The organism is Caulobacter sp. GW821-FHT11E11, from assembly GCF_058808315.1.
In genome coordinates this window covers 1-56,798 of record NZ_JBXARO010000013.1, presented here as the reverse complement: position 1 = coordinate 56,798, position 56,798 = coordinate 1, and the positions used below count along the sequence as shown (strand labels likewise).

52 protein-coding genes and 1 pseudogene (1 of these 53 running past the window's edge) are annotated in these 56,798 nt (G+C 67.5%); 37 read left to right on the top strand and 16 right to left on the bottom strand.

The window, feature by feature from the left end; genetic code table 11:
* A protein-coding gene (murD, locus tag AC1RR5_RS25710; protein ID WP_492926431.1) for a UDP-N-acetylmuramoyl-L-alanine--D-glutamate ligase crosses the window boundary here: on the top strand, positions 1–126 show its 3' end. Its footprint begins 1,290 nt before the window's first position; the window shows 126 of its 1,416 coding nt (coding positions 1,291–1,416); its start codon lies off the left edge, out of view; it ends in the stop codon at positions 124–126.
* Here murD and AC1RR5_RS25705 read toward each other — a convergent pair.
* Together AC1RR5_RS25705 and AC1RR5_RS25700 are read right to left on the bottom strand one after the other, a co-directional pair.
* The gene (locus AC1RR5_RS25705) at positions 123–1,259 is read right to left on the bottom strand and encodes an acyltransferase family protein (RefSeq protein WP_492926429.1); all 1,137 of its coding nucleotides are present in this window, start codon (positions 1,257–1,259) and stop codon (positions 123–125) included. The genes murD and AC1RR5_RS25705 overlap by 4 nt on opposite strands.
* Before the next feature lie 63 nt (positions 1,260–1,322).
* Positions 1,323–2,339 (bottom strand): sensor histidine kinase, encoded by a 1,017-nt coding sequence (locus AC1RR5_RS25700; RefSeq protein WP_492926427.1) that lies wholly within the window; start codon positions 2,337–2,339, stop codon positions 1,323–1,325.
* A gap of 125 nt (positions 2,340–2,464) precedes the next feature.
* Here AC1RR5_RS25700 and AC1RR5_RS25695 point away from each other — a divergent pair, with 125 nt between their 5' ends.
* Positions 2,465–2,896 (top strand): thioredoxin domain-containing protein, encoded by a 432-nt coding sequence (locus tag AC1RR5_RS25695; protein WP_492926425.1) that lies wholly within the window; start codon positions 2,465–2,467, stop codon positions 2,894–2,896.
* Here AC1RR5_RS25695 and AC1RR5_RS25690 read toward each other — a convergent pair.
* Positions 2,893–3,291: a hypothetical protein gene (locus AC1RR5_RS25690; protein WP_492926423.1), complete on the bottom strand. Its 399-nt coding sequence runs from the start codon at positions 3,289–3,291 to the stop codon at positions 2,893–2,895. The two genes, AC1RR5_RS25695 and AC1RR5_RS25690, sit on opposite strands and share 4 nt — an antisense overlap.
* A 112-nt stretch (positions 3,292–3,403) precedes the next feature.
* Here AC1RR5_RS25690 and ftsW point away from each other — a divergent pair, with 112 nt between their 5' ends.
* Together ftsW and murG are read left to right on the top strand one after the other, a co-directional pair.
* Positions 3,404–4,576: a putative lipid II flippase FtsW gene (gene ftsW, locus AC1RR5_RS25685; protein ID WP_492926421.1), complete on the top strand. Its 1,173-nt coding sequence runs from the start codon at positions 3,404–3,406 to the stop codon at positions 4,574–4,576.
* A gap of 1 nt (position 4,577) precedes the next feature.
* Positions 4,578–5,663, top strand: a complete 1,086-nt coding sequence (murG, locus tag AC1RR5_RS25680; protein WP_492926419.1) for an undecaprenyldiphospho-muramoylpentapeptide beta-N-acetylglucosaminyltransferase — start codon at positions 4,578–4,580, stop codon at positions 5,661–5,663.
* On the opposite strand, the gene AC1RR5_RS25675 is transcribed toward murG, so the two are convergent.
* On the bottom strand, positions 5,660–6,097 hold the full coding sequence (locus tag AC1RR5_RS25675) for an Lrp/AsnC family transcriptional regulator (RefSeq protein ID WP_492926417.1): 438 nt from the start codon (positions 6,095–6,097) through the stop codon (positions 5,660–5,662). The genes murG and AC1RR5_RS25675 overlap by 4 nt on opposite strands.
* Before the next feature lie 104 nt (positions 6,098–6,201).
* On the opposite strand from AC1RR5_RS25675, the gene AC1RR5_RS25670 reads away from it, so the two are divergent.
* A complete protein-coding gene (locus AC1RR5_RS25670; RefSeq protein ID WP_492926415.1) occupies positions 6,202–6,504 on the top strand; it encodes a cupin domain-containing protein in 303 nt (100 codons plus the stop codon).
* The gene (locus tag AC1RR5_RS25665) at positions 6,501–7,319 is read left to right on the top strand and encodes an MBL fold metallo-hydrolase (protein WP_492926413.1); all 819 of its coding nucleotides are present in this window, start codon (positions 6,501–6,503) and stop codon (positions 7,317–7,319) included. Before AC1RR5_RS25670 ends, AC1RR5_RS25665 begins: the two co-directional genes overlap by 4 nt.
* Here the strand turns inward: AC1RR5_RS25665 and AC1RR5_RS25660 are convergent.
* On the bottom strand, positions 7,316–7,813 hold the full coding sequence (locus tag AC1RR5_RS25660; protein ID WP_492926411.1) for a hypothetical protein: 498 nt from the start codon (positions 7,811–7,813) through the stop codon (positions 7,316–7,318). The two genes, AC1RR5_RS25665 and AC1RR5_RS25660, sit on opposite strands and share 4 nt — an antisense overlap.
* Here AC1RR5_RS25660 and murC point away from each other — a divergent pair.
* From murC to AC1RR5_RS25610, 10 genes and pseudogenes are all read left to right on the top strand, one after another.
* Positions 7,812–9,230: a UDP-N-acetylmuramate--L-alanine ligase gene (gene murC, locus AC1RR5_RS25655; protein WP_492926409.1), complete on the top strand. Its 1,419-nt coding sequence runs from the start codon at positions 7,812–7,814 to the stop codon at positions 9,228–9,230. The two genes, AC1RR5_RS25660 and murC, sit on opposite strands and share 2 nt — an antisense overlap.
* Positions 9,227–9,502 (top strand): hypothetical protein, encoded by a 276-nt coding sequence (locus AC1RR5_RS25650; RefSeq protein ID WP_492926407.1) that lies wholly within the window; start codon positions 9,227–9,229, stop codon positions 9,500–9,502. The genes murC and AC1RR5_RS25650 overlap by 4 nt, the downstream gene beginning before the upstream one ends.
* 9 nt (positions 9,503–9,511) lie before the next feature.
* Positions 9,512–10,414: a UDP-N-acetylmuramate dehydrogenase gene (gene murB, locus AC1RR5_RS25645; RefSeq protein ID WP_492926405.1), complete on the top strand. Its 903-nt coding sequence runs from the start codon at positions 9,512–9,514 to the stop codon at positions 10,412–10,414.
* Positions 10,415–10,497: 83 nt separating this feature from the next.
* Positions 10,498–11,961, top strand: a complete 1,464-nt coding sequence (locus tag AC1RR5_RS25640) for a M20/M25/M40 family metallo-hydrolase (protein WP_492926403.1) — start codon at positions 10,498–10,500, stop codon at positions 11,959–11,961.
* Between the two features lie 164 nt (positions 11,962–12,125).
* Complete coding sequence (locus AC1RR5_RS25635) at positions 12,126–13,082, top strand: D-alanine--D-alanine ligase (protein ID WP_492926401.1); 957 nt, start codon at positions 12,126–12,128, stop codon at positions 13,080–13,082.
* Positions 13,051–13,959 carry a cell division protein FtsQ gene (gene ftsQ / locus AC1RR5_RS25630; RefSeq protein WP_492926399.1) on the top strand — a complete coding sequence of 303 codons (909 nt, stop codon included), beginning with the start codon at positions 13,051–13,053 and terminating at the stop codon, positions 13,957–13,959. The genes AC1RR5_RS25635 and ftsQ overlap by 32 nt, the downstream gene beginning before the upstream one ends.
* Before the next feature lie 27 nt (positions 13,960–13,986).
* Positions 13,987–15,312, top strand: a complete 1,326-nt coding sequence (gene ftsA / locus AC1RR5_RS25625; protein WP_492926397.1) for a cell division protein FtsA — start codon at positions 13,987–13,989, stop codon at positions 15,310–15,312.
* A 275-nt stretch (positions 15,313–15,587) separates the two neighbouring features.
* Positions 15,588–15,654: pseudogene (locus tag AC1RR5_RS25620) on the top strand (hypothetical protein).
* Between the two features lie 35 nt (positions 15,655–15,689).
* Positions 15,690–17,234 (top strand): cell division protein FtsZ, encoded by a 1,545-nt coding sequence (gene ftsZ / locus AC1RR5_RS25615; RefSeq protein ID WP_492926395.1) that lies wholly within the window; start codon positions 15,690–15,692, stop codon positions 17,232–17,234.
* Between the two features lie 182 nt (positions 17,235–17,416).
* Complete coding sequence (locus AC1RR5_RS25610; RefSeq protein WP_492926393.1) at positions 17,417–19,843, top strand: glycoside hydrolase family 2 TIM barrel-domain containing protein; 2,427 nt, start codon at positions 17,417–17,419, stop codon at positions 19,841–19,843.
* Positions 19,844–19,933: 90 nt separating this feature from the next.
* Here the strand turns inward: AC1RR5_RS25610 and AC1RR5_RS25605 are convergent, their stop codons facing one another.
* Complete coding sequence (locus AC1RR5_RS25605) at positions 19,934–20,830, bottom strand: SPFH domain-containing protein (protein ID WP_492926391.1); 897 nt, start codon at positions 20,828–20,830, stop codon at positions 19,934–19,936.
* Between the two features lie 135 nt (positions 20,831–20,965).
* Here AC1RR5_RS25605 and AC1RR5_RS25600 point away from each other — a divergent pair, with 135 nt between their 5' ends.
* Positions 20,966–21,433 carry an Lrp/AsnC family transcriptional regulator gene (locus tag AC1RR5_RS25600; protein ID WP_492926389.1) on the top strand — a complete coding sequence of 156 codons (468 nt, stop codon included), beginning with the start codon at positions 20,966–20,968 and terminating at the stop codon, positions 21,431–21,433.
* 3 nt (positions 21,434–21,436) lie between these two features.
* Here the strand turns inward: AC1RR5_RS25600 and AC1RR5_RS25595 are convergent, their stop codons facing one another.
* Positions 21,437–21,868, bottom strand: a complete 432-nt coding sequence (locus tag AC1RR5_RS25595) for a hypothetical protein (protein ID WP_492926387.1) — start codon at positions 21,866–21,868, stop codon at positions 21,437–21,439.
* A gap of 231 nt (positions 21,869–22,099) precedes the next feature.
* Between AC1RR5_RS25595 and AC1RR5_RS25590 the strand changes: the two genes are divergently transcribed.
* From AC1RR5_RS25590 to AC1RR5_RS25565, 6 genes are all read left to right on the top strand, one after another.
* Positions 22,100–23,290, top strand: coding sequence for an amino acid aminotransferase (locus AC1RR5_RS25590; RefSeq protein ID WP_492926385.1), 1,191 nt, complete (start codon positions 22,100–22,102; stop codon positions 23,288–23,290).
* Positions 23,287–24,372: a 4-hydroxyphenylpyruvate dioxygenase gene (gene hppD / locus AC1RR5_RS25585; protein ID WP_492926383.1), complete on the top strand. Its 1,086-nt coding sequence runs from the start codon at positions 23,287–23,289 to the stop codon at positions 24,370–24,372. The genes AC1RR5_RS25590 and hppD overlap by 4 nt, the downstream gene beginning before the upstream one ends.
* A 128-nt stretch (positions 24,373–24,500) precedes the next feature.
* Complete coding sequence (hmgA, locus tag AC1RR5_RS25580) at positions 24,501–25,781, top strand: homogentisate 1,2-dioxygenase (RefSeq protein WP_492926382.1); 1,281 nt, start codon at positions 24,501–24,503, stop codon at positions 25,779–25,781.
* A gap of 26 nt (positions 25,782–25,807) precedes the next feature.
* Entirely contained in the window at positions 25,808–26,815 is a 1,008-nt protein-coding gene (locus AC1RR5_RS25575; RefSeq protein WP_492926381.1) for a fumarylacetoacetate hydrolase family protein, read from the top strand.
* Positions 26,812–27,186, top strand: a complete 375-nt coding sequence (locus AC1RR5_RS25570) for a Rieske (2Fe-2S) protein (protein WP_492926380.1) — start codon at positions 26,812–26,814, stop codon at positions 27,184–27,186. The genes AC1RR5_RS25575 and AC1RR5_RS25570 overlap by 4 nt, the downstream gene beginning before the upstream one ends.
* A 74-nt stretch (positions 27,187–27,260) precedes the next feature.
* A complete protein-coding gene (locus tag AC1RR5_RS25565) occupies positions 27,261–27,458 on the top strand; it encodes a hypothetical protein (RefSeq protein WP_492926379.1) in 198 nt (65 codons plus the stop codon).
* Positions 27,459–27,507: 49 nt separating this feature from the next.
* Here AC1RR5_RS25565 and AC1RR5_RS25560 read toward each other — a convergent pair whose 3' ends face one another.
* The 4 genes from AC1RR5_RS25560 to AC1RR5_RS25545 form a co-directional block, all read right to left on the bottom strand.
* Positions 27,508–28,659, bottom strand: coding sequence for an outer membrane beta-barrel protein (locus AC1RR5_RS25560; RefSeq protein WP_492926378.1), 1,152 nt, complete (start codon positions 28,657–28,659; stop codon positions 27,508–27,510).
* 471 nt (positions 28,660–29,130) lie between these two features.
* The gene (locus AC1RR5_RS25555) at positions 29,131–29,613 is read right to left on the bottom strand and encodes a RidA family protein (protein WP_492926377.1); all 483 of its coding nucleotides are present in this window, start codon (positions 29,611–29,613) and stop codon (positions 29,131–29,133) included.
* A 27-nt stretch (positions 29,614–29,640) separates the two neighbouring features.
* On the bottom strand, positions 29,641–30,033 hold the full coding sequence (locus AC1RR5_RS25550) for a c-type cytochrome (RefSeq protein ID WP_492926375.1): 393 nt from the start codon (positions 30,031–30,033) through the stop codon (positions 29,641–29,643).
* A gap of 16 nt (positions 30,034–30,049) precedes the next feature.
* Complete coding sequence (locus AC1RR5_RS25545; RefSeq protein ID WP_492926373.1) at positions 30,050–31,651, bottom strand: flavin monoamine oxidase family protein; 1,602 nt, start codon at positions 31,649–31,651, stop codon at positions 30,050–30,052.
* A 190-nt stretch (positions 31,652–31,841) separates the two neighbouring features.
* Between AC1RR5_RS25545 and AC1RR5_RS25540 the strand changes: the two genes are divergently transcribed.
* Positions 31,842–32,381: a GNAT family N-acetyltransferase gene (locus AC1RR5_RS25540; protein ID WP_492926371.1), complete on the top strand. Its 540-nt coding sequence runs from the start codon at positions 31,842–31,844 to the stop codon at positions 32,379–32,381.
* Between the two features lie 252 nt (positions 32,382–32,633).
* Here the strand turns inward: AC1RR5_RS25540 and AC1RR5_RS25535 are convergent, their stop codons facing one another.
* Positions 32,634–35,156: a TonB-dependent receptor plug domain-containing protein gene (locus tag AC1RR5_RS25535; RefSeq protein ID WP_492926369.1), complete on the bottom strand. Its 2,523-nt coding sequence runs from the start codon at positions 35,154–35,156 to the stop codon at positions 32,634–32,636.
* A 284-nt stretch (positions 35,157–35,440) separates the two neighbouring features.
* A complete protein-coding gene (locus tag AC1RR5_RS25530) occupies positions 35,441–35,791 on the bottom strand; it encodes a hypothetical protein (RefSeq protein ID WP_492926367.1) in 351 nt (116 codons plus the stop codon).
* 84 nt (positions 35,792–35,875) lie between these two features.
* On the opposite strand from AC1RR5_RS25530, the gene AC1RR5_RS25525 reads away from it, so the two are divergent.
* From AC1RR5_RS25525 to AC1RR5_RS25495, 7 genes are all read left to right on the top strand, one after another.
* Entirely contained in the window at positions 35,876–36,856 is a 981-nt protein-coding gene (locus AC1RR5_RS25525; protein WP_492926365.1) for a helix-turn-helix transcriptional regulator, read from the top strand.
* Between the two features lie 9 nt (positions 36,857–36,865).
* Positions 36,866–37,684 (top strand): 23S rRNA (adenine(2030)-N(6))-methyltransferase RlmJ, encoded by an 819-nt coding sequence (rlmJ, locus tag AC1RR5_RS25520; RefSeq protein ID WP_492926363.1) that lies wholly within the window; start codon positions 36,866–36,868, stop codon positions 37,682–37,684.
* A complete protein-coding gene (gene chrA, locus AC1RR5_RS25515; RefSeq protein ID WP_492926361.1) occupies positions 37,681–38,961 on the top strand; it encodes a chromate efflux transporter in 1,281 nt (426 codons plus the stop codon). The genes rlmJ and chrA overlap by 4 nt, the downstream gene beginning before the upstream one ends.
* Positions 38,962–39,047: 86 nt before the next feature.
* Positions 39,048–39,785 carry a phasin PhaH gene (gene phaH / locus AC1RR5_RS25510; RefSeq protein WP_492926359.1) on the top strand — a complete coding sequence of 246 codons (738 nt, stop codon included), beginning with the start codon at positions 39,048–39,050 and terminating at the stop codon, positions 39,783–39,785.
* 371 nt (positions 39,786–40,156) lie between these two features.
* Positions 40,157–43,081, top strand: coding sequence for a TonB-dependent receptor plug domain-containing protein (locus AC1RR5_RS25505; RefSeq protein ID WP_492926357.1), 2,925 nt, complete (start codon positions 40,157–40,159; stop codon positions 43,079–43,081).
* 117 nt (positions 43,082–43,198) lie between these two features.
* Positions 43,199–43,984, top strand: a complete 786-nt coding sequence (locus AC1RR5_RS25500; protein WP_492926355.1) for a hypothetical protein — start codon at positions 43,199–43,201, stop codon at positions 43,982–43,984.
* 2 nt (positions 43,985–43,986) lie between these two features.
* Complete coding sequence (locus tag AC1RR5_RS25495) at positions 43,987–44,496, top strand: hypothetical protein (RefSeq protein ID WP_492926353.1); 510 nt, start codon at positions 43,987–43,989, stop codon at positions 44,494–44,496.
* Positions 44,497–45,192: 696 nt separating this feature from the next.
* Here AC1RR5_RS25495 and AC1RR5_RS25490 read toward each other — a convergent pair.
* Positions 45,193–45,717 (bottom strand): GNAT family N-acetyltransferase, encoded by a 525-nt coding sequence (locus AC1RR5_RS25490; RefSeq protein WP_492926351.1) that lies wholly within the window; start codon positions 45,715–45,717, stop codon positions 45,193–45,195.
* Positions 45,718–45,783: 66 nt separating this feature from the next.
* On the opposite strand from AC1RR5_RS25490, the gene AC1RR5_RS25485 reads away from it, so the two are divergent.
* Together AC1RR5_RS25485 and AC1RR5_RS25480 are read left to right on the top strand one after the other, a co-directional pair.
* Positions 45,784–46,161: a nuclear transport factor 2 family protein gene (locus tag AC1RR5_RS25485; protein ID WP_492926349.1), complete on the top strand. Its 378-nt coding sequence runs from the start codon at positions 45,784–45,786 to the stop codon at positions 46,159–46,161.
* A 115-nt stretch (positions 46,162–46,276) separates the two neighbouring features.
* Positions 46,277–48,100, top strand: coding sequence for a DUF885 domain-containing protein (locus tag AC1RR5_RS25480; protein WP_492926347.1), 1,824 nt, complete (start codon positions 46,277–46,279; stop codon positions 48,098–48,100).
* Positions 48,101–48,103: 3 nt separating this feature from the next.
* Here AC1RR5_RS25480 and AC1RR5_RS25475 read toward each other — a convergent pair whose 3' ends face one another.
* Positions 48,104–49,711 (bottom strand): EAL domain-containing protein, encoded by a 1,608-nt coding sequence (locus tag AC1RR5_RS25475; protein ID WP_492926345.1) that lies wholly within the window; start codon positions 49,709–49,711, stop codon positions 48,104–48,106.
* A 274-nt stretch (positions 49,712–49,985) separates the two neighbouring features.
* Here AC1RR5_RS25475 and recA point away from each other — a divergent pair, with 274 nt between their 5' ends.
* From recA to AC1RR5_RS25460, 3 genes are all read left to right on the top strand, one after another.
* Positions 49,986–51,056 (top strand): recombinase RecA, encoded by a 1,071-nt coding sequence (gene recA, locus AC1RR5_RS25470; RefSeq protein WP_492080634.1) that lies wholly within the window; start codon positions 49,986–49,988, stop codon positions 51,054–51,056.
* Positions 51,057–51,494: 438 nt separating this feature from the next.
* Positions 51,495–54,143: an alanine--tRNA ligase gene (alaS, locus tag AC1RR5_RS25465; protein ID WP_492926343.1), complete on the top strand. Its 2,649-nt coding sequence runs from the start codon at positions 51,495–51,497 to the stop codon at positions 54,141–54,143.
* A gap of 127 nt (positions 54,144–54,270) precedes the next feature.
* Entirely contained in the window at positions 54,271–55,155 is an 885-nt protein-coding gene (locus tag AC1RR5_RS25460) for a DUF1835 domain-containing protein (RefSeq protein WP_492926341.1), read from the top strand.
* A gap of 60 nt (positions 55,156–55,215) precedes the next feature.
* On the opposite strand, the gene AC1RR5_RS25455 is transcribed toward AC1RR5_RS25460, so the two are convergent.
* Complete coding sequence (locus AC1RR5_RS25455; RefSeq protein WP_492926339.1) at positions 55,216–55,845, bottom strand: TetR/AcrR family transcriptional regulator; 630 nt, start codon at positions 55,843–55,845, stop codon at positions 55,216–55,218.
* Positions 55,846–55,875: 30 nt separating this feature from the next.
* Here AC1RR5_RS25455 and AC1RR5_RS25450 point away from each other — a divergent pair, with 30 nt between their 5' ends.
* On the top strand, positions 55,876–56,661 hold the full coding sequence (locus tag AC1RR5_RS25450) for a hypothetical protein (protein ID WP_492926337.1): 786 nt from the start codon (positions 55,876–55,878) through the stop codon (positions 56,659–56,661).
* Positions 56,662–56,798: the final 137 nt, after the last annotated feature.

The window sequence follows — 56,798 nt, the reverse complement described above, 5'->3', positions numbered from 1 at the left end:
ATCGTGCTGCTGTCGCCGGCCTGTGCGTCGTTCGACCAGTTCAGCGATTTCGAGGCGCGCGGCGAAGCGTTCCGCGCGGCGGTGAACGGACTGGTCGCGGGCGGCAATAAGTCGGCGGTCGCCTAGGCGGGCTGCTTGGCCGCCGCGTCGGTCTTTTCGGATACGGCCAGCAGGCGAGCTTCGAGACGCTTGAGCGGATGGCGCAGCCCCAGCGAGGGCTTCTCGACGGCGTGCCACGAGACCATGGCGAACAGGATCGTCAGCGGCAGCGCGATGGCGATGTTCCAGTGCCAGTGTTGAAACGACGGCCCCACCAGCTGGGTCACCGCCTGCTGGATCGGGAAGCCGAACAGGAAGATGCCGTACGAATAGTCGCCATGCTCGGTCAGCACCGACGGGCGCGGGCGCATCAAGCCCAGCCAGACCGTGACATAGGCGGCGGGCAGCGGGACCAGGTAGTCGGTCGCGGGATGGATCAGCAGGGCCAGCGCCAGCACGGCGGCGACCACGCCCAGGCGCGCCGAATGCACGATCTTGTCGCGATAGAGATAGAGGACGATGCCATACAGGAAGGCCAGCACCAGCGCCGGCCCGGGCGCCACCGGCTGCGCGTTCCAGCCCGCGTTCGCGGCGCTGATGACGTAGTGCGCGAGCAGGATCAGGTTGGCGGCCACGACCACCAGCGCGAAGAGCCGGCGATGGCGGTGGAGGCCGAACAGGGCCAGCGTCGCCAGGGCGGTGTAGCAGATCAGCTCGTAGGGCAGGGTCCAGAGCTGGGCATTGACGGTTCGCGCCCACGGATTGCCCTCGAATAGCCCGGGCAGCAGGTACTGGATGTCGCCGACGATGTTCAGGAAGTAGCGGGCCAGCAGGCTGTCGCTGAAATAGGCGGCCAGCGGCAGGCTGGTCAGCAGCGGACCCAGGGTCAGGGCGGCCAGCACGGTCTCGAACGCCAGGGCCGGCACGAGGCGGATCAGGCGCAGGCCCATGAACGAGATCAGCGAGCGGCAACGCTCCAGGCTGCCGGCGACCAGGAAACCGCTGAGGGCGAAGAACATCGGCAGGATCAGCGCGATGAACGGGCGGATCGGGCCGTTCTCGAAATCGCTCGCGAACCGCAGGCCGTACGAGACGTCGATGCTGTGGCTGCACAGGACGGTCGTGGCCAGGCCCAGGCGCAGATAGTCAAAGCCCGTGGTGCGCCCGGCGGCCATGGCGGCGCCGAAGGATTTCAAAGGCGTACCGCCGTCGTCAGGCACCGAAAACCCCATGGCTGTTCCAGTCAGCCTACGGGAAGTGTCGTTGATGCGGCCTTAAGGACGTCACGCCAGCGGCATGAAGGCGTCGACCTTGTCCAGCGCCGCCAGGGGCGAGCGGATCGAGCAGCGCAGGCCGTCGGCCCGGTAGTCGACCTTGACCGCGCCGCCCAGCTCGTTGGGCAGGGCCATCTCGACGATCCGCGAGCCAAAGCCGCGCCGTTCGGGCGGGCGTACGGCCGGACCGCCGCGCTCGGCCCATTCTATATAGAGCTGGTCGCCGAACTGGATCGACCAGCGGATGTCGACATGGCCGCTGGGGGCCGACAGGGCGCCGTACTTCAGCGCGTTGATGGCCAGCTCGTGGAAGGCCAGCGCCATGACCACCGCCGGCTTGGGCGACACCTGCAGGTCCTGGCCGGTAATGGTCAGCTGGCTGGGATTGGCGCTGTAGGGCGCCACCGAGCCGTCGACGATCTGGCGCAGGCTGGCGGCCGACCAGTTCTGGTCCGTCAGCACGTTGTGGGTGGCGGCGATGGCCATCAGCCGGCCTTCCAGGGCGTCGCGCACGTCCAGGCCGACGCCGGCGTTGCGCAGCGATTGCTTGGCGATCGACTGGACGGTGGCCAGGGTGTTCTTCACCCGGTGATTCAGCTCGTTGACCAGCAGCTGGCGGTGAGCCTCGGCCGTGCGCTCGCCGGTCACGTCGCGCGAGGTGGCGAGGACGCGGGTCACCCGGCCGTCCTCCAGGATCGGCGAGACGGTGGTGTCCCACCAGCGCGGCGAGCCCTTGGCGGTCGGGCAATAGGCGCGGAAGGCCACGGCATGGCCGGCCTGGGCGGCGTGCAGGGCCTGCTCGACGGCGTCGCGGCTTTCGGGCGGCCACATGTCAGGCCAGTAGCGCTGGCGGTTGCGGCCGTCGAAATCCTCGATCTCGAACAGCGACTGGCCCTGGGCGTTCATGTATTCGACCGCGCCATCCGCGCTGATCACGCGAATACAGTCCTGACTGGCCTCGACCACGCTGAGGAAATAGACCCCGGCGCCTTCCAGCACGGTCTTGTCGGAACCCTCGTCAGCCACACATACGCCCCTACAACCCTGACCATGATCACCGGCTGGCCGGCGAATTCAAGCTGAGCCATTCGTGTTTCAGGGGAACAGCCTTCCAAGGGGGCGGGTTGGAAGGGCGAAGGAGGCCCATGCCGATGTCACAAGTCGTTTGCGTCGCGTGCGGCGCCGGCAATCGCCTGCCGCAGGACCGCGATCCGCTGTCGGCCAAGTGCGGACAGTGCAAGGCGCTGCTGTTCACCGGCAAGCCCACGGCCGTGACCGGCGCGGACCTGGCGCGTCATCGCCGCCTGACCAAGGGAACGGCCCTGCTGCTGGACGTCTGGGCGCCGTGGTGCGGACCCTGCCGGACCATGGCCCCGAACTTCGAGGCCGCCGCCCGCCAGCTGGAGCCGGCCGTGCGGCTGCTGAAGCTGGATTCCGAGGCCGAGCCCGCGGCGGCCGGCGCGCTGAACGTCAGCAGCATCCCCACCTTGATCCTGTTCAAGGACGGCGTGCCGGTCGCGCGCCAGGCCGGGGCGATGAGCACGGCCCAGATCGTCGGCTGGACCAATCAGGTGCTGGGCTAGTCGAACATCTGGGCGAGGTCTTCGATCAGTTCCTTGCGCCACGGCGGCAGGTTCGGATCGGCCTGGACCTTCTGGAACAGGTCGAAAGCTTCCTCGATGTCGTCGCCGTCGGCTTCTTCCACCGTCTCCAGCGCTTGCAGGGCCTCGTGGGCGACCTCGAAGCCGCCGGTCAGGACCAGCCCGACCAGCAGGCCGACATGGTCCGAGCAGTCCAGATAGCCCAGGGCGTGGACCAGCGTGCCGCGCTTGTCGGCAAGCTCGGGGCGCTGGATCAGGCGGACCAGGACGGCGTCCAGGCCCGGCGTCTTCTGCTCGGCCAGGCTCAGCGCCAGGCTGTTGCGCTGGGCGTCGTCGGTGGCGGTTTCGAGGGTGCGGAGGTCGTTGGTGGCGGACATGGCGTCTTCCTAGCCCGGATCGGGTCGTCATCCACGCGCTTTTCGCCGCATGTCCACCGGCGTACAACGGCGCAGCAAGCTTTGATTAACCCTGCGGTCCGACTCTCCGGCCATGGCCTCCAACGCGACACATGCCTTCGCCCGCACCGACCGCACCGCGCTCGGCATCTGGTGGTGGACGACCGATCGCTGGCTGCTGGGCGCGACCGCCTTGCTGGTCACGCTGGGCATGCTGCTGTCGTTCGCCTCCAGCCCGGCCGCGGCCCAGCGGATCGGCATCGACGACCAGTTCCATTTCGCCATCCGCATGTGCTTCTTCGCCAGCGCCTCGTCGGTGCTGATGCTGGGCGTGTCGATGCTGTCGCCCAAGGGCATCCGAAGGGCGGCGTTCTTCATCTATATCGGCGCGATCGCCATCATGATCGCCCTGCCGTTCGTCGGCCACAACGCCAAGGGCGCCACCCGCTGGCTGCAATTCGGCGGCTTCACCCTGCAACCGTCCGAGTTCATGAAGCCGGCCCTGATCGTGCTGGTCTCGTGGATGTTCTCGGAAGGCCAGAAGGGCGAGGGCGTGCCCGGCGTCTCGATCGCCTTCCTGCTCTATTTCATCGCCGTGGCCCTGCTGCTGATCCAGCCCGACGTCGGCCAGACGGTGCTGATCACCATCGCCTTCGGGGCCGCCTTCTGGATGGCCGGGGTGCCGATCTCGTGGATCATGGGCCTGGGCGCGGTGGCGCTGGCGGGTCTGTGTTCGACCTACTTCCTGTTCGACCACGTGCACGCCCGCGTGCAGAAGTTCCTCAGCCCCGACCAGGCCGACACCCACCAGATCACCCGCGCCGCCGAGGCCATCCGGGCCGGCGGCCTGTTCGGGCGCGGTCCGGGCGAGGGCGTCATGAAACGCCACGTGCCCGACCTGCACACCGACTTCATCTACTCCGTGGCGGCCGAGGAATATGGCCTGATCTTCTCGTGGGCCCTGATCGCTCTGTTCGCCTTCGTGGTGGTGCGCGGCCTGTACAAGGCCATGAAGCTGAACGAGCCGTTCGAGCAGGTCGCCGCGGCCGGTTTGTTCGTTTTGGTGGGCCAGCAGGCCATCATCAATATCGCCGTGAACTTGAACATGATCCCGACCAAGGGCATGACGCTCCCGTTCATCAGTTACGGGGGCTCTTCGATGCTCGCGATGGGTTTGACTTTGGGCATGGCCCTGGCCTTGGTGCGTAAGCGCCCCGGCGCCTATGGGGCGACGGGCGAGTTCAGCCTGGGCGGCGCGTTCGCTTAAGATGAGCAAGCTGGCAGTCGTCGCCGCCGGGGGAACCGGCGGCCATATGTTCCCCGCCCAGGCGCTGGCCGAGGCCCTGTCCGCGCGCGGCTGGCGCGTCGTGCTGGCCACGGACGACCGTGGCGCGATGTACGCCGACAAGTTCCCGGCCGAGGAGCGCCTGGCGCTGTCGGCCGCCACGGCCAAGTCCAACGATCCGCTGGGCATGATCAAGGCCGGCTTCGTCGTCATGCAGGGCGTGCTGGAGGCCCGCGCGGCCTTCAAGCGCCTGGACCCGGCCGTGGTCGTCGGCTTCGGCGGCTATCCCGCCCTGCCGGCCCTGCTGGGCGCGCTCAGCCAGAAGCGCCCGACGGTGATCCACGAGCAGAACGCGGTCCTGGGCCGCGTGAACCGCTTCCTGGCTCCGCGCGTCGACGAGGTCGCCTGCGCCTTCCCGACCCTGCAGCTGGCCAAACCCGCCGTGCAGGCCCGCGCCCATGTCGTCGGCAATCCCGTGCGCCCGCCGGTCCGCGCGCTCTACGACGTGCCCTACATCGCCCCGGAAGTGCAGCTGCGCATCCTGGTGACCGGCGGCAGCCAGGGCGCCCGTCTGCTGTCCGAGCTGATCCCCGAAGCGATCGCCAAGCTGCCCGAGGACATCCGCGGCCGCCTGAAGGTGTTCCAGCAGGCCCGCGCCGAGAGCATGGAAGGCGCGCGCAAGACCTATCGCAACGCCATGGTCGACTGCGAGGTCGCGCCGTTCTTCCGCGACATGGCCGGCTATCTGCGCCAGTCGCACCTGGTCGTCGGCCGCTCGGGCGCCTCGACCTGCACCGAGCTGGCCGTCGCCGGCCGCCCCTCGATCCTGGTCCCCCTGAAGATCGCCGCCGACGACCACCAGCGCTTCAACGCCAAGCTCCTGGAAGAGGCGGGCGGCGCGGCCGTGTGCCTTGAGGACGAACTGACCGTCGACGCCATGGCGGGCGCCCTCAACGCGCTGCTCAAGAACCCCGAGCGCCTGGCGCGAATGGCCGAAGGCGCGCGCAGCGTGGCGACGCCGAATGCGGCCGAGGCCCTGGCGGACCTGGTGGAACGGACCGCCCGCTAACGCCGCAGATGATCGGCGAGCACCACGTGGGTGGTGACCTCGCCGACGCCGGGCAGGGCGCGGATGGTGTCGGCGATGCGGCCGAGGTCGGCGGCGTCCAGGGCGCTGATCTGCACCAGCAGGTCGGGATCGCCGGCCAGGGCCTGGACGCCCTTCACCTCGGGAATCTTCTTCAGCGGCGCGGTGGTGCGGGCGCAGGTGCCGCCGGGACCGTGGCGGATCATCAGCCACGCGCTGAGGCGGGCGCGGACGTCGGCGCGGCCGCGCAGCACGGTGTAGCCGGCGATCGCGCCGCTCTGCTCCAGGCGGGCCAGGCGCTCCTGGGTGGCGCTGCGGGAGAGGCCGATCTCGCGGGCCAGGGCCACGACGCTGGCGCGAGCGTTGCGTTCCAGGGCCAGCAGCAGGGTCTCGTCCTTGTCGTCCAGCGCCTGCACCTAAGCCTCCGAACCGGCGAACCGCCGGCCTACGCGACACAATCACGGTCCATTCCGGCGCCGCCGCTTCCTAGGGTCTGACACCCAACGGAGGCGACGTACGCATGCTCACCCATCTCAATCCCGACGACATCGCGCCCGTCAAGGTCGGCCCCGGCTGCTGGCGGCGCGACGTGCCGACCCTGGGCGCGGTGCGGGCTTGGTTCGTCGACATCGAGGCCGGCGCCCAGTGGCCGCATGTCGACCAGCACGGCGTGTTCGGCGAGTCGGTGTTCGTGATCTCGGGCGAGATGATCGAGGGCGAGGATCGCTACGGCCCCGGCAGCTACCTGTTCTTCGACGCCAACAGCCGCCATCAGCCGCGCTCGGAGACGGGCGTGCGCCTCTTTGGCTTCAACCCGCTGTGAGCGCCCTGACCCGTCGCGGCCTGCTCGGCGCCGCCACCCTGCTGGCCTCGCGAGCCCGTGCCGCCGAGCCCGCCACGCTCCGCGTCCAGCGCCTGGCCTGGGCGGGGATCAAGCTGTCGCTGCCGACCGCCACCCTGGGCGTCGACCTGCTGGCCGATCGCGCGGTCTGGGGTGACGGTCTGCCCGACGCCTTGCCGGCCCTGGATGACTTCAAGGGCGACCGCTACGCCCTGATCACCCACCGCCACTCCGACCACTTCGACGCCAAGGCCGTGGCCAAGGCCCTGGGCGACCAGGGGCTGCTGCTTTATCCGGCCAGCGCCGGCGCCCTGGTCGCGCCGGGCGTGACCCGCATCCGCAGCGCGCCGATGTGGGAGCCGCAGATCCTGGGCGGCGACTTCGTGGCCACGGCCGTGCCCGCCGTCGACGGCTATGGCGACCCGCAGGTCTCATGGGTGATCAGCGGCGGCGGCAAGCGCATCCTGCATGGCGGCGACACCCTGTGGCATGGCGCCTGGTGGCAGATCGCCAAGCTGGGGCCGTTCGATGCGGCATTCCTGCCGATCAACGGCGCGCGCTTCGCCTGGCGCCAGCCCGCCGCCGAGGTCTCCAGCGTCATGAACCCCGACCAGGCCGTCGCGGCCGCCAAGGTGCTGGGCGCCAAGGTCCTGGTCCCGATCCACTACGGCGTGCGCGGCGCCGACGGCTACGAGGAGATCGCCGACGCCCTGCAGCGCACGCAGGGCGAGGGGAGGCGGCGCGGCGTGACCGTCCGCGCCCTCAAGCCCGGCGAATGGCTGGACTGGGAGGCTTAGGGCTCGGCGCCGGTCTCGATCAGCGGGCGGCCGATGCCGACGGCCGCTTCGACGCTGGTCGCGACCGGGATCTTGGCGAACGACTTCCAGCCATCGCACACCACCTTGGCCACCGCGTCGTCGGCGCTGCCCGCCGGCAGGGGCGCGGCCGGACGGAGATCACCCGTCACCGGACCCTCGCGGCCGCCGGCGCGGATGCTGCCGAAGCCCGCGTGGGCGATGGTGCGGGCTTCGCAGTCGATGACTTCGTGCCGCCAGCCGCCCCAGAACTCCTCGGCGCCGGCCTTGAAGCCGCCTTCGGTCACTTGGAGCACGCGGAGCTTAGCCGTCCGGCCGGTCCACTGCACGCTCCCCATGTCCACGAACACGGCGAAGCGGCCGACGTCGGCCAGGCGCAGTTCAAGCTGGGCCTGAGCCGCTGCGGGCGTTGCGCACACGACGAGCGCCATGAGGGCGTTTCCCACCGCGCGGAATTGGTCTAATCGGCTTTTCATGATCCAGCGTCGACGCCCCGTCCCCTTCGAACTCGGCCCCGTGCACTTCATCGGCATCGGCGGCATAGGCATGTCCGGCATCGCCGAGATCATGCTGCGTATCGGCTACACCGTTCAGGGCAGCGACGCCAAGGCCAGCGCCAATACCGAACGGCTGGAGAAGCTGGGCGCGCGCATCTTCATCGGCCAGGACGCGGCCAATGTCGAAGGCGCGTCGGCGATCGTCTATTCGACCGCCATCAAGGCCGACAATGTCGAGATGGCGGCCGGCCGCGACAAGCGCCTGCCGCTGGTGCGCCGCGCCGAGATGCTGGCCGAGCTGATGCGCCTGCAGTTCTCGGTCGCCGTCGGCGGCACGCACGGCAAGACTACGACGACCTCGATGGTCGCGGCCCTGCTGGACGCCGGCGACCTGGACCCGACCGTCGTCAACGGCGGCATCATCAACGCCTACGGCACCAACGCCAAGGTCGGCGAGGGCGACTGGATCGTCGTCGAGGCCGACGAGAGCGACGGCAGCTTCCTGAAGCTGAAGTCGACCGTGGCCATCGTCACCAACATCGACGCCGAGCACCTGGACCACTGGGGCGACTTCGACGCGGTGAAGAAGGGCTTCCAGGACTTCATCCAGAACATCCCGTTCTACGGCTTCGCGGCCGTCTGCACCGACCACCCGGAAGTGCAGGCCCTGACCTCGCGGATCGAGAACCGCCGCCTGGTGACCTATGGCACCAACCCGCAGGCCGAGGTCCGAGTCTCCAACATCGAGATGGGTCCCGAGGGCGCCAAGTTCGACATCGTCGTGTCGCCGCTGAATGGCGAGCCGATCCGCTATGACGGCCTGAAGATGCCGATGGCCGGCCACCACAACGTGCTGAACGCCACCGCCGCCGTGGCCGTGGCCCGCGAGCTGGGCATCGACGCCGAGGCGATCGCCAAGGGCCTGGCCGGCTTCGGCGGGGTCAAGCGCCGCTTCACCACCACGGGCGTCGCCAACGGTATCCGCGTCGTCGACGACTACGGCCATCACCCGGTCGAGATCGCCGCCGTGCTGAAGGCCGCCCGCGCGGTGACGCAAGGCAAGGTCATCGCCGTGGTCCAGCCGCACCGCTACACGCGCCTGCGCGACCTGATGACCGAGTTTTCGAGCTGCTTCAACGACGCCGATACAGTGATCGTCGCCGACGTCTATACGGCCGGCGAGCAGCCGATCGAGGGCGTCGACCGCGACCACCTGGTCGAAGGCCTCAAGAAGTTCGGCCACCGCCGCGCCCTGGCCCTGGAGAGCCCGGCGGCCCTGCCGGAGCTGATCGCGGCCGAGGCGGCCAGCGGCGACCTGGTCGTGCTGCTGGGCGCGGGCGACATCACGTCGTGGTCCTATGCTCTGCCCGGTCAGCTGGAAGCCTTGAGCAAGTGAAGCTGAACCGCTGGCTCGCGACCAAGGCCGCGATCGTCGTCGCGGTGATTGCGTACCTGGTCGGCAGCTGGTGGTTCACCAAGCTCTTGACCACCCAGCGGCCCAAGGCGCCCGAAGACCCGTTTGTCGTGGCGCTGAAGCAGCCTGGCGGCGTCACCTATGTCACGCCGGCCGAGCACTGGGCGCACCTCGCCCTGATCGTCGCTGGCATCCTGCTCGTTCTGGCCTGGTGGACGGTCGAGCACTTTGAGAAACGATCCAGGACGCGCTAGAGCCCTCGCATGAGCTGGAAAACCAAACTCCCGACCGTCCGCGGCAAGCTGCTGATCGACGAGGCCCTGGCGCCGTTCACCTGGTTCCGCGTGGGCGGTCCGGCCGATGTGGTGTTCCTGCCGGCCGACGAGCAGGACCTGTCCGACTTCCTGAAGGCGCTGGATCCGAGCGTGCCGGTGCTGGCCATCGGCGTGGGGTCGAACCTGCTGGTCCGCGACGCCGGCGTCGAAGGCGTGATCATCCGGCTGGGCAAGGGCTTCAACGGCGTCGAGCCGCTGGGCGAAAACCGCATCAAGGCCGGCTCGGCCGTGCCGGACGCCATCCTGGCCCGCAAGGCGGCCGAGGCCGGCATCGCGGGGCTGGAGTTCTATGCCGGCATCCCCGGCACGATCGGCGGCGCGGTGATCATGAACGCCGGCTGCTATGGCTCCGAGACCGTCAACGTCATCAAGTCCGCGCGGGTGATGAGCCGCCAGGGCGAGGTGTCGGAGATCGCCGGCGACGGCTTTGGCTACACCTATCGCCACAGCGCGCTGATGGGCGCGGACCTGATCGTGCTGGATGCGATCTATGAGGGGACCGCCGACGAACCCGAGGCGATCAAGGCCCGCATGGCCGAGATCACCAGCCGGCGCGAGACCACCCAGCCAATCCGCGAAAAGACTGGCGGCTCGACCTTCAAGAACCCGCCGGGCCACTCGTCGTGGAAGCTGGTCGACGAGGCCGGCTGGCGCGGCAAGCCGTTTGGCGGGGCGATGTTCTCGCCGCTGCACAGCAACTTCCTGATCAACACCGGCGAAGCCACCGCCGCCGACCTGGAAGGCCTGGGCGAGGCCGTCCGCGCCGACGTGCTGGAAAAGACCGGCGTCCAGCTGGACTGGGAGATCAAGCGGATCGGGCGCCCCGCCTAGAGGCGCCTGTCATAGTTCACGCGGATGCTGACTCCCCATGTCAGGAACCGGTGCTATGACTCCCCCGCCATTGGGGAGAATCCTTGCTCATGTACCGTCGTCTTCTGGTCGCCACCGCCGCCCTCGCTTTGGTTTCGGGCGTCGCCCATGCTCAGACCGCCCCTAAGAAGGGCGCGAAGGAGCAGCCGGCCGCCGCCGCGCCCGCCAATCCCGTCGCGACCGCCGAGGCCCTGCGCGACAAGGCGCTGCTCGACCGCCTGGCCTGGGACATCACCGAGGACCTGACCACCAATATCGGCCCGCGCCTGGTCGGCTCGCCGGCCATGGAGCGCGCCAAGGACTGGGGCGCGGCCAAGCTGAAGGCCCTGGGCTTCACCGACGTGAAGGTCGAGCAGTTCGCCAAGCCGTCGTGGACGCGGGGTGAAGAGAGCGCCGAACTGGTCGGTCCCTATCCGATGAAGCTGGGCATCGTAGGCCTGGGCCGCACCGTGCCGACTCCCGCCGAGGGCATCGAGGCCGACGTCGCCCTGTTCCGCACCTATGCCGAGATGATGGCCGCCCCCGAGGGCGCGCTGAAGGGCAAGATCGCCGTCATCACCCAGCCGATGGTCAAGGCTCAGGACGGTTCGGGCTACGGCATCGCCGGCATCTCGCGTCGCTCGGGTCCGGTGGAAGCCGCCAAGCGCGGCGCCGTGGGCCTGCTGATCCGCTCGATCTCGACCTCGGACTCGACCGTGCCGCACACCGGCGTCACCGCCTTCGGCGACGGCGTCGTGGCCATCCCGGCCGCGGCGATCGGCGTGCCGGAAGCCGAGCAGCTGGAGCGCCTGGCCAAGGAAGGCAAGCCGCTGCGCATCAAGCTGAAGCTGGCCTCGACCACCGACGCCAATGACGTGGCCTGGAACATCTCCGGCGAGATCAAGGGTTCGGAAAAGCCGGACGAAGTCATCGTCATCGGCGGCCACCTGGACAGCTGGGACGTCGGCACCGGCGCTCTCGACGACGCCACCGGCATCGCCATCAACACGGCCGCGGCCAAGCTGATCGGCGACCTGCCCAAGCATCCCAAGCGCACCATCCGCGTCGTGATGTGGGGCTCGGAGGAAAGCGGCGGCTCGTCGGAAGCCTATATCGCCGCCCACAAGGACGAGGTCGCCAAGATCGTCCTGGCCGGTGAAAGCGACACCGGCGCTGACCGCATCTATTCGCTGAAGCTCCCGGCGGGCGCTGCGACCCATCCGTTCGCCACCGTCGCCGCCAACGTCCTGGCCCCGCTGAAGATCTATGTGAACCGCGCGCCCGCCAGCCATGGCGGCGCCGACATCGAGGGCCTGGAAGAGGCCGGCGTGCCGTCGATCGAGCTGGAGCAGGACGCCACCCGCTACTTCGACTACCACCACACCGCCGACGACACCCTGAACAAGGTGCGTCCCGACGAACTGGCGCAGAACGTCGCCGCCTGGGCCAGCTTCATCTACCTGGTGGCCGAGACGGGCGTCGACTTCCGCGTGATCAAGGCGGCGGCTCCGGCGGCGGCTGGGCACTAAACTCACAACTTCAGCTCTCCCTTCCCCCTTGATGGGGGAAGGGTAGGGATGGGGGTGTTGGCACGGCCTTTCCGCCTCTCTAGGAAGGGTTCAAGCGTCCGATGCGGCGCGGCACCCCCACCCAACCCTCCCCCATCAAGGGGGAGGGCTTATAGAGCGCCTCCATGACCCAACCCCTGTCCGGCCGCCACATCGCCGTCCTGCTCGGCGGCCCTTCGTCGGAACGCGAGGTCAGCCTGGTGTCGGGCCGGGAATGCGCCGATGCGCTGGAGCGGCTGGGGGCCAAGGTCTCGCGGATCGACCCGGGCAAGGACGTCGCCCAGGTGCTGACGGCCACCAAGCCCGACCTCGTCTTCAACGCCCTGCACGGCGAATGGGGCGAGGACGGCTGCGTCCAGGGCGTCCTGGAAACCCTGAAGGTGCCCTACACCCACTCGGGCGTGCTGCCGTCGGCGCTGGCGATGGACAAGGCCAAGGCGAAAGCCGTGCTGGCGGCCGCCGGCGTGGTCGTTCCGGGCGGTGGTCTCTACAACCGACACGATGTCGCGCGCGACCATGTGTTGCAGCCCCCCTATGTCGTGAAGCCCAATGCCGAGGGATCGTCCGTGGGCGTCTTCATTATTTTGGAGGGAGCGAACCGTCCGCCGGAAGAACTTGCCTCTCCGACCTGGACTTTCGGCGAGGAAGTCATGGTTGAGCCCTACATCCGAGGGTTGGAATTGGCCGTAGCGGTCATGGGTGAGTCAAATGGTCCCAGGGCGCTGGCGGTAACGGATATCCGTGCATCCACAGGTTTCTACGACTACGAAGCCAAGTACTCGGAGGGGGGGTCCATCCACGTCTTACCCGCCCCAATCCCTGATGGCGTAAGGGATCGCGCCATGCGGATGGCCGAATTGGCGCACTCGGCTCTTGGTTGCCAAGGCGTAACCCGATCGGACCTCCGTTATGACGACATTAACGACATTCTGGTCCTTCTAGAGGTCAACACGCAGCCCGGCATGACGCCGACCTCGCTCGCTCCCGAGCAGGCCGATCACGTCGGGATCCCGTTTGACCAGTTAGTTTTGTGGATCGTGGAGGACGCTTATGCCCGCTGTAGTGCGGGGGGGACCGCCTAAGCCTAGGCGACCCCGGGCCGAAGCGCCCGCAAGTCCGAGCAAAGGCAAGCCGGCGCCCCGGGGGGCGCAGCCGGCCGCCAAGTTGCACGCCGCCAAGGGCGTGGGTTTGTCGCCCACGGTCGCCTTGACGGTTGCAGGCGCGGCCTTGGGTCTCGGTCTTGTGGTGATGCTGGCGACCGGCCATCGGGCCGAGCGCATCGGCATGTCCATGGTCCATGGTGTCGACAACAGTTTCGCCTCGGCCGGCTTCAAGTTGAAGACGGTGCATATCCGGGGCGCGTCCTCGGCCGCTCAGGCCGACATTCTGGCGGCCTCGGGTCTCTATGTGGACCAGCCGACGCTGGGCATGGACCTGAACGACGTTCGCACCCGCGTGCAGAGCGTCGGCTGGGTGAAGGACGCGAAAGTCGTGCGCATGCTGCCCGACACCGTGCTGATCGCGGTGGAAGAGCGGCCGGCGCTGGCGGTCTGGCAAAACCAGGGCCGCATGAAGGTTATCGACGGCGAAGGCCGGGTGATCAGCGAGGCCGACCCGGCCCGCTTCCCCCAGCTACCGCTGGTGGTGGGGCAGGGGGCGGACCAGGCAGCAGGCCTGATCCTGCCGGCCGTCGCCTCTCGACCGCGTCTGCGCGACCGTTTGGAAGCGCTGGTGCGGGTGGATGACCGTCGTTGGGATCTTCGCTTGAAGGACGGCTCGCTGATCCAGCTGCCGGCCATTGACGAAGAATCCGCGCTGATTCAATTGGATCAGCTCGACCAACGACAGCGAATCCTCGACATGGGTTTCGCGCGGATCGATCTGCGCGACCCCGAAATGGTGGCTGTTCGACCCCGCGATGCGGCGCTGCCTGGGCAGCCCGCCGCTGGTGGGGCGTAGATTTAGTGTGCTGAGGTGACGATAGCGATGTCGCGAATGGAGGAACGGAAGCAAGCTCGCGAGGGCCTGAAGGCCACGCTCGTGCGCCAGCCCGCCATCGCGGCCGTGGACCTGGGCGCGTCCAAGGTCACGTGCTTCATCATGAAGGCCGACGGCGTGCACCGTGAGAACCGCACCCTGACGACCGCCGGCGTGGGCTATGTCCAGTCGCGCGGCGTGCGGGGCGGCGCGATCGTCAACCTGGACGAGGCCGCGCAAGCGATCGCCCAGGCTGTCGAGCGCGCCGAGACCGTGGCCGGCGTCAACGTCCAGAGCGTCAGCGTCTGCACCGCCGGTGGCCAGCTGGCCTCCAACCGCGTCCATACGCAGGTTTCGCTGGGCGCCCGTCCGATCGGCGACGGCGACCTGTCGCGCGCCATCGCCTCGGCCCTGGCGCAGGTCCGCATCCCCGGCCGCAAGCCGATCCACCTGCTGCCGATCGCCTGGTCGGTCGACGGCCAGCGCGGCATCCGCGACCCGCGCGCCATGTTCGGCCGCTCGCTGGGCCTTGAGCTCCTCGTGGTCTCGGTCAACGAGAACATCTTCCACACCCTGGCCCACTGCGTCGAACGCGCTCACCTGTCCTTCGAAGGCGTGGTCGCCGCGCCGTTCGCTTCCGCGCTTGCCGCGCTTGAAGAGGACGAGATGGACCTGGGCGCGGTCTGCATCGACATGGGCGGCGGCTCGACCTCGGTGGCCGTGTTCAACAACGGCGCCCTCTGCCACGTCGACAGCCTGTCGGTCGGCGGCGGTCACGTGACGCAAGACATCGCCCGCGGCCTGCAGACCTCGGTGGTCGGCGCCGAACGCATCAAGACCCTGCATGGCAGCGCCATCGCCTCGGCCAACGAAGACCGCGAGATGATCGAGGCGCCGCCGCGCGGCGACGATCCGGGCGCCGGTCCGGTCATCGCGCCCCGCAGCCTGCTCAAGGGCATCATCCAGCCGCGCGTCGAAGAGACTCTGGAACTGCTGCGCGAGCGCCTGAAGGCCTCGGGCGCGCCGGTCGAGCCGGGCGCGGGCATCGTCCTGACGGGCGGCGCCAGCCAGCTGGCCGGCGTTCGTGAAGTCGCCGTGCGCGTGTTCGACCGCCCGGTCCGCCTGGGCCGTCCGCGCCGGGTGCCGCACCTGGCCGACGCCGCCTCGGGCCCGGCCTTCTGCGCCGCCGCCGGCGTCCTGCACCGCACCGCCTTCGGGCCCCGCGAAGCCGTCTCGTCCAAGGCCCTGGCCGGCGGCGTGGCCCGCAAGCGTCCGCTGGATCCCAACGCTTCGCCGATGGCGAAAGCAGCCGCTTGGCTGCGCGACAACCTCTAGCTTGGGCCTGTAGCCAAGCTGCTAAGTTTTAAGCGTGATTAACTCTACTGTTTAACCTTGAAGGCCCGGCCGAGCTTTTCGCCGGGCCTTTTTGCTGCTTCAAAGGGCCGGTATTCGCCCAGAATCGGGTTCAGCGTCGTTCGGTCGCACGCGCCTGTGAATCCCCGCTGGAACCCTTGGTTCCCTTGGAGATTCTGTTGATAGACCACAATTTATCCAACGGTCGCGCTCGACCCGACCACGACTCAGATTATGCAGTTAACTGCCGATTAACGATGGTGGTTGTTCTGTTAACACGATCGTCGAGGCAATCCTGGGCGATTGGGTGTCGCCGAGGTCTAGTTCGACGATTTCGGCGTTAAGGACGCGAGGGTCCCATGGCTATTTCTCTTTCTGCGCCGCGTACGACTGAACTGAAGCCGCGTATCGTGGTGTTCGGTGTGGGCGGCGCTGGCGGCAACGCTGTGAACAACATGATCGAGGCGGGTCTCGAGGGTGTTGAGTTCGTGGTGGCCAATACCGACGCGCAACAGCTGCAGTTCGCCAAAACGGATCGCCGCATCCAGCTCGGCGTGCAGATCACGCAGGGCCTGGGCGCCGGCGCGCATCCCGAAGTGGGCATGAGCGCGGCTGAAGAATCCTTCCCGGAGATCGGCGAGCACCTCGACGGCGCGCACATGGTCTTCATCACCGCCGGCATGGGCGGCGGCACCGGCACCGGCGCGGCCCCGATCATCGCCAAGTGCGCGCGTGAGCGCGGCATCCTGACCGTCGGCGTCGTGACCAAGCCCTTCCACTTCGAAGGTCGTCACCGCATGCGCCTGGCCGACAGCGGCATCCAGGAGCTGCAGCGCTACGTCGACACGCTGATCGTCATTCCGAACCAGAACCTGTTCCGCGTCGCCAACGAGCGCACGACCTTCGCCGAAGCCTTCGGCATGGCCGACCAGGTGCTGCACTCGGGCGTCCGTTCGATCACCGACCTGATGGTCCTGCCGGGCCTGATCAACCTCGACTTCGCCGACGTCCGCACGGTCATGACCGAGATGGGCAAGGCGATGATGGGCACCGGCGAGGGCACCGGCGAAGACCGCGCCCTGATGGCCGCTCAGAACGCCATCGCCAACCCGCTGCTGGACGAAGTCTCGCTGAAGGGCGCCAAGGCCGTGCTGGTCAACGTGACCGGCGGCATGGACATGACCCTGCTGGAAGTCGACGAGGCCGCCAACGCGATCTCGGACCAGGTCGACCCGGAAGCCAACATCATCTTCGGCGCGGCCTTCGATCCGTCGCTGGAAGGCGTGATCCGCGTGTCGGTGGTCGCCACCGGGATGGACGGCGCCTCGATCGCCCAGATCGAGCCCAAGCCCGTCACCCGCAACACCACGACCCAGCCGCTGATCGCCGACACCACCCGTCCGGCCCCGCAGCCGGAACCGGCCCGTCCGACCGCCCGGTACGAAGCGGCCCGTCCGGTCGAGCGTCCGTCGTCGGCGTTCTCGACCTTCGAGCCGGCGCCGGCGCCTGAGCCCGAAATCGTCATGGCCGCCCCGCAGCCGGAACCGGAAGCGGAAATCTACTACGACGAACCCGTCGCTGAAGAGCCGCGCATCACTCAGCCGGCAGCTCGCCAGGTGACCCGCATCGTCGACCCGATGGTCGATGACGCCCCGGTCTCGGAAGAGCCGCTGTTCCCCGAGAACAACTACTACGAAGAGCGTCGTCCCCAGAAGCAGGGCGGTTTCTTCTCGATGTTCGGCGGTGGTCGCCAGCGCTACGAGCAACAGACCGCCTCTGCCCCGCAACCGCAGGCCCGCTCGACCCAGAGCGTGCGCCCGCAGCTGCAGCCGATCGAGACGCCGCAGACCGACGACGGCGAAGACCTGGAAATCCCGTCCTTCCTGCGCCGACTGGCCAACTGAAAGGGCGACCCTGACAAGGGGCCCAAGAAGTAATTGAAGCGCCCCGGGGAAACCCGGGGCGTTTTGCTTTGGCAACTACGCCCGATTGACCTTCCCGACGCTTTGACGCTAGCCTTTCATTTAATGGGATATCATCCCGAATAATGAGAGTTGCCGGATTCGGCGACACCAGGGAGGACGGCTTGTCGAAAACGGGCCTCTTGTTCGCCGGCGCGGCTCTCGCGCTGTTGCTCGCTTCTGCGGCCAGCGCGGCCGATCGCCAGACCACGCCGTTGGCCGAGGACTGGAAGGTCTTCGTCGGCGATCCCGAGGGCGCGGAGACGCTCGCGCTGGACGACTCCGGCTGGACCAAGGTCTCGGTCCCGCACGACTGGGCCATCGCCGGACCGTTCGTCGTCAAGGCGCGGGCCGGCGGGGCCGGGGGCTTCCTGCCGACGGGCGTAGCCTGGTACCGCAAGACCCTGGACGCCAAGCCGACCCCGGGCCGCCGGGTCTTCGTCGAGCTGGACGGGGTGATGGAGCGCAGCGGCGTCTGGATCAACGGCCACCACCTGGGTCACCGCCCCAGCGGCTATGTCGGCCTGCGCTACGACGTCACCGACTTCCTGCGGGCCGACGGTCGCAACGTGTTGGCCGTGCGGGCCGACACCGCATTTGCCCCTTCGTCGCGCTGGTACGCAGGGTCGGGGATCTACGGGAAGGTCCGGCTGATCGAGACTGGCGAGCTGCATGTCGAGCAGGGCGGGGCGTTCGTCAGCACGCCGGTGATCGGATCGGATAGCGCCACGGCCAAAGTCCAGGTCGACGTGACCAATGGTGGCAAGGCCAATGCCCAAGCCGGACTGGAGATCGTCGTCACCGGTCCTGACGGCAAGATCGTCGCCCGCCAGACCGTCGCGCCGGTCGCTGTCGATGTCGGCCGCACCGAGACCCTGACCGCCGAGCTGGCCATCGCCTCGCCTAAGCTGTGGGACCTGCAGACGCCCGACCTCTATCAGGCCACGATCCGGGTGATTGGCGCCGATGGCCAGGCCAGTGACACCGAAGTCGTGCCGTTCGGCATCCGCACCGCCGAGTTCAAGGCCGAGACCGGCTTCTGGCTGAACGGCAAGAACTTCAAGCTCAAGGGCGTGGCCCTGCACGCCGACGGCGGCGCGGTCGGGGCGGCCGTGCCCCTGGCGGTCTGGCGTCAGCGCTTCACCGCCCTGAAGGCCCTGGGCGTCAACGCCATCCGCACGGCCCACAACCCGCCGTCGCCGGAGTTTCTGGACCTGGCCGACCGCATGGGCTTCGTCGTCATGGATGAGCTGTTCGACCAGTGGAACGTCGCCAAGACGCCCGGCGACTACCACCTGTTCTTCAGCGACTGGCACAAGCGCGACGCGCGCGACATGCTGCGCCGCGACCGCAATCACCCCAGCGTGGTGATCTGGAGCGCCGGCAACGAGATTCACGACACCGCCTATCCCGTCCAGGCCAAGGCGGCGCTGAGCAGCCTGCTCAACGTGATGCACGCCACCGATCCGACCCGGCCGGTGACCATGGGCCTGTTCCGACCCAACGTGACGGGCGACTACAGCAACGGCCTGGCCGACATGCTGGACGTGGTCGGCCAGAACTATCGCGAAGGCGAGCTGACCAAGGCTCACACCGACAAGCCCAGCCGCAAGATCGTCGGGACCGAGAACAGCCACACGCGCGGCTCGTGGGTCGCGGTGCGCGACTTCGCGCCCTATGCCGGCATGTTCCTGTGGACCGGCGTCGACTATCTGGGCGAGTCCGACCGCAGCGGCTGGCCCAATATCGGCAATCCGGCGGGCCTGCTGGACCGCGCCGGCCAGGTGAAGGTCACGGGCATGCAGCGGGCCGGTTGGTGGTCGGAGACGCCGGTCATCCACGTCGTGCGCAACGCCGCCCCGGCCGCGCCGCCGCCCTCCAACGACGGCGCGGGTCCGGCGCCGGCCCTGCCGACCATGGTCGCGGTGGCCACGCCGGCCCAGAAGCCCCGGATCTTCGACGACTGGACGCCCGAGGACCTGTCGGCCCATCCCGAGACCATCGAGGTCTACAGCAACTGCCCCTCGGTCGACGTGACGCTGAACGGCCGCGCCCTGGGCGCCCTGCCGCTGCCCGCCGACGGCTCGCCCCGCCAGTGGAGCGTGACCTTCGCGCCGGGCGAGGTGGTTGCCAGCTGCGGCGGGACGGGGCCGCGCGACACGCTGCGCACCGCCGGCGCGGCCAAGCGCATCGTGCTGGCCAGCGACGACAAGAGCGTGGGGACAAGCTTCGACGACCTGGCCTTCGTCCGCGCCAAGGTGGTCGACGCCAAGGGCGTGGTCGTGCCCTCGGCCGACGTCGCCATCACCTTCGCGGTCTCGGGCGCGGGCCAGTTCGTGGCTGCCGACAACGCCGCGCCTGCTGACCACACGCCGTTCGCCTCGCCGGTCCGCTCAGCCTATCGAGGCACGGCGACGGCCCTGGTGCGCGGGGCAGGGGCGGGCAAGCTGACGATCAAGGCCAACGCGCCTGGCCTTGAGGCCGCGACGCTGGTGCTGCCGATCGCACCATCCAAACCCGCTCATCCCCGCGAAAGCGGGGACCCAAGCTGAATTTCAAGCAAGTGGTGCGGCCCGAGACAAATCTGCTGAGTCAGCTTGGGTCCCCGCTTTCGCGGGGAGGAGCGGTGATGGGGGAGGGCTCTAGTCGATCTTCACGAAGGGCGTCGAGCCGCCGGTGACCTTGGGCAGCTCGCCGTTCCACTTCTCGATGGCCAGCTGTTGCAGCACCTGCGGGTTGGCGCGCAGGGCCTCGCCCTTGATGCGGATGGACTCGGCCTCGCCGCGCGCCCGGGCGATGGCGGCGTTGGCCAGAGCGGTTTCCTTGGCCTCGAGGGCCTTGGCGGCCAGGGCTTCCTGCTCCAGCTGGGTCTTGGCCTGCATCTGCTGGATGATCGCTGCCGGGTAGCGGATCGAGCCGATCCAGTCGAGCTGCGAGACCGTCACGCCATGGCGCGCCCACTTGCTGGCGACCCGGGCGTAGGCCTTCTGGATCACCATCTGGCGACCGCCGCTGTACAGGGTCTCGACCCCGACCTTCTCGGCCTCGGCGGCGACGGCCGAGCGGACGTCGTTGCGAATCGGGCCGTCCAGCAGCTGGTCGAACGACAGGCGATAGGTCTGGTAGAGGTTCGGGGCCGAGGCCGGATTGACCTGCAGGGTTACGGAGATGTCGGCCGTCATCGGCAGGCCAGTGTTGTCGGAGAAGGTGATCTCCTCGTTCTCGTTACCGCGCTCGTCCTTCTCGCGGGTGTAGCTGTAGGTGCGCTGGATCACCGGATACTGGATGATCCGCTCGCCGATCCCGCGGAAGTACCAGCGGGCGGGCAGGGGCTCGGGCGCGACGCCGGCCGAGGCGCCCAGGGTGCGGATCTTCACGCCGACATTGCCTGGCTCGACCGTGGTGCTGTGGCTTAGCACGCTGCACGAGCCCAGCAGCAGAAGCAGCACGATCGCCGTGCCGCCCAGGACCCGCTGGCCCTGCTTCTGGAACGGGCTCTTCAGCTTTTTGGCGCCGGAGGCGAAGGGGCTGTCGGTCATACGGGATCCTGGCGTTGCGCGTTTCGCCCAATGGTAGAGCGGCAAGCCTGACCATGCGCAAGGCTCGTCTCCACTCGGACCCGGAAATGCGCTAAGGGGTCATGATCTGCCAACTGTCAGCTGAAACCGGTCACGATGAAGCTCACCCGCGCCGATCGGAAGATCCTCCAGATCCTGCAGGAGGACGGCAAGATCTCGAACGTTGACCTGGCCGAACGGGTGGGGCTGTCGCCCAGTCCGTGCCTGCGCCGGGTCAAGCAGCTGGAGGCCTCGGGCCTGATCAGCGGCTATGTCGCGCTGCTGGATCGGCGCAAGGCCCAGCTGGGCGTGCTGGCCTATGTCGAGGTCCAGGTCGACCACACCGAGGGCGCGGCCGAGGCCTTCCGGCAGGCGGTGCTGCGCGAGCCCGAGGTGGTGGGCTGCTACGTCATGACCGGCAGCTTCGACTACCTGCTGCGGGTGGTGGCGCCCGACCTCGACGCCTATGGCGAACTGATGATGAAGCGCCTGCTGAAGATGCCGGCGGTCAAGGACGTGCGCTCCGCGTTCGTAATGGACACGATCAAGGATTCCACGGCCTTGCCGCTGGATTATATGGAATAGGCGCTACTCGACCGCGCGCCGCGTGAAGATGCCGACGGCCGAGGCCAGGAGGCCCGCGGTCAGCATCAGCAGCATCTCGGCCAGGCCCGGCGCCCAGACCACGAAGGGCGGGGCGCCGCCGTCATAGACCACGCGCACGACCATGTTGGTGGCCTGGAACACCGCGCCGCCCAGGCCCAGCAGCACGCCGCCATAGGCCAGCCGTGCCGACAGCCGCGCGCCGGGCGGCCAGCGGCGGATCGCGCCGACCAGCGCCACGGCGATCAGGACCAGCAGCACAAGGGTCAGGGCCTTGGTGAACGGTCCCATGTCCAGGAACACCGAGCCGAACTTGTTGCCGTTCGCGCCAGGCCGCACCGCGTTCTCGCACAAGGCCTGTCCGCCGCTGGCCAGCGCCGCCAGCAAGCCGATGGCCAAGGTGTAGGTCCGTTTCATGATCTCTCCGATTTACAGGTGTCGATCGAGTGTTTCGATGAAAAACTACAACTGTCAATCATAACATGGTGCAGTTTTGTCGAGTGGTGTTGGCGTATCATGGCTCGTAGAGGGTCTGAAAGGGTCACAATATGACCAATATTGCAGTCTGATCGGTCACATTCAGCAGGTTCTGACCGGAGCGCGACGATAGGCTGCCCTTCCTCGATCGGCAGTTCGAAGCAGGCTCCCATGACCTCTCCCTCCGTGTTCACTGGCTTGACACCGCAAGCGCCGGACTCTCTGCTGTCGCTAATCGGCCTGTATCGCCGTGATCCGCGCCCGGAGAAGATCGATTTGGGCGTGGGCGTGTTCCGTGACGATGCCGGCGCGACGCCGGTGCTGGAGGCCGTCAAGGCCGCCGAGCAGATCCTGCTGAACACGCAGGCCACCAAGTCCTACCTCGGTCCGGAGGGCGACATCGGCTATCTGGACCTGCTCAAGCCGATCATCTTCGGCGACGCGGTCGACCACGAGGTGTTCGGCGTCCAGACGCCGGGCGGCACTGGCGCCGTGCGTCTGGCGTGCGAGCTGCTGCTGGCGGCCAAGCCCGATATCCGCATGTTCATCGGCGCCCCGACCTGGCCCAACCACACCCAGATCCTGGACCAGCTGGGCATCGAGACGGTCACCTTCCGCCACTACGACCAGCGCGCCCAGAAGCTGGGCTTCGACGACATGATGGCGACGCTGGAGACGGCGCGGGCGGGCGACGCGGTGCTGCTGCACGCCTGCTGCCATAACCCGTCGGGCGCCGACTACAGCCTGGAGCAATGGGGGGCGATCGCCGAGCTCGTTGGTCGTAAAGGCATCACCCCGCTGATCGACCTGGCCTATCAGGGCCTGGGCCTGGGCCTTGAAGAAGACGCCGCCGGCATGCGCCTGGTTTTGGCCGCCGCCGAGGACGGTCTGCTAGCCTATTCGTGCGACAAGAACTTCGGCCTGTATCGTGAGCGCGTCGGCGCCCTCTACACCCTGACCCGCGACGCCGAGACCCTGGACCTGGCCGCCAGCAACATCCGGGCACTGGCCCGCACCAACTGGTCGATGCCGCCGGATCACGGCGCCGCCACGGTTCGTGTTATCCTGGAGAGCGAAGCCCTCACGACGCTCTGGAAGTCCGAACTGGAAGCCATGCGCACGCGCGTGGTCGACCTGCGTCAGCGCCTGGCGACGGCGGTTCCGCTGCTGGTGCCGCTGGCCGGGCAGCACGGCCTGTTCGCCCTGCTGCCGCTGTCGCCGGCCCAGGTCGCCCAGCTGCGCGAAGACCACGGCATCTACATGGCGGGTTCGGGCCGCATCAATCTGGCCGGCCTGACCGTTAGCAACATCGACACGTTCGCGCGGGCGCTCAACGCCTGCCTGCAGGGAGAACCCGCATGACCCCCAATGGCACTTTGGTTTCCGAACAGAACCCGCTTGGCCTCGACGGCTTCGAGTTCGTCGAGTTCACCAGCCCCGATCCGGCGACCATGGTCGGCCTGATCGAGCAGCTGGGCTTCGTCGCCGCCAGCAAGCACCCGACCAAGGCCGCGACCCGCTACAAGCAGGGCCGTATCAACCTGATCGTCAACCAGGAGACGGCCGGCCAAGTCGCCGACTTCCGTGAAGCCCACGGCCCGTCGGCCAACGGCATGGCCTTCCGCGTCGAGAACGTCGAACAGGCCTATGCCGACGCCCTGGCGCGCGGCGCCAAGGCAGCCGACGCCTCGCGCTCGCTGCTGGGCGCGGACGCCAAGGTGCTGGAAGGCATCGGCGGCTCTCTGCTGTATCTCGTCGACCGCTACGGCGACGGCGGCACCATCTATGACAGCTGGGAACAGGTTCCGGGCGCGGCCTTGGAAGAGGCAAAGAACAATGTCGGCCTGGACCTGCTCGACCACCTGACCCACAACGTCAAGCGCGGCCAGATGCGCACCTGGTCGACCTTCTACAACTCGGTGTTCGGCTTCGAGGAGCAGAAATACTTCGACATCAAGGGCCAGGCCACGGGCCTGTTCAGCCAGGCGATGATCGCGCCTGACAAGGCCATCCGCATCCCGCTGAACGAAAGCCAGGACGACAAGAGCCAGATCGAGGAGTTCATCCGCCAGTACAACGGCGAGGGCATCCAGCACCTGGCCCTGACCACGGACGACATCTACGGCACCGTCGAGAAGCTGCGCGCTCGCGGCGTCAAGCTGCAGGACACCATCGAGACCTACTACGAGCTGGTCGACAAGCGCGTCCCCGGCCACGGCGAGGACCTGGAACGCCTGAAGAAGAACCGCATCCTGCTGGACGGCAATGTCGGCGACGAAGGCCTGCTGCTGCAGATCTTCACCGAGAACCTGTTTGGCCCGATCTTCTTCGAGATCATCCAGCGCAAGGGCAACCAGGGCTTCGGCAACGGCAACTTCCAGGCCCTGTTCGAGAGCATCGAGCTGGACCAGATCCGCCGTGGGGTGATCACGGTAGACGCCTGAGGGCCCACACCTCGTCCTTCGACAAGCTCAGGATGAGGTGTTTACTGCGATCGTTAGGGTAGCCCTCATCCTGAGCCTGTCGAAGGACGAGGGCGGCTCCGCTTGCGTCAAGATCCAAGGACCCAACCATGGACCTCCGCTACCAAACCGGCTTCGGCGCTCACTTCGCCACCGAGGCCGTGGCCGGCGCGCTGCCGGTGGGCCAGAACTCGCCGCAGCGCGTGCCGTTCGGGCTCTATGCCGAGCAGCTGTCCGGCACGGCCTTCACCGCCCCGCGCCACGAGAACAAGCGCAGCTGGCTCTACCGCCTGCGGCCCAGCGCCGGGCACGGGGCCTACCAGCCCTACGCCCAGAGCAAGCTGGCCAGCGGTCCGTTCGAAGGCCCGGTGACGCCCAACCGCCTGCGCTGGGACCCGATCGCCATTCCGGCCGAGCCCACCGACTTCGTCGACGGCCTGGTCACCCTGGCCGGCAATGGCGATGTCGCCACGCAAGCCGGTCTCGGCGTCCACGTCTATCTCGCCAACGTCTCGATGCAGAACCGGGTGTTCTACGACGCCGACGGCGAGCTCTTGATCGTACCGCAGCAGGGCGTGCTGACCCTGGTCACCGAGCTGGGCGTGCTGAAGGCCGGCCCCGGCCACATCGCGGTGATCCCGCGTGGCGTGCGGTTCCGGGTCGAGGTCGACGGTCCCTCGCGAGGCTATGTCTGCGAGAACTACGGCGCGGCGTTCAAGCTGCCGGACCTGGGGCCCATCGGCTCCAACGGCCTGGCCAATCCGCGCGACTTCGAGACGCCCGTGGCGGCGTTCGAGGACGTCGATGCGGCGACCCTGGTGATCCAGAAGTTCCAGGGCCAGCTGTGGGCCGCCGAATGGGATCACAGCCCGCTGGACGTGGTGGCCTGGCACGGCAACCTCGCGCCGTACCGCTACGACCTGTCGCGCTTCAACACGATCAACACGGTCAGCTTCGACCACCCCGATCCGTCGATCTTCACGGTCCTGACCTCGCCCAGCGAGATCCCGGGCACGGCCAATTGCGACTTCGTGATCTTCCCGCCGCGCTGGATGGTGGCCGAGCACACGTTTCGTCCGCCGTGGTTCCACCGCAACGTGATGAGCGAGTTCATGGGCCTGATCCACGGCGCCTATGACGCCAAGGCAGGCGGCTTCGTCCCCGGCGGCGCCAGCTTGCACAACTGCATGAGCGACCACGGCCCCGACGTGGCCAGCCACCAGAAGGCAACGGAAGCCCAGCTGGCCCCGCACAAGATCGACGGGACCATGGCCTTCATGTTCGAAAGCCGCTGGGTGATCCGGCCGACAAAGTTCGCGCTGGAGACTTCCGCGCTTCAGGGTGACTATGACGCGTGTTGGACGGGCTTCCCCAAGGCCCGCCTGCCTTAATCAGAACTGGGAAAGAGGAAGCGCTGATGAAGCTCGCGTCTCTCAAGGGCGGCCGTGACGGCCGGCTTGTGGTGGTCTCCAACGACCTGGCCTGGTTCACCGACGCCGGGACGATCGCGCCCACCTTGCAGGCCGCGCTGGACGACTGGCAGCGCTGCGGGGTGATGCTGGCGGGCCTGGCCGAGAGCCTCGAGCATGGCGGCGTGCCCAAGGAACGCTTCCACGAGCACGACGCCATGAGCCCGCTGCCGCGCGCGTTCCAGTGGGTCGACGGCTCGGCCTACGTCAACCACGTGCAGCTGGTGCGCCAGGCGCGCGGCGCCGAGATGCCCGAGACCTTCTGGACCGATCCCCTGATGTACCAGGGCGCGTCGGACGGCTTTCTGGCCCCGCGCGATCCGATCCCGCTGGCCGACGCCGCCTGGGGCTGCGACCTGGAAGGCGAAGTGGCGGTCATCGTCGACGACGTGCCGCTGGGCGCCAGCCGCGAGGAGGCCCTGGAGGCCATCCGCCTGGTCATGCTGTGCAACGACGTGTCCCTGCGCAACCTGATCCCGGGCGAGCTCGCCAAGGGTTTCGGCTTCGTGCAGTCCAAGCCGGCCAGCGCCTTCTCGCCGGTGGCGGTGTCGCCCGACGCGCTGGGTGACGCCTGGAAGGACGGCAAGCTGCACGGCGCCCTTCTGGTCGAGCTGGACGGCAAGGACTTCGGCCGCGCCGACGCCGGCGTCGACATGACCTTCGACTTCGGGACCCTGGTGGCCCACGCCGCCAAGACCCGAGCGCTCAGCGCCGGCACCATCGTCGGCTCGGGCACCGTGTCCAATCGTGGCGAGGACGGCGGTCCTGGCAAGCCGATCAGCGAAGGCGGCCTCGGCTACTCATGCCTGGCCGAACTGCGCACGGTCGAGACCATCCTGCACGGCGCGGCCAAGACGCCGTTCCTGCTGGGCGACGACACCATCCGCATCGAGATGAAGGACGCCAAGGGCCACTCGATCTTTGGCGCCATCGAACAGACGGTCGAGCGGGTTTGAGCGAAGAGGCCGTTGCTGTCGGGCGGATCTGGGAAACGCGCGCCGGGATCAATCTCGGCCCGCTGGACCTGATCGCCGACGGCAAGGCCAGGAATTACGTGCTGCAGATCGGCGACAAGCGTTTCCACGGCTTCGTGGTGCGCCGGGGCGAGGCGGTGTTCGGCTATGTCGATCGCTGCCCGCACGCCGGCCTGCCGCTGGCCCAGGAACTGGACCGCTACCTGACTCCTGACGGCGACCTGATCATGTGCTCCTGGCATGGGGCGGTGTTCACGGTGGAGGAGGGGACCTGCGTCGGCGGTCCCTGCGTGGGCGCGAGGCTGTCGCCATGGCCGGTCGAGGCGCGGGACGGACGGATCGTCACGGCCTGACAGTTAACCCTGTTTGGTCAGGCCTGCTTAAGGCTTGCGGACCAGATTGCCGACGCATCCCAGAGGACGTCACAGTGCAGATTTCCGCCTCCAGCGCCGCCCAGTACACGCCGCGTCCGGCCGCCGTTGCGACCGAGGCCGCCGCGCAGATCGTCGACCTGACGCAACTGGCGGTGGCCCAGACCAACGCCAAGGCGACCGCCTCGGCCGGCGCGGCCCTGGCCCAGACCACCGGTGAGCTGACCGGCACGCTGGTCAACATCTCAGCCTGATCCGCAGACCGCCCCGCCTCCCACGAGAGACGGGGCGAGCCTCCCAGTTCTAGAAGAGAATCCCCGTCTCGATCAGCGCGCGGGTTTGCGACTTCGCGTCGCCGCTGGCGCCCAGGCCGGCGCCGGGGGCGTAGTCGCTCAGCTTGATGTAGGCGACCTCGCCCCGGACGAAGAAGGCCCCCTTCTGGAAGGTCGGCGTCAGGGTCAGGGTGGTGGCCTTGCTGTCGGGCCCATACAGCAGGTTGGTCGAGCCGTTGCCGTCGGTGGAGATGTGCTCGGCGCGAGCCGCCAGCGAGAAGGTGTCGTTGAAGCTGTACTTGCCCAGCACCGCGACGCCGGTGGTCGAGGCCGACTCGGTGACGCCCAGCGACGGCATCTTGGGCACGCGCGTGTACTGGACGTAGGGCATGATCGTCAGCGGCCCGTTGGTGTGGGTCCAGATCAGGTTGTAGATCTCGGAGTTGTTCTGCAGCAGCGGCGTGGCCGAGGTGGAGACGTCGACCGCCTTGTCGAAATTGGCGCCGCCGGCGAAGGCGACCACGTTCTTGTCGTTGACGGCGTAGGACACCAGGGCCGAGCCCCAGCTGTACTTGTCCGAATAGAAGCCGTCATTCAGCGAGGCCGAGATGCTGAGTGGGCCGGCGGCGTAGTTCACCTGGACGCCGCGGTTGATCAGGTTCTCCTGGTTCCACAGCTGGCCACGGGTGATGTTGGCGTTCTGGAAGGTGAAGCTGTACTCGGCGCCGATCAGGGTCGGGAGCTTGCCGACCATGATCGAGACGTTCTCGCTGGGCACGAACTTCACGAACGCCTGCGACACCGTGCCGAAGGTGTTCTTGGTGTTGTCGGTCGCCTCGCCATAAGGCGCGCCCACGGTTGGGAACGAATAGGCGCCGAACTGGGCGAAGAACTGGATCGGCCCCTCGGTGGTCTGGACCATCACCTGGGCGTTCGAAATGTCGAGACGGGATTTGACGTCGCTGCCGGCCTTGCGGTTCTGCAGGTAGCCGATGCCGCTGATCGCGCCGGTGACATAGACATTGCCCAGCGGCCCCGCGTCGATCGAGGTCGGCTTGGGATTGGCGGCCAGGGGCCAGCTCATCGAGGGCGTGGTCATGGCCTGGGCGGAGGCGGCTTCAGCGCCGGCCAGGGCGAGCATCATGGCGGCGCTGGCGAGCGCGGCGGACTTGGCGAACTTCATTGGACATCCCCTTGGAAAGACGACCCCGTGGCCTTCCGGTCGAGCGGAAGGACGTGTCGACAGTCCAAAGGCTGAGACGTGAACTGATCCCGGCGAAGCATAGTGGCGGTTAAGCGCGCTGATCTTCGGGCGTTAGATCAAATATTGTGCTGCAATTGGCTCAATAGTTGATCATTTATACAGCAGAAAATGGAATATTTTCAATAATTGCTGGTTTGTATCGAAGTATGTCTTGAAGTTTGGGGTGGCCTTGGGTTCTGACGCCGCTTTCACCTCGAAAACCCTCTCTCTATGAGAGAGGGGTTTCCTGTGCCCCAGACAAAAGAACGGCCGCCTTCCAGGAGAAGAAGGCGGCCGAGTCATTGGGAGGAAACGCCCGAAAGGGCTGATTTCCATATAGACGTTTGAAATCGATCTGACAACGTTGTCACGAAATTAATTTCGCGTAACGGTGAAATCGGCTTCGAGGCGTTACTTCTTCCGCGCCGCCTGGGCTTCGATCTCGACCAGCATGCCGTCCTGCACCAGGGCGGTGATCTGGCTGGTGATGCGGGCGGGCTTGTTGGGCTGGGCTTCGGTGCCGAAGAAGGTCTTGTAGCCTTCCATCATGCCGGGGAAGTCCATCTTGCCGCCCTTGGCCGGATCGCCGACCAGCAGCACGCGCATCATGACGACGTCGGCGAGGGTCGCGCCCTGGCTCTTCAGGGCGGCCTCGATGCGGCCGATCACGCCCAGGGTCTGGGTCTTGGTGTCGCCGAACTTGGCGACGCCCGTGGCCTTGTCGTCGATCACCGGCGGGGTCATGCCCGAGACGTAGATGGTGTCATAGCCGGCCGGCACGGTGACGACGCTGGCGATCGGCGACTTGGGATCGCCGCCACGGACGATCTCTTGGGCATGGGCGGAGCCGGCGAGGGCGGCGAGGCCGACGGCGAGGGCGACGAGGCGTTTCATGGTGTTCTCCCTTGAGCAGTTCGAAGATCAGTGGGCCTGCAGGCCGCGCGCCTTGGCGCCGGCCTTGGCCGCGACGCGGGCGGCGGCGACGTCCTTGGGCGCGATGGCCGCGCCCTTGTTGCCCCACGAGCCCCGGACATAGGTCAGGATGGCCGAGAGGTCGGCGTCGGTCAGGTCGTCCTTGAAGGCGGGCATGCCGGCGCGCCCGTTCAGCACCGTGGTCGTCACCAGCCGGGCGTCGCCCTGCACCAGCGGCGAGCCGGCCAGGGCCGGGAAGGCGCCCTTGACGCCCTTGCCCGACACCTGGTGGCAGGCCGAGCAGTTGTCCATGTAGGCGGACTTGCCGTCGGCGGCGGCGATGGCCGGAGCGGCGAGGGCCGCGACGACGGACAGGGCGGCGAGACGATAAGCGAAGGTCATTCGTTTCCTCGAAAGCTTAGGCTTGCTGCACGCGGGCGTGGATCTTGGCGATCTGCTGCCAGGCCGACTCGATGGCGCCGGCCTGCCACCCGCCTAGGTAGCTCAAGTGTTCGCCGGCCAGGTAGAGGCGGCCGTCGGGCTCGCAGAGCACCGGATACGATTCCTTGCGCCCGTTCTCGCCCCACTCGGCCCAGCCGCCCAGATTGTACTCGGCCAGGTGCCAGCTGAAGGAGAAGGCGTTGTCGAAGTTCTCGGCATATTCCGGGAAGATCTTCTGGCCCGCCGCCACGGCGAAGGCCGCGCGCTCAGCCGGGGTCTTGGCGCTGATCCGCGCCGCCTCGCCGCCGAACGCGTAGTAGCCCAAGAGCACGCCCTTCTGCCCCTGCCAGCCGTAGGAGGGCAGGGTGATCGTGTTGATGCCGGGCAAGTCGTTATAGATGTGGCCGCCGTAGATGTGGTGCTTGTCCTCCCAGAAGCGGGACTTCATCTGCAGGCCGATCTTGTTGACCGGGGCGTAGGCCACGCCCTCCATCGCCGCCTTGAACGGGGCCGAGGCGTCCAGGTCGATCTGTTTCAGCACGCTGAGCGGGATGGTGCAGACGCAGTAGTCGGCGGTGACCTCGGTCGCCTTGCCGTCCGGACCCTTGTAGGCGACCGTCACGCCGGTGGGCGACTGCTTGATCTTCTCGACGACCGCGCCGTAGCGGATCATCGGCCCGACCTGCTTTTCGAAGGCCTTGGCGATCTGGTCCATGCCGCCGATCGGCTGCAGCATGGTGCGCTGCTGCTCGTAGCCGGTGACCGAGCTCAGGACCCGCCAGGCGTTGCTGTCCAGCACGTCCTTGAAGGCGTAGGGCGGCAGTTCCTTGCCGGGCCCGGGGCTGACGCCCGCGCCGGGATGGACCGAGAAGCCGCGCCCTTCGGTGCCCTTGTAGGCCAGGTCCTTGGACAGGCGGCCTTCGTTGACCAGGTAGGCGACGAAGCGTTCCTTATCCAGGCCCGACAGGGGCGCGTCCAGCTGACCCTGGCTGGCGGCCTTGGCGACCAGTTCGGCGGTGTAGCCGCGGATGTCGGCGGCGATCTCGCCCTTGCGCACGGGCTTGCCGGCCAGCGGGCCGCCGCCCTTCTCGAAATAGACGTAACTGGCGTCGTTGTCGTTGACGAAGCTCTCCAGCGGCACGCCGAACAGCTTGGTGTAATGCAGGGTCGAGCGGTGGTGGTACGGGATCCGCCACGGGCCGTGGTTGATGTACTGGCCCTCGTCGAACTCGCAGGTCTGTTCGTGGCCGATCAGGTCGGTGTGCTTGAAGCCCTTGCGCGCCGTCTGGCAGCGACCGCCGGCATAGGAGCGGGCTTCCAGCACCTGCACCTGATAGCCGGCCTTGGACAGTTCGTAGGCGGCGGTCATGCCCGCCAGGCCCGCGCCCAGCACGATGACCTTGGCGCCCTTGGCCCCGCCGCTCAGCTCGGGCGGCAGCTCGGTGGCCGAGGCCTGGGAGAAGCCCAGGGCCTCCATGCCCGACAGCACCAGCGACATGCCGCCGACCGCGGCCAGGCTTTCGAAAAACCGACGGCGCGTCAGTACGCCACCCGCCGAAGACGCGTCCAATCCACTCATGACATCCCCGCCTTGTCTCCGGCGTGATCACGTCACGCCGGCTTGGGCAGCATCTCGAAATTGTGGCCTTCGCGGCGCAATGCAATTCGGGTCCGCCCCGGTTCTGACATGTTAGAAGCCTCGCCATTGGGCGCCGCGCGCTGGCTTTGAGCGATCGGTGGGCGACCCGAAAATAGTGCTCGAAGGAAGCATGATGGACTCGACTCTGACCCTGCGCCTGGCCCGCCCCGACGACATGCCGGCGCTGTCGGCCCTGATGGACCGCGCGATCGGCGAGCTGCTGCAGGCCTTCCTGCCGCCGGAAGGGGTGAAGGCCTCGTTCGAGATCATGGGCCTGGACACGCAGCTGATCGCCGACGGCACCTATTTCGTGGTCGAGGATGCGGGCGAGATCGCCGGCTGCGGCGGCTGGAGCCGGCGCGCCACCCTGTTCGGCGGCGACCACTCGGCGGGGCGCGACGCGGCGATGCTGGATCCGAAGGTCGACGCGGCGCGGGTGCGGGCGATGTACACCCACCCCGACCACACCCGCAAAGGCGTCGGCCGCGTCGTGCTGGACGCCTGCGAAGCCGCCGCTCGCGCCGAGGGCTTCGCCCGCGTCGAGATGGCCGCGACCATGGGCGGCGTCCCGCTCTATCGCGCTTGCGGCTACCACGACATCGAGCCGTTCGAGGCGGTGACCTCGACCGGCTATCGCGTGCCGCTGATCCGGATGGGCAAGGCGCTTTAGCTCTCAGGCTAAAGTAAGCCGCGTTGCTTGCTGAGCTTCACCCAGGCGATCGCCAGGCGTTCGTAGTCTGGATACTGGATCCGATCGGGATCCAACCTTGCGTCGCGGGCCAGTTCTGGCAGGGCCATGACGAACTGGTCATAGCATCGCTATCAAGCGATAGCTTGAACACCCACGATTTTCGGTCGCGCAAAAAGCAAAAGGGGCGGACCTCGCGGCCCGCCCCTTCGCATTTCAGTCCGGAGTCTGGCCCTAGAAGGCGTAGCTCAGGCGGCCGTAGTAGTAGCCGCCGTTGATGCCGTACGGCGAGAAGCCGGGGTACTGGGTCACGCAGCCGCCGCCCGAAGCGATACAGGCGGTCTGGAACGCGGACGAGAACTTGTCCGGATACTTGTTGAACGCGTTGTTGGCCCCGATGGCGGCGGTGACGCCCTTCAGGAACTTGTAGGACAGCTCGACGTCGGTGATCGCCGCGGCGCTGGCCACGGTGTTCAGCAGCGGGCCGGTGCCGGGATCCGACAGGGCCTCGGCCTTGCCGTAGAAGGTCTCGGTCAGCGACAGCGTCACCTTGCCGAAGCTGTAGAGGCCGTTCAGGCCGATCTTGTACTTCGGCGCGGCCTTCTCGAGCAGCGAGGCGGCGTTGCCGGCGAACAGGACCTGACCGCTCGGGAAGGCGGCGCTGGTGGTCGCCAGGGCGGCCGGCGGCGACTTGACCTTGGTGATCTTGGTCTTGTTGAAGTTGCCGCTCAGCGTCCAGTCGATGCGGCCCGCGTCGCCCAGGTCGGTCGGGTACGAGACCACGAAGTCCAGGCCGCGCGTGCGGGTGTCCAGGCCGTTCGAGAAGATGTTGATGCCGGTGCTGGCCACCGTGCTGTCCAGCACGTTGCCGTTGGCGGCGATCGCGGCGTTGACGTTGCTGTTGACCACCACGCCGTTGCGCAGGCCGTAGACCGAGCTGGAGCCGAAGATCCGGTCCTTCAGATTGATCTGATAGACGTCGATCGTGGCCGTCATCTTCGGGATCGGGTGCGCCACGATGCCCAGGCTGTAGTTCTTCGACTTCTCCGGCTTCAGGGCGTCGATGCCCAGCAGGCGGGCGGCCGGCGAGTTCGGGGCCAGCTGCACGAAGGCGCTGGTCGGCGACACGTTGGTGGCCGAGTAGAAAGACTCCGCCAGGGTCGGGGCGCGGAAGCCGGTCGAGACGGTGCCGCGGACGGCGAACATCTCGTTGAAGTCGTAGCGGCTGGTCAGCTTGGCGACCGTGGTGTCGCCAAAGTCGCTGAACTTCTCGTAGCGGACGGCCGCGTCGATCTTCCAGGCCTCAACCGGGGTGGCCGCGACGTCGCCGTACAGGGCCCAGCTGGTGCGGCTGTGGCCGCCGGCGTCGGTCTTCTGGAAGCCCGGATACGACTGCGAGCCTTCCTTGTAGGTCGAGGCCGCGTCGCCCGCGCCGATGCGGTAGGTGTCACGGCGCTGCTCGTAGCCGACGGCGACGTCCAGCGGATTGGCCAGGCCGACGTCGAAGCCGCGACGCAGATCCAGGTTGTTGGTCCACTGGGTCGTGCGCCAGGCGCCGGCGTGGAACGAGGTGGGCGAGAAGCCCTTGGTCGTCAGGGTGGAGGTGTCGACATAGAGGCTGGCGTTGGCCGAGTCCTCGACGCGCACCTCGATGTCGTCCTTGCCGTAGGTCGACGACAGGTCGACGTCCCAGCCGACCACCTTGCCCGACAGGCCCAAGGTCAGGGCGTAGTCGTCCTCGATGATGCGCTCGCGGGGCGAGAAGCCCAGCGGGAAGGGCCGGTCGGCCGCGCCCATCTTGCCCTGGATGCGGTTGTAGCGGCGGTAGTTCTCGTAGGCCGAGGCATCCTTGTGGCCCAGGGTGCCGAACGAATAGAGCTCGAAGTCGGCGGGCAGCTCGACGCCGGCGTTGAAGGCCAGGTTCTGCAGCCGGTATTCGGCGTCGCCCGAGATCAGGTTCAGGTTCGGATAGCCCGGGATCTTGCTCTCGACGGCGTTGTTGGCGGCCGAGTAGCCCGGGCTGGCCGGGTTGACGACGCGCTGGTCGGCGAGGCCGCGGTTCGAGAAGCCGTGGTACTTGGCCTCGACCGTGACGTTCAGATAGCTGTTTTCGGTCGGGGCCATGCCGACATTGACCGACGCGCCGGCCGTCTTGCCGCCGCCGTCGATATATTCGCCGCCCGTGGCCGATATCGAGCCGCCCGACGGGTTCTTCTTCAGGATGATGTTGACGACGCCGGCGATGGCGTCAGTGCCGTACTGGGCCGCGGCGCCGTCGGTCAGCACCTCGATGCGGCCGATGCCGGCCATCGGGATGAAGGCGAGGTCGGCGGCGGCGGCGCCTTGGTAGACGCCCGAAAGAACCGCCAGGTTGCCGGTGGTGTGGCGGCGCTTGCCGTTGACCAGCACCAGGGCCTGGTTGGGAGAGAGGCCGCGCAGGCGGGCCGAAAGGGTCAGGTTGGCGGTGTCGCCGCCAAAGGCCTGGGCGTTGAACGACGGGACCAGATTGGCCAGGCCGAGGCGCAGGTCGACCGCGCCGGTGCGTTCCAGCGTGCTGGTGTCGACGACTTGGACGGGGGCGGGGCTGTCGATGACACGCAGGCCAGTCTGGCGCGTGCCCGTGACGATGACGACGTCGATTTCGTTCTGATCAGCCGGCGCATCAGGTGCGGCGGCGAACGCTTGTACAGAGTATCCTAGAGTAATAGATAGCGCGGAGATACCCGCCAGAAGGGCAGGTTTAAAACGCCGAGTCATTAGTAACCCCCTCATTGTGTTTATTGACGCGTAATGATTCCCTTCTCCATGGCGTTTTTCTCCCGACGATTATGATTTTTGACATTCACGCAAAAAATCATCGGATACTCCCCCGATGAATTCATGGGGAGGCAGGTTTCGGCGTTCGGCAATGGGAGGCCGTCCGGAAACGGTCACAACCGCGCCGGCGCCTCAATGGCGCCGTTTTGCGCGGCGGCGGTTCTCGGATTTTAGGCAGTTGGGTATGCGTGCTTTGCGCGCTTAGGGCGCAAAGGGGCCAAGTCTCACGCCACGAGGCGCATCGGCGGGGCCATTTCGTCCGTGTCTTCCGTCTCGAACAGGTCGAACGCGTCTTCCCAGGCCTCGAGGCGAGAATCGCGCAGTTCGGCGTCGTCGGTGATGCGGACGATCTGGTCCTCGCGGTCGTTCCACACCAGGCCGATGTCGGTGACCCGCTCCACGTCGCGGCCCAGCAGCAGGAACATGTCGGCCTTGGCCGCACGCTCGTGGCTGATGCGGCGCAGGGTGCGGCCGTTGCCCATTTCGCGATGGATGTCGGCGAAGTCGAGCACGGCCGAGATCAGGGCCTGGTTGACGGGGGCGGTCGCCCAGGGGCTGCAAGTAAAGCGCGACATTGGCTTCTCCAGTCTCGACATCCGCAGAATGTGCGGGCATTGCGACAGAAACGGTCGTAAGCTGTACGTCTGTTTGGGGAACGCATGAGACACGAGAAAGCTACGCGCCTGCTGGACCTGGCCCGGATGCTGGCCGGTTCGGCCGAGGGCCTGACCCTGGACGAGATGGCCCAGAACCTGGATGTCGGCCGCCGCACCGCCGAGCGGATGCGCGACGCCGTCTGGGCGGCCTTCCCGCAGATGGAGGCGATCGACGACCCGCCGACCAAACGCTTCCGCATCCCGTCGGGCCTGGACGGCGTCTTCCAGACCCCCACCGCCGAGGAGCTGGCGGCCCTGCGCACGGCGGCGGACAGCTACAAGGCCTCGGGCGCCGAGGCGCGATCGGCGTCGCTCTATTCCCTGGAGGGCAAGCTGCTGTCGGCCCTGCGTGGCGCGGCGCGGCGCAAGGTGGCCCCGGACGTCGAGGCCCTGGTCCAGGCCGAGACCATCGCCGTCCACGCCGGCCCGCGCCCGTTCGAGGACCAGGCCCTGCTGACGGCCATCCGCACGGCGATCAAGGGGCTGTCGGCCCTGTCGTTCCGCTATGAGGGCGGCAGCACGCCGGGCCGCACGCGGGAAGTGACGCCGCTGGGTGTCCTGTTCGGCCGCAGCAACTATCTGGTGGCGTCGGAAGGCGCCGGCGGGCCGCGCTCCTGGCGCCTGGACCGGATGAGCGACCTGAAGGTGCTGGACCGGCCCGCGCCGCCGCCCGAGGACTTCTCGCTGCAGGCCTTCGCCGACGAGAGCTTCGGCATCTATCACGACGAGATCCAGGACGTGGTGCTGCGCATCCATCCGCGCCGCGCCGAGGACGCCCTGCGCTGGCGCTTCCACGCCACCCAGAAGGTGATCAAGCAAGAGGACGGCTCGGTGACCGTGACCTTCCGGGCCGGCGGCATGCGCGAGCTGTCCTGGCACCTGTTCACCTGGGGCGGCGATATCGAGATCGTCGGGCCGCAGGTCCTCAAGGACATGATGGTCCAGGAGCTTCGCGAGGCTGGTCGCGCCCACGGGGCGTGGTAGGGACGCAGCATGAACTACCGCCACGCCTTCCACGCCGGCAACTTCGCCGACCTGCACAAGCACGCGATCCTGCTGGCCATGCTGTCGGCCTTGCAGGACCAGAGCGACGCCGTCTCGGTGATCGACACCCATGCGGGGGCGGGCGGCTACGACCTTTCGGGCGAGATGTCCCGTCGCTCGGGCGAGGCCCAGGCGGGGATCTTCCGGCTCAAGGCCGCGACCGATGCGCCGGTGGTGTTCGCGCCGCTGCTGAAGGCGGTGGCCGACATGAATGGTGGGCAGGAAGGGGACCTCTATCCGGGCTCGCCGCTGCTGATGGCCCGCGCCCTGCGCAAGGCCGACCGCTACGCCGGCTGCGAGCTGCGGCCCGACGACGCCCAGCTGCTGCGCAAGACCCTGGCGCCCTATGCCAACGCCCAGGCCCTGGAGGCCGACGGTTACGCCACCGCCGTGCAGCAGGCTGGCAAGGGTCGCGCCTTCGTCGTCATCGATCCGCCGTTCGAGCGGCCCGACGACTACAAGCAGATCGTCGCGTCCACGCGCGCCGTCCTGAGCCGCGCCCGTGACGCCACCTTCGCCATCTGGCTCCCGATCAAGGACCTGGAGACCTTCGACGCCTTCCTGCGGACGATGGAAACCGTCACAGGGGATCTGCTAGTGGCCGAGCTCCGCCTCCGCCCTCTCACGGATCCTATGAAGATGAACGGCTGCGCGATGGTGATGATCGGCGCGCCAGCCTCGGTCGACGAGGCGGCGGCGCAGGCCGGTGACTGGATCGCCGCGCATCTGGGCGACAAGGGCGGCCGTTCGCGCGTCTGGCGCACGTGACCAAGACCCCGCCGACCCTGGCCCAGGCCCTGCCGGTCTGGCTGAAGATCGGGTTGCTGGGCTTTGGCGGTCCGGCCGGCCAGATCGCGCTCCTGCACAAGGAAGTGGTCGAGCAGCGCGACTGGATCGACGACGACGAATTCGCGCGGGCCTTGAGCTTCTGCATGCTGCTGCCCGGGCCCGAGGCCCAGCAGCTGGCCACCTGGCTGGGCTGGCGGCTGCACGGGATCCGCGGCGGCGTCGCGGCCGGCCTGCTGTTCGTGCTGCCGGGCCTGGCGGTGATGCTGGGCCTGTCGGCGCTCTATGTCGCCCACGGTCGTTCGGACTGGGCCGGGCCGGTGCTGCTGGGCCTGAAGGCGGCGGTGGTCGCCCTGGTCCTGCAGGCCGTGCTGAAGATCGGCAAGCGGGCGATCAAGGACCGGCTTGCGGCCTTTGTCTGCGGCGCGGCCTTCATGGCCTTGGCCTTCACCACCGTGCCGTTCCCGCTAGTCATCCTGGCCGCTGGCGTTCTGGGCTGGGTGACGGCGAAGGATACAGGGCAGAAGGTCCCTCCCGGCAAGCCGCTGAAGGGGCAGGGCAAGACCGCCCTGGCGTGCCTGGCCTTGTGGCTGGCCCCGATCGCTCTGGCCTGGATCGTCGCGCCGGGCTCGACCCTGGCCTGGATGGGCCTGTCGTTCGGCGGGCTGGCGGCGATCAGCTTTGGCGGCGCCTATGCGGCCCTGGCCTATATCGGTCAGGCGGCGGCGGGGTTCGGCTGGCTGACGGCGGCCCAGATGCTGGACGGCCTGGGCCTGGCCGAGACCACGCCCGGTCCGCTGATCCTGGTCTTCGTCTTCGTCGGCTTCGTCGGCGCCTTCCAGACCGCGCCGGTCGAGTGGGCCTGGGCGCTGGGCGTGCTGGGCGGACTGATGGCGGCCTGGGTGACCTTCGCCCCGTCGTTCCTGTGGATCTTCGCCGGCGGGCCCTTGTTCGAGCGCTGGGGTCGCGCGCCCAAGCCCTCGCGGGCCCTGGCCCTGATCTCGGCCGCCTCGGTGGGGGTGATCGGCCAGCTGGCGCTGTGGTTCGCCATCCATCTGTTCTTCCGCAGCGGCCAGACGATGGAGGTCGCGGGGCTGGTGAAGGTCATGCTGCCGGACGTGGCCAGCCTGAACTATGGGGCGCTGGGCCTGACGGTGTTGGCCCTGATGCTGGTCTTCGCCACGCGCCTGCCGATGCTGGCCATGATCGCGGTCCTGGTGGGCGCGGGGCTGCTGCTGAAGGCCGTCGGACTAAGTTGACCTAAGGTCAGCATTTTTGCGGTTGCGAACGCATTTTCCGTGTTATGTTGCAGCGCAATAGATCGCCGGCGCTGGAGCAATTCCCCATGGTTTCGATCTTCTCTTTCCTGCCTGAATACCAGACCGACAAGGTCGAGCCCGAGGCCGCGCCGCACCTGGCGATCGGCGCGGTTTCGCCGCTGTGGCTGATGTTCGGCGGCGCGGCCATGGCCGGCGCCTCCTACTGGTGGTGGACCAATCGCTGGCGCGAGGCCGTGAACCTCGAGGCGCTGATGGCCCTGGCGCCAGAGCCTGTCTCGCCGCCGGTCGAGAGCGTGGCCGTGCTGGACGCCGCGCCGCCGCCCATCGCCGAGCCGGTCATCGAAGCCGTGACCCTGGTCGCCGAGACGACCGAGACCGTCCTGGACGCGACCCAGGAGATCGTCGAGGCCGCCGCCGAGCCGGTGGTCGAAGCGGTGGTCGCCGCCAATGAAGACATCGCCAAGGCGGTGGTCGAACCGGTCGTCGAGGCCGAGCCGATCGTGGCTGAAGCCGTCGCGGCCGTGGCCGAGGCTCCGGTCGAAGTCGCCGAAGTCGCCGCTCCGGTCGTGGAAGCGATCGCTGAAACCGCCGAGGCCGCCGTCGACGACCTGACCCGCCTGGTCGGCGTCGGTCCCAAGCTGGCCGCCTCGCTGGCCGAGCTGGGCGTGACCCAGTTCAGCCAGATCGCCGCCTGGACGCCGGACGAGCTGGCCTCGTACGACTCGCTGCTGAATCTGAAGGGCCGCGCCGAGCGCGACGCCTGGGTCGCCCAGGCCCAGCGGCTGCTGCCCGCCGGGATCTAAAAACTACAAAAACCGGGATTTTTGGAAGGCCGCCGATTCCTCGGCGGCCTTTTTTGTGCCGAGATAACGACACTTTCCGTGCGCGTAAGGCGTTCAAAAGGTGTCGAAATGCCCCGCTCAACGACAGAAGTGCGTGCGGGATGCCACAGTTCGCCCAAAATGCGACAATTCGGCGACGCCGAGATTGCGCGAGTTTAATGAAGCGGCTTGGTTGAGCGCAGCGGTAGTTCGTCGCGCCAAGGGGGCTTGGTGGGGGGCGTGCCGCCAGTTCCGCAATCAAGGGCGAAAATCCTCAAATGCTCACCCACCGCAGACATCTTCTGGCCTCGACGTTTATCGCGGGCCTCGCGGTTAGCGTCGCGCTGCCGGCCATGGCTCAAACGGCCGCTCCGCTTCAGACGACCGAAGACAAGGCCGACAGCGCCGAAGTCGAAGCCGTCGTCGTCACCGGCTCGCGCATCAAGCGCAACGAATTCAACAGCCCGGACCCCGTCCAGGTCATCACGGCCGACCAAGGTCGCCTGAAGGGGATCGGCAACACGGCTCAGCTGCTGCAGTCCTCGACGATCGCGTCGGGCTCGCCGCAGATCACGGCCGCCGTCTCGAGCGCCTTCGTCACCGACGGCGGCCCGGGTTCGGAAACCATCTCGCTGCGCGGCCTCGGAGCCAACCGCACCCTGGTCCTGCTGAACGGCCGTCGCGCCGGTCCGGCCGGCGTGCGCGGCGGCGTGTCGGCGTTCGACCTGAACGTCCTGCCCGTGGCCGCCATCGACCGCGTCGAAATCCTGAAGGACGGCGCCTCGTCGGTCTACGGCTCGGACGCCGTGGCCGGGGTCGTCAACATCATCACCAAGCGCGGCCAGGACGGCTTCACTGTCGACGCCTTCGCCAGCCAGCCGCAACGTCACGGCGGCCAGGAGTTCCGCACCAGCGTCGGCTACGGCAAGACGTTCTCGCGCGGCTTCTTCAACATCACCTACGACTACGCCAAGAAGGCCGAGCAATCGAACGGCCAGCGCGCGTGGACCAACTGCGGCCAGTCGTACATCTTCGACGCCAACGGCAAGCGCAAGGACACCATCGACCCGCGCACGGGCCAGACCCAGTGCCGCGACCTGCTGTACGATCAAGTCTGGCTGTACACGCTGAACTTCGAGGGCCGCGACGGCAAGCTGCAGTACGACTACGGCAACAACCTAAGCAAATACATCTCGCAGTATCCGGCGGGTAAGGCCGGCGACTATCCGGGCGTGCCCCCCGGCTGGTTCGTGGTCGGCGACAGCCTGGACCCGGCCAACCCGGACATGGGCGTGCTGGACTACAACAGCCCCTATAACCTGGCCAGCTCGCTGACCCCGCGCACCGAGCGCAACACGGTGTTCGCCCAGGCCTCGTTCGACGTGAACGACCACGTCGAAGCCTATGGCGAAGTGTTGCTGAACCGCCGCGCGTCCAAGACCAACGGCTATCGCCAGATCTGGACCTACCTCTATACCGAAGACTACGGCGACCCCTTCAGCGCCGGCTTCACGGGCGACTACATCCTCAGCCCGACCATCGTCACGCCGCTGGCCCGCGCCGGCCAGAAGGTCGACTACCAGCGCTACGTCGGTGGCCTGCGTGGCGACTTCGGCGCCAACTTCCTGAAGGGCTGGGACTGGGACGTCTTCGCTCAGTACAGCCACAACAAGGGCCTGTACTCGCAGGACGTCGTCCTGGGCGACGCCCTCAACAGCGCCGACGGCCGCAGCGACTTCGGCTCGTTCGGCATCGGCAAGGCCAACTCGATCCCGCGTCCCACCGCCTCGTGCGTCGGCTACACCACGCCGATCAGCAAGCGCGCCTGCGTGGACGTGAACTGGATGTCGCCCGACTTCCTGGCCGGCAAGTACACGCCCGAAGAGCAGGCCTTCCTGTTCGACACCGAAACCGGCAAGACCATCTACAAGCAGCTGGCCATCGAAGGTTCGGTCTCGGGCGACCTGTTCAAGCTCCCGGCCGGCACGGTCGGCGCCGCCTTCGGCGTCGCCTATCGCAAGGACGAGATCAACGACACCCCCGGCGCGATCACCCGGGCCGGCAACATCTGGGGTTCCTCGACCTCGGGCATCACCGCCGGCAAGGACACGACCAAGGAAATCTACGGCGAACTGAGCGTTCCGCTGGTCAAGAACGTGCCGTTCATCCAGTCCCTGGATCTGTCGCTGTCGGGCCGCTACACCGACGTCGACAGCTACGGCAGCGACCAGACCTACAAGGTCGGCGTGAACTGGCAGATCCTCCCGTCGGTGCGCGTGCGCGCCACGCGGGGCACCTCGTTCCGCGCCCCGGCGCTGTTCGAGCTGTACAAGAACGCCGAGACCGGTTTCGTCTCGCAACGTAACCTCGATCCCTGCATCCGCTGGCAGGCGGCGCTGACGGCCGGCACCCTGCCGCAGTACGTCGCCGACAACTGCCGCGCCGCCGGCATCCCCGGCGCCTACACCGGCGCGGGCGCTCAGGCGACCGTGACCTCGGGCGGCGGCGCTGGCGCTCTGGACGCCGAAACCTCGAAGGCCACGACCTACGGCGTGATCTGGACGCCGAAGTTCGCCGACCTGAAGGTGGCGGTCGACTACTTCGACATCCGCGTGAACAACGAAATCACCCAGCTGGGCGCGGCCCGGATCGTCAACGGCTGCTACCGGTCGCTGAGCTTCCCGACCGACAAGCTGTGCTCGCTGTTCAAGCGCGGCCCGTCGAACCTGATCACCACGGTGACCGACAACTACCTGAACATCGCCACCCAGGCGAACAAGGGCCTGGATCTGACCGTGAACTACGGCCAGGACCTGCCCTGGGACGTCCGCCTGGATCTGGAGCTGCAGTCGACCTGGCAGTTCAAGGACACCACGGCCCTGTTCGCCGACACCGTCGTCGACAGCAACGGCTTCGTGGGCGATCCGGACTGGACCGGCCAGCTGAACTTCCGCTTCACCAAGGGCGACTGGGCCGCTCTGTGGGGCATCGACATGGTCGGCAAGGCGTCTGACGCCGAAGACTATGCCGACGTCAACACGGCCAAGACCACGTTCTACAAGATCCACACCGAGTTCACGGCGTACCACAGCCTCTCGCTGCAGAAGAAGTTCGAGGACTTCACCCTGCTGGGCGGCGTGGCCAACCTGTTTGATGAGGCTCCGCCGCAAGTCAGCCAGAACGCCGGCAACTACAACATGGTCGGCCGCTCGGTGCTCGCCTCGCAGTACGACTACATCGGTCGTCGTCTGTTCGTGAGCTTCCAAGCGAAGTTCTAACCCTGGTGCGGGCCGCGAACGTCGAGAGGCGTTTCGCGGTCCGCCGCCAAGGTCTAGTCTCGAGGGCGGCGGAGCGATCCGCCGCCTTTTCTTTTTGAGTCTACGGAAAGCGCTTTCGTGAACGCCATCATCCGCGGCAAGCCCGACAATCTGGACGAGCTGGGCCAGCGCTTCGAACGCGCCCGCCTGACCCAGCCGGTCTTCCTCAACAGCGTGCCCAAGGCCGGCACCCACCTGATCCGCAACATCCTGCGGATGTTCGTCGCCCCCGAGCAGCATTGGCCGCGCGAGTACATCCAGCACGCCCTGCTGGCGCGCAGCCGCGACGCCTTCGATCCCAAGGCCGCGATGATCAGCTGGGGGCACATGCTGTTCTCGGACGAGTCCGCCGTGGCCCTGCGCGACGTGCGCCACATCGTGCTGGTCCGCGACCCCTATGACTGGGTGCTGGCGCGGGCCCGCTTCTACCTGTCGGACGAATTCCTGGGGAACCTGAACCACATCAAGGACGGCGGGGCCGCGATCGAGGACGTCATCATGATGATGATCCTGGGCGCCCACGGCCGCGTGCCGGATCTGCGCGACATCTTCAGCATGAACGCCGTGGCCTGGATGGGCTCCAGCGCGGTGATCGTCCGCTACGAGGACATCGTCACCAACCTCAAGGACCTGGGCTCCAAGCGGGCCGAGGCCTTCTTCCGCCAGCTGTTGGCCGATTGCGGCATCGACCTGCCCGCCGACTGGCGCGAACGCGTCGAGGTCGGCGCCGACCCGCGCGAGAGCCGCACCGCCCGCGAGAACCTGCAGGTCACGGTCGAGGTGCCCAAGGTGCTGTCCGACGTCCACAAGCGGGTCGTCGACTTCCAGGTTCCGGGGCTGCGGGCGCTGCTGGGTTACGCCTGAGCATGCCCGGCAACGCCGAACTGTGGGCGCTGTGGAAGCGGCTGAAGAGCCTGTTCCCCATGTGGTCGCTGCTGCCGTCCACCTTCAACACGCCCGGCGCCTGGGGCTATTGGGGTGTCGATTTCGTCAGCGGCTTTCGCCGGAATCCCTCGACGATCAAGGCGTTCGAACTGCTGGAAGGCGTCGACGACGCCCTGTTCGACGCCCTGTCCGCCCTGGCCAGCCTGAACGCCCGCCGCCAGGACCAGATGCTGCGGGCGGTGATCATCGGCTACCTGACCATCCCGCTGTCGATCATGGCGCTGCTGGCCGAACTGGCCGGCGACAGCGTGATGAGCTTCATCCGGGGCAATCTGAACATGGTCATCATCGGCGTCGGGACCGCGACCCTGGGGCCGCTGATGTACCTGATGAGCCACTGGCGCTCACGCCAGATCGTCAGCGTGCTGGACCTGATCCGCATCGAACGCGGCCAGGCCCCGTTCACGGCGCTGGAGTTGCGGGAGGAGTAGGGGCTGACGGGGATTGAGCGCGCTCTATCCTCGGAGTTCGCGAGATCGAACACAACGAAATCAACCGCTTGTCGATTTTACGCAGTCCTGAATGATCCGCGTTCAGAACCGCCGCACAATCATAGCCATCCCCGTCGCGGGGGAGGGCGTTTGGATCCGGCCCAAGACGGCGGCGGGGGTAGGTTGAGCGGGGCCGCTGGCGGTTCCCGAGCGGTTTCGTCAGGTTGCGTGGATTACTCTTTAGGATCGCACGCGAGTGACGGGTCGTCCGGGGCCAAAGCCGACAGCGGAGCGACAGGGCGGTGATCGTATAAACCGCCTATCGTGGATCGTCGGGGTCGAGACGGATGTAGCCGATCGACTTGGTCCGCGCCCGTCCGGGGGCTAGTGGGGACCCGAGCTGAAAGACGCTCACGCCTCCCATCCTCACGGGCAAGAACAGCCTGGCGGAGCGGACAGCGAGCCGAAACACAACAAACCTTACGGTCTCCGGGTTCGCCCGGCCGCTCCGTCGCCTCCCCACACACCTTCAGCGGCTGGCCGCGTGAGGTGGCGGCTTTGCGCCCCCTCCGTCACGCTGCGTATCCGCAGCGCGCCACCTCCCCCGCAAGCGGGGCAGGAGAAGAGCCGCTTCCTCCTCCCTTGCGAAGCGGGGGAGGTGGATCGGCGCCGATAGGCGACGAGACGGAGGGGGCGTCAGTCGCGCCGCCGCTCCATCACCACGATCGGAGAGCCCTTGTAGGTCGCATGCGTCTTCAGGATGAAACCCACCTTCGTCGCCAGGGCCAGCGACGCGCCGTTGTCGGCGTCGATGATGCAGGGCACGACCGGCGGGGCCAGGGCCTCGTCGATCCAGGCCAGGCCCGCGCGGACCGCCTCGGTTCCGAAGCCATGGCCGTGGGCCCAGGCCGCCAGCACCCAGCCCATCTCCGGCAGGTCGTACAGGCTGGGGGCCAGTTCGCGGCGCAGGTCGGCGAAACCGACCTCGCCGACATAACGTCCGGTCGAGGTCTCGCGCACCGCCCAGTAGCCGAAGCCCAGCAGTTCCCACAGGCCGCGGGCGCGCATCAGGCGGGTCCAGCTTTCCTCTTCGGTGAAGGCGCGGCCGCCGACATGGCGGACCACCACCGGGTCGGCCCACATGGCCTTGCTGTCCTCGAAGTCAGACAGCTGAGGCGCGCTGAGCGTGAGGCGGGTGGTGGTCAGGGTCGGGACGGGCATGAGACTCGGCGTTTGCGGCGAAGACGCCGTGCAAGCTACACCGGCTCCACGACCTGGAAAGAGCCCATGACCTCGCCCGCTGACGCCATCGCCGCCCGCCGCAAGCTGACCAACAAGCTGATCGCCGCCAAGGACGCCGCGCGCCTGCGGCCGTTCTTCGATCCGCGCATGACCCTGATCGCCGGCGACGGCTCGCTGCTGCTGGGCGCCGAGGACGTGCTGGCGGCCTTCGCCAGCCAGTTCGCCGACCGGGACTTCATCGCCTATGTCCGCACGACCGAGCAGATCGACCTGGACGCGGACGGCAATCGCGCCGCCGAGCGCGGTCGCTGGGTCGGCCTGTCGAAGGACGCGGCCGAGCAGTCGGGGACCTATCTGGCCACCTGGAAGAAGGTCACGGGCCAGTGGGTGATCGAGAACGAGCTGTTCGTGACGCTGGCCTGATCGGTGTGACCGCAATCATCGCTGGATTTCGCCGGATGACTCGGAATTAATTTCGCCAAACTCGGGCAAGGGCCTACGCCTTCGCCCTCGAATTAGGGTCCTGGGAGGGAAAGCCTTGCTCAATCGTCGCCATATGATGTTCGCCACCGCCGCCGCGGGGTTCGCCGCCACCGGCGGTCTGCCGACCCTGGCCCTGGCCCGCGAGGGTGAAGTCGCCAAGCTGAACGCCCTGTTCGACGACATCATGGCCAAGCAGCTGCGCCAGTCGCCCGAGACGGCCACCAGCCTCGGTCTCGACAGCGGCGACCTGGCCTGGACCAAGGACCTGCTCAGCGACCGCTCGGCCGCCGCCATCGAGGCCGGCAAGGTGCAGACCGCCAAGCAACTGGCCGACCTGCGGGCCATCGACCGTCGCGCCCTGAAGGGCATGGATGCGGCCAACTACGACACCGTCGAGTTCGTCCTCCAGGTCCAGGACGAGGGCAACAAGCAGTTCAGCTACGGCGGCGGTGGTTCGGGCGCACCCTACGTGCTCAGCCAACTGACCGGCAGCTACCAGCAGATGCCCGACTTCCTGGACACCCAGCACAGCATCGAGACCAAGGCCGACGCCGACGCCTACCTGTCGCGGATGGAGGGCTTCGCCCGCCTGATGGATCAGGAAACCGCCATCGCCAAGCAGGACATGGCCGACGGCGTGATCCCGCCGGACTTCGTCATCGACAAGACCCTGATCCAGATGAAGGCCTTCGCCGACACGCCTACGGCCGACGCGCCGCTGGTCAAGTCGATCGCCCGCCGGACCAAGGACAAGAACATCGCCGGCGACTGGGCCGGTGAAGCCTCCAAGATCTACGAAGGCTCGGTGCTGCCGGCCCTGAAGCGCCAGATCGCGCTGATGGAATGGGCGCGTCCCAAGGCCGTGCACGACGCCGGCTGCTGGCGCCTGAAGGACGGCGGCGCCTACTACGCCACGTCGCTGAAGAACTACACGACCTCGGACCTGAAGCCGGACGAGATCCACCAGCTGGGCCTGGACCTGGTGAAGTCGATCTCGGCCGAGGCCGACAAGCTCTTCAAGAGCATCGGCATGAAGACGGGCACGGTCGGCGAGCGCATGGCCAAGCTGGGCGAGGACTTCTATCCGAACACGGATGCGTCCAAGGAACAGCTGATCAAGGACCTGAACGAGAAGGCCGCCTGGATCCAGAAGCAGCTGCCGGCCTATTTCGGCGCCCTGCCCAAGGCTCCGCTGGAGATCCGCCGCGTGCCCAAGGCCATCGAGGCCGGCGCCCCGGGCGGCTACTACAACTCGCCCTCGCTCGACGGTAAGCGCCCGGGCATCTACTGGATCAACCTGCGCGACACCAAGGAGCAGGCCAAGTACACCCTGACCACCCTGACGGTGCACGAGGGCGTCCCGGGCCACCACCTGCAGCTGTCGATCTCGAACGAGGCCAAGGGCCTGCCCATGATCCGCAAGATCATCGGCTTCTCGGGCTACACCGAGGGCTGGGCGCTCTATTCCGAGCAACTGGCCGTCGAGATGGGCATCTACAAGACCGACCCGCGCGGCCACATCGGCATGCTGCACGACGCCCTGTTCCGCGCCGTCCGCCTGGTGGTCGACACCGGCATGCACCACAAGAAGTGGAGCCGCGAGCAGGCCGTGAAGTACATGGCCGAGACCATGGGCGACGAGGAAAGCGGCTCGATCACCGAGATCGAACGCTACGTCGTGTGGCCGGGGCAGGCCTGCAGCTACATGATCGGCAAGATCGTCTGGCTGCGCGCCCGCGCCAAGGCCCAGAAGGCCCTGGGCAAGAAGTTCGACATCCGCGAGTTCCACGACGCGGGCCTGCTCTCGGGCATGACCCCGCTGACCACCCTGGAACGCGTGATCGACGACTACATCGTCGCCAAGGGCGGCAAGGCCTAGGGCCTAGCCCCAGCTATCGGAAGCCCCGGCCCGGCGCGCAACGGCTTTGACCGGCGCGCTGGGTCGCAGGGCGGGGGCGGGCTTGTCGGCCGGCTTGCCGTACAGCCAGCCCTGGGCGAAGTCGACGCCCGCCGCGCGGACGATCTCCTCGACCTCGACGGTCTCGACCATCTCGGCCACGGTGCGGATCTTGAGGTCCTTGCACAGCTCGACCAGCCGGCGCACCAGCGCCCCGTCGCGGCCGTTGTCGGCCAGCTCGCGGACGTAGCGGCCGTCGATCTTGACGATATCCAGCTGCAGCTGCTGCAGATAGGCGAACGAGGACGAGCCGGCGCCGAAGTCGTCCAGGCAGACCAGCGAGCCCATGCCGCGCAGGCTCTGGATGTGCTGGTTGGCGGTCGTCAGGTTGTCGATCGCGCAGGTCTCGGTGATCTCGAAGATCAGCCGGCCCTTGGCCTCGTCGTACTTGGCCAGCAGGCGGCCGACATGGTCGACGAAGGCGTCGTTGCCGATCGTGCGGCCCGAGACGTTGACCGCCAGGCGCATCTTGCGCTCCTGGTCATTGGCCAGCTTCTTGACCGCCTGCTCGACGATGGCGTGGTCGAGCTCCTCGATCAGGTCGAATTCCTCGGCCATGCGGATCAGGGCGAACGGGCTGCCGCCGTCCTCGAACCGCACCAGGGCCTCGTGGTGATGGGCCAGGCCCGTGGCCAGCGACACCACCGGCTGGTAGGCGAGCGTGAAGCGCCGCTGGCTGACCGCCACGCCCAGGGCGCCGGCGCGGGCCAGGGTCCGCTTCACCGAGCGGTTCATCGCCTCCGACAGGGTCATCGGCGGCATGTCCTTCAGGCCCTCGCGCAGGAAGTCGTCCAAGGCGTAGCGCAAAGCGCGGAGCGCACGGGAGCCGCCGCCGCCGGCCTCCAGCGGCACCACGTGGGCGCTGGCCTCGGCGCTGACCATGCGAGTCAGGCGCTTGACCATGTTCTCCGGTCGGTCGTCACGCTGGCGCAGCAGGGCGAAGCGATCGGGGGAAAGACGGGTGGCGGCCGAACCGCCGTGCGACTCGGCGCGGACGGCGCTGGCGACGCGGACGTCCAGGGCCTGGGCCTCGCTGGGCGTCAGGCCTTCGCGCATGGTCCCGAGGCCGGCGAACTCGACCATGGCCAGTTCCAGCTCCAGGCCGGTGACGCGGGCGGCCTCGAACAGGCCCTGGGCGATGTCGTCGAACGACTCTCGCGGCTGCAGGCTGTTGGCGGTGAGGGGAGGGCCGGCCGACTGGGCGGCGGTGACCGAGCACGAGATGCGACCTTCGTTCTCGGGCAGGGCGCGCAGGATGACCCGCACGCAGCGGTCCTCGACCCCGGCGACGCGCAGCACGACGGGACCCCGGCGGACGCCGTCGTCGGCGCAGTTGATCATGGCGTCCATCAGCGGACGGTCGTCGGGATGGAACAGATCGGACCAGGCCTGGCCCGTCAGGCCGGCCTCGCTCTTGCCCATGACCTTTTGCGCCGCGCCCAGCGCCAGGCGCACGCGGCCGCTCTGCAGCTCGACGAGAAGATCGGCGCTGGCGAACGCCAGGCCCAGAAGGCGGCGAGGATCGATGGACAATGTCGGCAGTCCCCCAAGAAGCGGCAAGGCTGGCACAACGGGACTTAAGGACCGGTTTCGGCGCGGGGGATGCCACCTCATTTCCGGTCACATTTCCGGTCAAAGGCGGTGCGGCATTCTGACCTACGACAGAAACGGTCGTTTCTTGGGGTGAGAACATCTTGCGAACCCGGAACAAAGCATGTACGCCTTAATCATGTTCCACAGGTCGTTGGGGCGGGGCGCGCTAAGCGCCGATCGAGCGGCCGGAATCATGGGATAGAGGCGGATCATCATGACAAGTCAGGCGGCATTGAAACTCGTGGGCAAGGAAGAAGGCGACAAGCAGCGCGCTCTGGAAGCGGCGCTCACCCAGATCGACCGGGCATTCGGCAAGGGCTCGGTGATGAAGCTGGGCGAGAAGGGCAAGGTCGAGATGGAGTCCGTCTCCACCGGCTCGCTGGGTCTCGACATCGCCCTGGGCATCGGCGGTCTGCCCAAGGGGCGGATCATCGAGGTCTACGGCCCGGAAAGCTCGGGTAAGACGACCCTGGCCCTGCACGTGGTGGCCGAGGTCCAGAAGGCCGGCGGCACCGCCGCCTTCGTCGACGCCGAGCACGCGCTGGATCCGTCCTACGCCTTCAAGCTGGGCGTCAATCTCGACAACCTGCTGGTGGCCCAGCCCGACAACGGCGAACAGGCCCTGGAAATCACCGACACCCTCGTGCGCTCGGGCGCCGTGGACATCGTCGTGATCGACTCCGTGGCGGCCCTGACGCCGAAGGCCGAAATCGAAGGCGAGATGGGCGACAGCCTGCCGGGCCTGCAAGCCCGTCTGATGAGCCAGGCGCTGCGCAAGCTGACCGCCTCGATCAACAAGGCCAACACCATCGTCATCTTCATCAACCAGATCCGTCACAAGATCGGCGTGATGTACGGCAGCCCGGAAACGACTACGGGCGGCAACGCGCTGAAGTTCTACGCCTCGGTGCGCTTGGACATCCGCCGCACCGGCTCGGTGAAGGTCCGTGACGAGATCATCGGCAACAACGTCCGCGTGAAGGTGGTCAAGAACAAGGTGGCCCCGCCGTTCCGCGAGGTCGAGTTCGACATCATGTACGGCGAGGGCATCTCCAAGCTGGGTGAAGTCATCGACCTGGGCGTCAAGGCCGGGATCATCGACAAGGCCGGCTCGTGGTTCTCGTACGGCAGTCAGCGCATCGGCCAGGGCCGCGACAATGTCCGCGAGTTCCTGAAGACCAATCCCGACATCGCCGCCTCGATCGAAGCGGCCGTCCGCAAGTCGTCGCAGAAGATCGAGGAAGAGCTCCTGGTCGGCGGCCCGGAAGAGGGCGACGAGGAATAGGCCCAAAGACTAGGTCCTGAGGGGCCTCAAGGTTTCGCGGCCCTCGCCCGACCCCGGGCGTCCCCGCCTTCAACACGCTCGCGGCCGGACCGCCGCGAGGGCCGCGATTGCAGGCCGCCTGGACCCCATGCCAGGCGGCCTATTTTCGTTCTGGACTGGGGCGGGGCCGGCAGACCCTCCCCTAGCGGGGGAGGTGGCGCGAAGCGCCGGAGGGGGAAGAACCAGGGTGTCGGGTTGATCTCTCCTCCCCCTGCTGGGGGAGGGGGACCGCCGAACGGCGGTGGAGGGGGCAGATGCAGCGCCACGCGCCTCCGAACCCGCCCTTTTCCGCCCCAACCTGGGCTCCCATCTGTGGATCGGTTTCCCCTTCGCCAAAAACCGCGCTATGCAGCGCGCGACTCCCGGCCGCTCGCCGGACGCTTAAGACTTGAGACGCTCATGCCCAGCTTGAACGAGATCCGCAGCACCTTCCTCGACTACTTCGGCAAGGCCGATCACGCGGTGACGCCGTCGGCGCCGCTGGTGCCGCAGAACGATCCGACCCTGCTGTTCGTCAATGCCGGCATGGTGCCGTTCAAGAACGTGTTCACCGGCGCGGAGACGCCGGCCCATCCGCGCGCGGCCAGCTCGCAGAAGTGCGTCCGCGCCGGCGGCAAGCACAACGACCTGGACAATGTCGGCTACACGGCCCGCCACCACACCTTCTTCGAGATGCTGGGCAACTTCTCGTTCGGCGACTACTTCAAGGAACAGGCGATCCATCATGCCTGGACCCTGCTGACCCGCGACTTCGCCCTGCCGAAGGAAAAGCTGCTGGTCACGGTCTACCACACCGACGACGAAGCGGCCGACCTGTGGAAGAAGATCGCCGGCCTGTCCGACGATCGCATCATCCGCATCCCGACCAGCGACAACTTCTGGTCCATGGGCGACACCGGTCCCTGCGGCCCGTGCTCGGAAATCTTCTTCGACCACGGCGAAGGCATCCCCGGCGGCCCTCCGGGCAGCCCCGATGAAGACGGCGACCGCTTCATCGAGATCTGGAACCTCGTGTTCATGCAGTTCGAGCAGCTGGCCGGCGGCGAGCGCGTCTCGCTGCCCAAGCCCTCGATCGACACCGGCATGGGCCTGGAACGCGTCGCGGCCGTCCTGCAGGGCGTGCACAACAATTACGACGTCGACCTGTTCAAGGCCCTGATCGCCGCGTCGGTCGAACTGACCGGCGTCAAGGCCGAGGGAGACCAGGCTCCGTCGCACCGTGTGATCGCCGACCACCTGCGCTCGTCGTCGTTCCTGCTGGCCGATGGCGTCACGCCGTCGAACGAAGGCCGGGGCTACGTCCTGCGCCGGATCATGCGCCGCGCCATGCGCCACGCCTATCTGCTGGGCGCCAACGAGCCCCTGATGCACCGCCTGGCCCCGACCCTGGTGGCCGAGATGGGCCAGGCCTATCCGGAGCTGCGCCGCGCCGAGGCCTCGATCGTCGAGACTCTGCGCCAGGAAGAAGAGCGTTTCCGCGTCACCCTGGGCCGCGGCATGGGCCTGCTGGACGACGCCACCGCCAACCTCACGAGCGGCGGCGTGCTGGACGGCGACACCGCCTTCAAGCTGTACGACACCTACGGCTTCCCGCTGGACCTGACCCAGGACGCCGTGCGCGCCAAAGGCCTGACCGTCGACACCGACGCCTTCGACGCCGCCATGGAAAAGCAGCGCCAGATGGCGCGCGCCAACTGGGCCGGCTCGGGCCAGCAGGCCGGCGCGGCCGCCTGGTTCGCGATCAAGGAAAAGGCCGGCGCGACGGACTTCGTCGGCTACGAGAACACCGAGACCACGGGCGTCGTGAAGGCGCTGCTGGTCGACGGCGTCGAGGTCGAAAGCGCCACCGGCGGGACGACCGTCGAGGTGCTGCTGGACCGCACCAGCTTCTACGCCGAAAGCGGCGGCCAGGCCGGCGACACCGGCGTGCTGGAAGCCAACGGCCGCGAGAACCGCGTGATCGACACCCAGAAGCAGGCCGGCGAACTATTCGTCCACCGCGTCGAGCTGTCGGGCGATCTGAAGGTCGGCGACCAGGTCGTGGCCTCGGTCGACGCCGAGCGCCGCCACACCACCCGCTCCAACCACTCGGCCGCCCACCTGGTGCATGCCGCCCTGCACCATGTGCTGGGCCCGCATGTCGCCCAGAAGGGCCAGATGGTTGATGGCGAGCGCATGCGCTTCGACTTCAGCCACGGCGGTCCGCTGACGGCCGAGGAGCTCGACCGCATCGAGGCCGAGGTCAACGAGGTCATCCGCCAGAACGTCCCGGCCGAGACCAAGGAAATGGCTCCGGAAGAGGCCATCGAGGCCGGCGCCGTCGCCCTGTTCGGCGAAAAGTACGGCGACAGCGTCCGCGTGCTCACGCTCGGCAAGTCGCTGGCCGATAACGCCAAGGCCTATTCGGTCGAGCTGTGCGGCGGCACTCACGTGGCTCGCACCGGCGACATCGCCCTGTTCAAGATCGTCTCGGAGCAGGGCGTCGCCGCCGGCGTGCGCCGCATCGAGGCCCTGACCGGCGAGGCGGCCCGCCGCTTCCTGCTGGACCAGGCGGGCGTCGCCAAGTCGCTGGCTGACCAGTTCAAGACGCCGGTCCTGGAAGTCGGCGCCCGCGTCGACGCCCTGATCGCCGACCGCAAGCGTCTCGAGAAGGAACTGGCCGACGCCAAGAAGCAACTGGCCCTCGGCGGCGGCGGTGGCGCTGCGGCTGGTCCGGAAGACATCAACGGCACCGCCCTGATCGCCCGCGTCCTGGACGGCGTCGGCGGCAAGGAGCTGCGCGGCGTCGCCGAGGAGTTCAAGAAGCAGCTGACCAATGGCGGCGTCGTCGCCCTGGTCGGCACGAGCGACGGCAAGGCCGCCGTCACCGTGGCCGTGACCGCCGACCTGACCGGCAAGTTCAGCGCCGCCGACCTGGCCAAGGCCGCCGTGATCGCCATGGGCGGCCAGGGCGCGGGCGGCAAGGCTGACTTCGCCCAGGGCGGCGCGCCCGACGACAGCAAGGCCAACGAAGGCCTCGCGGCCGTCAAGGCGGCGTTGGCCGGCTGATTAGGCTGTTAGCCTGAACCCAGATGAGGGGACGCCGAAAGGCGTCCCCTTTTTCGTGCCCGAAAGGGCTGGGTTCGGCCGCTGCTGGCGTGCTTTGCTGACGTTCAGGGGCCGCATAGGAGGCGTGATGCTGCATCTCACCAACGGCGACAGCGCGGCGGGATCCTTGCGCGACAGTGGCGTGGCGGATCGTGTGGTCGCCTGGCGGGATGTCCTGCATGAAGGCCCCGTGCCGGCGGGCCTGACGCTCGAGGGCATGAGCCAGGTGCGCGCGCGTTTCCTCGCGGACTGGGACGGCGGATCGTTTCCCGAGGTAGCGGCCAGCTTCGCCAAACGCGACGGCGCGTTTCGCTCGGCCCGCCATGTGGTGCTGTGGTTCGAGCACGATCTCTACGACCAACTGCAGCTGATCCAGATCCTGGCGGCGCTGTCGGACAGCCCCGACGTCACGGCCGAGATGATTTGCATCGACGCCTTTCCGGGCGTCGAGCCCTTCTACGGCCTGGGTCAGCTGACGCCGATGCAGCTTGCATCGCTCTGGCCGGACCGCCAGCCGGTCACCACCGAGCAGCGCGCGCTGGGCGCTCGGGCGTGGGACGCCTTTACGTCGTCCGACCCCAGCGCGATGCGCCAGCTGCTTGCAACGGATCTGAGCGCTCTGCCGTTTGTGGATGCCGCCCTGTCGCGTTTGGTCGAGGAATATCCCGCGCCTCCCACGGGTCTGGGGCGTACCGAGCAGCAGCTCCTGCAAGCGATCGCCCAGGGCGTGCGCAGCTTCGCCGAACTGTTCGTCGCCAATGCCGCGGCGGAGGAAGCGCCCTTCATGGGCGATACGACGGTGAAAGCGCGCGTCGAGGCCCTTATCCACGCGCCGACACCGCTGGTGACGCCCGAGCCTTACACACTGACCGAGGCCGGCCAGCGCGTGCTCGCCCGCGAAGTCGACGCGCGTCAGCTCAACGGCATCGATCGCTGGATCGGCGGCGTGCGCTTCGACGCCAGTATGCTCTGAAGGTCGGCTTTCGACCCGTTGCGGACATCCCCATCGGCATCCAACTCTATCGGAGCCCCTTCATATCACCTCCGCAACACCCTTTAGGAAGGCCCTGATTTTCGAGCTGATCGTCTCCTGGGGCGGAGGTACGGGCAAACCGAAGACGTGCTCGCGGATGCCAAGGAAGAAGATGGTCGCATGCAAGCTCCATACAGCTTCCAGCTCCGCCTGGGTCGGTGCGCTTTCGGAGATAGGTGGCCGACCGTAGTGCGCACGGAGCTCATCGATCACGAGCGGGTAGATTTCGGCCGCGATCTTGGGGAACAGGCGTCTGTGGAAGTTGACGTCGCCGAGGGCCGAGAACAACAGAAGCCGGGTGTAGTCGTGTCCTAGAATGAGGTCCGCATAGTCGCGGTAGAAGATGGTCAGGCGTTCGTCCAACGGCCTGCCGCGATCCCGCAGTTGGACCAGATCCGGCTTCCAAGCCTTGCCGAAAACTTCCTCGTAGACCCGCTCAATCAGATCTTCCTTCGTCGGGAAATAGCGGAAGATCAGGGACTGGGAGATGCCGAGACTTTGCGCGAGTTCGCGGGTCTGGCCGCCAAACCCGTGCTTCGCGAAAAAGCGGACGGCATGCCGCACGATTGCCTCTTCGCGCGCTTCGGGCGTCAGCCTTAAGCGGGGACGTCGCGTGTTCCGATCGTTCATCAACGGCCTCTCCGCCGCGCCAGGGCGCAGATGACCTGTGTTGACAGATGTCGATTTATTGATCAACTGATCAATATGAAAACGCCTCCGCCGACGCCTCAAATTTCTGCCCGGATCGACGGGATCACGATCGCTCGCTCCGCCATCGCGGCGTGGGAGGCAAAGCGGCGGGTCGCGGTCATGCGACGAATGGGCCTTTCGCCCAGTTCCGATCCCGTCCGCGATGACGCCCTGCTGCTCGCGCGCAAACTGGAGCTCGGTTTGGCCGGCGTGCGAAGGGCGCGCGGTGTGGAACTGGCGCTGGGCGATGTTGTTGGCGGACTTGCCAGCCGACTGGCTGCGGGGCGACGCAAATTCAGCGTTTGCGAGTTGACGAGCGATACAGGCTCCGCCGCAACGTTTGTCGCCTGGTTTCGAGACAAAGCTGCCAACCTTGATCCAAGCGCGATGCTCGCGGCCTGCCCGGACCATCTTGCATTCGGCGTCGACGGCGAGGGGCGGCAGATTGTCATCGAGACGACAGGCGGGTCGCCAACGCCAACCCAATTTCTAGTCGACTACGATGACCTCGAAGGCCTGCGGACGCCACCAGACCCGGACTTTCCGATCCAGGTGGCCGGCGCCGCCAGGACTCTCGGCGGTGTCCTCCTGGGCGGTGTTCGGCATCAATTCCGAGATAGAGCAGCAGGCTTCGAAGCACGCCTCACGGTCGAATTCCCCGCCACAATGCCGGACCGGCTGATCCACAGTCATCGCTGGCACCTAGCCTGCGAGTTCGCCAACTGGATGGAGCTGGCTGCGAACGTTCGCCACTAGAGAACTCGGCTACGCCGGTCTTTTCGAACCGACCTGGGGTCGAGCGACCAGAACGACCGCGCTAGGGCCAATCGACATTCAGGATTCTCAGGCGCCGAGATGTCTGATTCATAGGGCTCCGTTCGATTGACGGAGCC

Coding starts and splice junctions, on each gene's coding strand:
- AC1RR5_RS25695 (WP_492926425.1), top strand. CDS start 2,465: ATGTCACAAGTCGTTTGCGTCGCGTGCGGCGCCGGCAATCGCCTGCCG.
- AC1RR5_RS25690 (WP_492926423.1), bottom strand. CDS start 3,291: ATGTCCGCCACCAACGACCTCCGCACCCTCGAAACCGCCACCGACGAC.
- ftsW (WP_492926421.1), top strand. CDS start 3,404: ATGGCCTCCAACGCGACACATGCCTTCGCCCGCACCGACCGCACCGCG.
- murG (WP_492926419.1), top strand. CDS start 4,578: ATGAGCAAGCTGGCAGTCGTCGCCGCCGGGGGAACCGGCGGCCATATG.
- AC1RR5_RS25670 (WP_492926415.1), top strand. CDS start 6,202: ATGCTCACCCATCTCAATCCCGACGACATCGCGCCCGTCAAGGTCGGC.
- murC (WP_492926409.1), top strand. CDS start 7,812: ATGATCCAGCGTCGACGCCCCGTCCCCTTCGAACTCGGCCCCGTGCAC.
- AC1RR5_RS25660 (WP_492926411.1), bottom strand. CDS start 7,813: ATGAAAAGCCGATTAGACCAATTCCGCGCGGTGGGAAACGCCCTCATG.
- murB (WP_492926405.1), top strand. CDS start 9,512: ATGAGCTGGAAAACCAAACTCCCGACCGTCCGCGGCAAGCTGCTGATC.
- AC1RR5_RS25635 (WP_492926401.1), top strand. CDS start 12,126: ATGACCCAACCCCTGTCCGGCCGCCACATCGCCGTCCTGCTCGGCGGC.
- ftsQ (WP_492926399.1), top strand. CDS start 13,051: ATGCCCGCTGTAGTGCGGGGGGGACCGCCTAAGCCTAGGCGACCCCGG.
- ftsA (WP_492926397.1), top strand. CDS start 13,987: ATGTCGCGAATGGAGGAACGGAAGCAAGCTCGCGAGGGCCTGAAGGCC.
- ftsZ (WP_492926395.1), top strand. CDS start 15,690: ATGGCTATTTCTCTTTCTGCGCCGCGTACGACTGAACTGAAGCCGCGT.
- AC1RR5_RS25605 (WP_492926391.1), bottom strand. CDS start 20,830: ATGACCGACAGCCCCTTCGCCTCCGGCGCCAAAAAGCTGAAGAGCCCG.
- AC1RR5_RS25600 (WP_492926389.1), top strand. CDS start 20,966: ATGAAGCTCACCCGCGCCGATCGGAAGATCCTCCAGATCCTGCAGGAG.
- AC1RR5_RS25595 (WP_492926387.1), bottom strand. CDS start 21,868: ATGAAACGGACCTACACCTTGGCCATCGGCTTGCTGGCGGCGCTGGCC.
- AC1RR5_RS25590 (WP_492926385.1), top strand. CDS start 22,100: ATGACCTCTCCCTCCGTGTTCACTGGCTTGACACCGCAAGCGCCGGAC.
- hppD (WP_492926383.1), top strand. CDS start 23,287: ATGACCCCCAATGGCACTTTGGTTTCCGAACAGAACCCGCTTGGCCTC.
- hmgA (WP_492926382.1), top strand. CDS start 24,501: ATGGACCTCCGCTACCAAACCGGCTTCGGCGCTCACTTCGCCACCGAG.
- AC1RR5_RS25575 (WP_492926381.1), top strand. CDS start 25,808: ATGAAGCTCGCGTCTCTCAAGGGCGGCCGTGACGGCCGGCTTGTGGTG.
- AC1RR5_RS25560 (WP_492926378.1), bottom strand. CDS start 28,659: ATGAAGTTCGCCAAGTCCGCCGCGCTCGCCAGCGCCGCCATGATGCTC.
- AC1RR5_RS25555 (WP_492926377.1), bottom strand. CDS start 29,613: ATGAAACGCCTCGTCGCCCTCGCCGTCGGCCTCGCCGCCCTCGCCGGC.
- AC1RR5_RS25550 (WP_492926375.1), bottom strand. CDS start 30,033: ATGACCTTCGCTTATCGTCTCGCCGCCCTGTCCGTCGTCGCGGCCCTC.
- AC1RR5_RS25545 (WP_492926373.1), bottom strand. CDS start 31,651: ATGAGTGGATTGGACGCGTCTTCGGCGGGTGGCGTACTGACGCGCCGT.
- AC1RR5_RS25540 (WP_492926371.1), top strand. CDS start 31,842: ATGATGGACTCGACTCTGACCCTGCGCCTGGCCCGCCCCGACGACATG.
- AC1RR5_RS25535 (WP_492926369.1), bottom strand. CDS start 35,156: ATGACTCGGCGTTTTAAACCTGCCCTTCTGGCGGGTATCTCCGCGCTA.
- AC1RR5_RS25530 (WP_492926367.1), bottom strand. CDS start 35,791: ATGTCGCGCTTTACTTGCAGCCCCTGGGCGACCGCCCCCGTCAACCAG.
- AC1RR5_RS25525 (WP_492926365.1), top strand. CDS start 35,876: ATGAGACACGAGAAAGCTACGCGCCTGCTGGACCTGGCCCGGATGCTG.
- rlmJ (WP_492926363.1), top strand. CDS start 36,866: ATGAACTACCGCCACGCCTTCCACGCCGGCAACTTCGCCGACCTGCAC.
- phaH (WP_492926359.1), top strand. CDS start 39,048: ATGGTTTCGATCTTCTCTTTCCTGCCTGAATACCAGACCGACAAGGTC.
- AC1RR5_RS25505 (WP_492926357.1), top strand. CDS start 40,157: ATGGCTCAAACGGCCGCTCCGCTTCAGACGACCGAAGACAAGGCCGAC.
- AC1RR5_RS25495 (WP_492926353.1), top strand. CDS start 43,987: ATGCCCGGCAACGCCGAACTGTGGGCGCTGTGGAAGCGGCTGAAGAGC.
- AC1RR5_RS25490 (WP_492926351.1), bottom strand. CDS start 45,717: ATGCCCGTCCCGACCCTGACCACCACCCGCCTCACGCTCAGCGCGCCT.
- AC1RR5_RS25485 (WP_492926349.1), top strand. CDS start 45,784: ATGACCTCGCCCGCTGACGCCATCGCCGCCCGCCGCAAGCTGACCAAC.
- recA (WP_492080634.1), top strand. CDS start 49,986: ATGACAAGTCAGGCGGCATTGAAACTCGTGGGCAAGGAAGAAGGCGAC.
- alaS (WP_492926343.1), top strand. CDS start 51,495: ATGCCCAGCTTGAACGAGATCCGCAGCACCTTCCTCGACTACTTCGGC.
- AC1RR5_RS25460 (WP_492926341.1), top strand. CDS start 54,271: ATGCTGCATCTCACCAACGGCGACAGCGCGGCGGGATCCTTGCGCGAC.
- AC1RR5_RS25455 (WP_492926339.1), bottom strand. CDS start 55,845: ATGAACGATCGGAACACGCGACGTCCCCGCTTAAGGCTGACGCCCGAA.
- AC1RR5_RS25450 (WP_492926337.1), top strand. CDS start 55,876: ATGACCTGTGTTGACAGATGTCGATTTATTGATCAACTGATCAATATG.